41 protein-coding genes and 2 pseudogenes (1 of these 43 cut by a window edge) are annotated in these 52,278 nt (G+C 36.2%); 40 read left to right on the top strand and 3 right to left on the bottom strand.

Translation table 11 applies throughout. The annotated features are described in order from the left end of the window. From SAY88_RS07095 to SAY88_RS06935, 34 genes and pseudogenes are all read left to right on the top strand, one after another. Window positions 1-182: pseudogene (locus tag SAY88_RS07095) on the top strand (hypothetical protein); the annotation flags it as partial. Window positions 183-541: 359 nt separating this feature from the next. Beyond that, window positions 542-1,906 carry an MATE family efflux transporter gene (locus tag SAY88_RS07090; protein WP_332630512.1) on the top strand — a complete coding sequence of 455 codons (1,365 nt, stop codon included), beginning with the start codon at window positions 542-544 and terminating at the stop codon, window positions 1,904-1,906. Window positions 1,907-2,166: 260 nt separating this feature from the next. Continuing rightward, window positions 2,167-2,631 (top strand): ribose 5-phosphate isomerase B, encoded by a 465-nt coding sequence (gene rpiB / locus SAY88_RS07085; protein ID WP_332630510.1) that lies wholly within the window; start codon window positions 2,167-2,169, stop codon window positions 2,629-2,631. Between the two features lie 170 nt (window positions 2,632-2,801). Continuing rightward, the gene (locus SAY88_RS07080) at window positions 2,802-3,077 is read left to right on the top strand and encodes a hypothetical protein (RefSeq protein WP_332630509.1); all 276 of its coding nucleotides are present in this window, start codon (window positions 2,802-2,804) and stop codon (window positions 3,075-3,077) included. Window positions 3,078-3,613: 536 nt separating this feature from the next. Next, window positions 3,614-4,555: a sugar ABC transporter substrate-binding protein gene (locus SAY88_RS07075; RefSeq protein WP_332630508.1), complete on the top strand. Its 942-nt coding sequence runs from the start codon at window positions 3,614-3,616 to the stop codon at window positions 4,553-4,555. Window positions 4,556-4,735: 180 nt separating this feature from the next. Beyond that, window positions 4,736-4,924, top strand: coding sequence for a hypothetical protein (locus tag SAY88_RS07070; protein WP_332630506.1), 189 nt, complete (start codon window positions 4,736-4,738; stop codon window positions 4,922-4,924). Between the two features lie 61 nt (window positions 4,925-4,985). Next, window positions 4,986-6,251, top strand: a complete 1,266-nt coding sequence (locus SAY88_RS07065) for an extracellular solute-binding protein (RefSeq protein ID WP_332630505.1) — start codon at window positions 4,986-4,988, stop codon at window positions 6,249-6,251. A 359-nt stretch (window positions 6,252-6,610) separates the two neighbouring features. After that, window positions 6,611-8,355 (top strand): annotated as a pseudogene (locus SAY88_RS07060) (alpha-glycosidase). Window positions 8,356-8,490: 135 nt separating this feature from the next. Further along, complete coding sequence (locus SAY88_RS25930) at window positions 8,491-8,685, top strand: HPr family phosphocarrier protein (RefSeq protein ID WP_431308844.1); 195 nt, start codon at window positions 8,491-8,493, stop codon at window positions 8,683-8,685. 15 nt (window positions 8,686-8,700) lie between these two features. Next, window positions 8,701-10,380, top strand: coding sequence for a glycoside hydrolase family 13 protein (locus tag SAY88_RS07055; RefSeq protein WP_332630503.1), 1,680 nt, complete (start codon window positions 8,701-8,703; stop codon window positions 10,378-10,380). 284 nt (window positions 10,381-10,664) lie between these two features. After that, entirely contained in the window at window positions 10,665-10,793 is a 129-nt protein-coding gene (locus tag SAY88_RS07050; protein ID WP_332630501.1) for a hypothetical protein, read from the top strand. Between the two features lie 423 nt (window positions 10,794-11,216). Then, window positions 11,217-14,033 carry a pullulanase gene (locus SAY88_RS07045; protein WP_332630500.1) on the top strand — a complete coding sequence of 939 codons (2,817 nt, stop codon included), beginning with the start codon at window positions 11,217-11,219 and terminating at the stop codon, window positions 14,031-14,033. Between the two features lie 369 nt (window positions 14,034-14,402). Then, entirely contained in the window at window positions 14,403-16,187 is a 1,785-nt protein-coding gene (locus tag SAY88_RS07040; RefSeq protein WP_332630498.1) for a sensor histidine kinase, read from the top strand. Between the two features lie 11 nt (window positions 16,188-16,198). Next, window positions 16,199-17,734 (top strand): response regulator, encoded by a 1,536-nt coding sequence (locus SAY88_RS07035; RefSeq protein WP_332630496.1) that lies wholly within the window; start codon window positions 16,199-16,201, stop codon window positions 17,732-17,734. 21 nt (window positions 17,735-17,755) lie between these two features. After that, the gene (locus SAY88_RS07030) at window positions 17,756-19,012 is read left to right on the top strand and encodes an extracellular solute-binding protein (protein ID WP_332630522.1); all 1,257 of its coding nucleotides are present in this window, start codon (window positions 17,756-17,758) and stop codon (window positions 19,010-19,012) included. A 293-nt stretch (window positions 19,013-19,305) separates the two neighbouring features. Further along, window positions 19,306-21,075, top strand: a complete 1,770-nt coding sequence (locus tag SAY88_RS07025) for an alpha-glycosidase (protein WP_332630494.1) — start codon at window positions 19,306-19,308, stop codon at window positions 21,073-21,075. A gap of 64 nt (window positions 21,076-21,139) precedes the next feature. Further along, window positions 21,140-21,394, top strand: a complete 255-nt coding sequence (locus SAY88_RS07020; protein WP_332630493.1) for an HPr family phosphocarrier protein — start codon at window positions 21,140-21,142, stop codon at window positions 21,392-21,394. Window positions 21,395-21,451: 57 nt separating this feature from the next. After that, window positions 21,452-21,715, top strand: a complete 264-nt coding sequence (locus SAY88_RS07015) for a hypothetical protein (RefSeq protein WP_332630492.1) — start codon at window positions 21,452-21,454, stop codon at window positions 21,713-21,715. Window positions 21,716-22,085: 370 nt separating this feature from the next. Next, window positions 22,086-23,870, top strand: a complete 1,785-nt coding sequence (locus tag SAY88_RS07010; protein ID WP_332630490.1) for a sensor histidine kinase — start codon at window positions 22,086-22,088, stop codon at window positions 23,868-23,870. Continuing rightward, complete coding sequence (locus SAY88_RS07005; protein WP_332630489.1) at window positions 23,848-25,434, top strand: response regulator transcription factor; 1,587 nt, start codon at window positions 23,848-23,850, stop codon at window positions 25,432-25,434. Before SAY88_RS07010 ends, SAY88_RS07005 begins: the two co-directional genes overlap by 23 nt. A 39-nt stretch (window positions 25,435-25,473) precedes the next feature. Continuing rightward, complete coding sequence (locus SAY88_RS07000) at window positions 25,474-26,772, top strand: ABC transporter substrate-binding protein (protein ID WP_332630488.1); 1,299 nt, start codon at window positions 25,474-25,476, stop codon at window positions 26,770-26,772. Window positions 26,773-27,042: 270 nt separating this feature from the next. Next, window positions 27,043-27,672 (top strand): YesL family protein, encoded by a 630-nt coding sequence (locus tag SAY88_RS06995; protein ID WP_332630487.1) that lies wholly within the window; start codon window positions 27,043-27,045, stop codon window positions 27,670-27,672. 391 nt (window positions 27,673-28,063) lie between these two features. Next, window positions 28,064-28,930 carry an ABC transporter permease gene (locus SAY88_RS06990; RefSeq protein WP_250095323.1) on the top strand — a complete coding sequence of 289 codons (867 nt, stop codon included), beginning with the start codon at window positions 28,064-28,066 and terminating at the stop codon, window positions 28,928-28,930. 15 nt (window positions 28,931-28,945) lie between these two features. Further along, complete coding sequence (locus SAY88_RS06985) at window positions 28,946-29,905, top strand: carbohydrate ABC transporter permease (protein WP_332630484.1); 960 nt, start codon at window positions 28,946-28,948, stop codon at window positions 29,903-29,905. Window positions 29,906-29,928: 23 nt separating this feature from the next. Continuing rightward, window positions 29,929-31,530 carry an extracellular solute-binding protein gene (locus tag SAY88_RS06980; RefSeq protein ID WP_332630482.1) on the top strand — a complete coding sequence of 534 codons (1,602 nt, stop codon included), beginning with the start codon at window positions 29,929-29,931 and terminating at the stop codon, window positions 31,528-31,530. Between the two features lie 19 nt (window positions 31,531-31,549). Further along, complete coding sequence (locus tag SAY88_RS06975) at window positions 31,550-32,995, top strand: glycoside hydrolase family 32 protein (protein ID WP_332630481.1); 1,446 nt, start codon at window positions 31,550-31,552, stop codon at window positions 32,993-32,995. 111 nt (window positions 32,996-33,106) lie between these two features. Then, the gene (locus SAY88_RS06970; protein ID WP_332630480.1) at window positions 33,107-34,072 is read left to right on the top strand and encodes a carbohydrate kinase family protein; all 966 of its coding nucleotides are present in this window, start codon (window positions 33,107-33,109) and stop codon (window positions 34,070-34,072) included. A gap of 41 nt (window positions 34,073-34,113) precedes the next feature. Further along, entirely contained in the window at window positions 34,114-34,254 is a 141-nt protein-coding gene (gene sda, locus SAY88_RS06965; protein WP_332630479.1) for a sporulation histidine kinase inhibitor Sda, read from the top strand. Window positions 34,255-34,298: 44 nt separating this feature from the next. Then, window positions 34,299-36,983 (top strand): GH32 C-terminal domain-containing protein, encoded by a 2,685-nt coding sequence (locus SAY88_RS06960; RefSeq protein WP_332630477.1) that lies wholly within the window; start codon window positions 34,299-34,301, stop codon window positions 36,981-36,983. 279 nt (window positions 36,984-37,262) lie between these two features. Further along, window positions 37,263-37,463 (top strand): hypothetical protein, encoded by a 201-nt coding sequence (locus tag SAY88_RS06955; protein ID WP_332630476.1) that lies wholly within the window; start codon window positions 37,263-37,265, stop codon window positions 37,461-37,463. A gap of 265 nt (window positions 37,464-37,728) precedes the next feature. Then, window positions 37,729-38,661 carry a sugar ABC transporter substrate-binding protein gene (locus SAY88_RS06950; RefSeq protein WP_332630475.1) on the top strand — a complete coding sequence of 311 codons (933 nt, stop codon included), beginning with the start codon at window positions 37,729-37,731 and terminating at the stop codon, window positions 38,659-38,661. 477 nt (window positions 38,662-39,138) lie between these two features. Further along, window positions 39,139-40,908 carry an ABC transporter ATP-binding protein gene (locus SAY88_RS06945; protein ID WP_332630473.1) on the top strand — a complete coding sequence of 590 codons (1,770 nt, stop codon included), beginning with the start codon at window positions 39,139-39,141 and terminating at the stop codon, window positions 40,906-40,908. Further along, window positions 40,895-42,679 (top strand): ABC transporter ATP-binding protein, encoded by a 1,785-nt coding sequence (locus tag SAY88_RS06940; RefSeq protein ID WP_332630472.1) that lies wholly within the window; start codon window positions 40,895-40,897, stop codon window positions 42,677-42,679. The genes SAY88_RS06945 and SAY88_RS06940 overlap by 14 nt, the downstream gene beginning before the upstream one ends. 96 nt (window positions 42,680-42,775) lie before the next feature. Then, window positions 42,776-43,093, top strand: coding sequence for a hypothetical protein (locus SAY88_RS06935; RefSeq protein WP_332630471.1), 318 nt, complete (start codon window positions 42,776-42,778; stop codon window positions 43,091-43,093). A 107-nt stretch (window positions 43,094-43,200) separates the two neighbouring features. On the opposite strand, the gene SAY88_RS06930 is transcribed toward SAY88_RS06935, so the two are convergent. Further along, window positions 43,201-43,956 carry a PRC-barrel domain-containing protein gene (locus SAY88_RS06930; RefSeq protein ID WP_332630470.1) on the bottom strand — a complete coding sequence of 252 codons (756 nt, stop codon included), beginning with the start codon at window positions 43,954-43,956 and terminating at the stop codon, window positions 43,201-43,203. Between the two features lie 725 nt (window positions 43,957-44,681). Between SAY88_RS06930 and SAY88_RS06925 the strand changes: the two genes are divergently transcribed. From SAY88_RS06925 to SAY88_RS06910, 4 genes are all read left to right on the top strand, one after another. Beyond that, window positions 44,682-45,977: an ABC transporter substrate-binding protein gene (locus SAY88_RS06925; RefSeq protein WP_332630469.1), complete on the top strand. Its 1,296-nt coding sequence runs from the start codon at window positions 44,682-44,684 to the stop codon at window positions 45,975-45,977. 93 nt (window positions 45,978-46,070) lie between these two features. After that, the gene (locus SAY88_RS06920; protein WP_332630467.1) at window positions 46,071-47,003 is read left to right on the top strand and encodes a carbohydrate ABC transporter permease; all 933 of its coding nucleotides are present in this window, start codon (window positions 46,071-46,073) and stop codon (window positions 47,001-47,003) included. Window positions 47,004-47,023: 20 nt separating this feature from the next. Then, window positions 47,024-47,860: a carbohydrate ABC transporter permease gene (locus tag SAY88_RS06915; RefSeq protein WP_332630466.1), complete on the top strand. Its 837-nt coding sequence runs from the start codon at window positions 47,024-47,026 to the stop codon at window positions 47,858-47,860. A gap of 141 nt (window positions 47,861-48,001) precedes the next feature. Further along, the gene (locus SAY88_RS06910; RefSeq protein WP_332630464.1) at window positions 48,002-48,616 is read left to right on the top strand and encodes a YesL family protein; all 615 of its coding nucleotides are present in this window, start codon (window positions 48,002-48,004) and stop codon (window positions 48,614-48,616) included. A 108-nt stretch (window positions 48,617-48,724) separates the two neighbouring features. Here SAY88_RS06910 and SAY88_RS06905 read toward each other — a convergent pair whose 3' ends face one another. Beyond that, on the bottom strand, window positions 48,725-49,402 hold the full coding sequence (locus tag SAY88_RS06905; RefSeq protein ID WP_332630463.1) for a YczE/YyaS/YitT family protein: 678 nt from the start codon (window positions 49,400-49,402) through the stop codon (window positions 48,725-48,727). A 327-nt stretch (window positions 49,403-49,729) separates the two neighbouring features. On the opposite strand from SAY88_RS06905, the gene SAY88_RS06900 reads away from it, so the two are divergent. Then, a complete protein-coding gene (locus SAY88_RS06900; RefSeq protein WP_332630462.1) occupies window positions 49,730-50,578 on the top strand; it encodes an AraC family transcriptional regulator in 849 nt (282 codons plus the stop codon). A gap of 419 nt (window positions 50,579-50,997) precedes the next feature. Further along, entirely contained in the window at window positions 50,998-52,005 is a 1,008-nt protein-coding gene (locus SAY88_RS06895) for a sugar ABC transporter substrate-binding protein (protein ID WP_332630460.1), read from the top strand. Window positions 52,006-52,258: 253 nt separating this feature from the next. Here the strand turns inward: SAY88_RS06895 and SAY88_RS06890 are convergent, their stop codons facing one another. Further along, on the bottom strand, window positions 52,259-52,278 hold the 3' portion of the coding sequence (locus tag SAY88_RS06890; RefSeq protein WP_332630459.1) for an AraC family transcriptional regulator. 844 nt of this gene lie beyond the right edge of the window; 20 of the gene's 864 nt are visible here — the last part of the coding sequence; its start codon lies beyond the right edge, outside the window; the stop codon is at window positions 52,259-52,261.

The following is a 52,278-nucleotide window of genomic DNA, read 5'->3' as shown; positions in this document are numbered from 1 at the left end:
AGGGAAACTACACTTGGGGATCATTCTTTTTCATATATTTGATGGTGCCGCAGCGCGGCATGAGGGTCTACCATGAAGATATTCAAAAAGTCATTTGTAATTCTGTTAAATGGGCTGCTCCTAATTTAAATAGCCCGGTTTTAAAGTTAGGTAATGTACAACCGTTAGAGACTAATAAGTAGTCATTGGTTTAGTACATTTGGAAGAGAACCCTTTTATTAAGTTTGGAAGGAACTCGTGCAGTTGCTATTGTGTCTGTACAAAGAACGGGAACCAGGTTCTCTAATTGTCAAGAAGACTGTTGAAAGAAATATCGTTGTCTCTCAACAGTCTCTTTATGTGCATGAAAGGAACGGCACGACATGCTGCTCATTTACTTAAGGAGAAAAAAGCTGAGACTTTTTCGTCGACTGTAATTTATCTCTTGAAAAACTATCGATAGAGTTTTAATCGAAGGGTGGGAAAGTCTAATTTTGAAATCACTTTTAGAGGTTGGAAGGAACAGTAAGATGAGCTTAAATTATAAGGAAAGGAACTCAAATTGGATAAAACTAAAATAGGGAAACTATCGATATACGCAGTCACATGGCCGATTTTTATTGAAATGGGACTGCAAATGCTTATGCGTGTAACTGATGTGTTTATGTTAAGTCATGTTTCAGATGAAGCGGTCGCATCCGTTGGCGTGTCTAACCAAATCATCAAGAGCGCTATAATAATGTTCACTTTCGTTGCGGTGGGTTCTAGTATCGTTATTACTCAATATCTTGGTGCAAAAAGAACAAGTGAAATTGGCAGGATTGTCGGACTAGCGCTGGGCATCAATTTACTATTTGGACTTTTCATCAGTATATTGTCTGTACTTTTTAACAGGCGGCTTTTAAGTGTTTTTAACCTAGAGTCAGAGCTTCTCGAGATGGCTCAAACTTATCTTTATATCACTGGAGGAGCACTTGTTGTGCAAGCTCTTCTCACTGTCACAGTTGCGATCATTCAAGCTCATGGCTTTACACGGCACACAATGCTCGTTGCTATCGGTATGAACATGCTTAATATTATCGGAAATTATTTATTTATTTTCGGATCATTAGGTTTCCCTAAGATTGGTGTAACAGGTGTGGCAATTGCAACTGTTGTCAGCCAGTTAATCGGACTGACTGCTAATTTGATCATACTTCGGAAAGTAGTTGCTGTCCGACTCAAATGGCGAAACTTTGTCCGTTGGCAGCGTGATCATGTCGCAAAAGTATTGCAAGTTGGAGTTCCATCTGCTGCGGTTAGTTTGTCCTACCATGTCAACCAGTTTGTAATCACTGTGTTTATTACTTCCCTAAGCGCTATTACGCTAACGACACACATTTACACGCAAAATATTATATTGATCGTGATGATAATGGGGCTTTCATTGGGGAGGGGAATGCAAATTATCGTTGGTCATTTAGTAGGAGAAAAAAAACAAGAGGAAGCCTATATACAAGTAATGCGTCATCTGTTGAGGTGTATTTTAATTACGTTATTGAGTGTCTCCATCCTTTGTTTGTTCCGTGCACCACTTCTTGAGTTGTTCACAGATTCTTCTCAAATTATCCAGATTGGTTCAATTCTGATTCTATTTAGTTTCTTACTAGAGCCAGGTAGAAATTTCAATGTCATATTGGAACGATCGCTACAGGCTTCCGGAGATGCACGATTTGCGATGTTTTCTTCTATTCTCATCACGTGGTTGTTCAGTTTGCCGCTAACCTATTTATTAGGCATTCATTTGGGATATGGCTTATTTGGAATATGGGCTGCATTTATTATTGATGAATGGATACGGGGATTGGTTCTCTTTTTCAGATGGAGAAGTAAAGATTGGCAGAAAAAAGCGCTCGTTCAAAAAAAAGCCGATTCAATTTCGGTGTGAGCAATTGAATTGAGGCAAGTGAAAACGAGAAAAGCTTGATTAAAACGGTGATGACAAGAGAAATCAATGTAAAAAGGCAGTACATTACTGGCCAATAAGGCAGTTAATTTTCTAATTAGTATGTAAACAGACGAAATGATAGAGGATATGAATTGCACTTGAATAGTCTCACTTTAAAATTAGGGAATGTCGAACCGTTAGAAACAGTGAAAAGTAATTAGTTCACTATTTTGCAAAGCTATTTTAGGGAGGGTTTAAAAATGATTGTATCTGTTGGAAGTGACCATGCAGGATTTCCATTAAAGTCAACTGTAGTGGAGTATCTAAAATCTGAGGGAATTGAAGTCATTGACCATGGGAGCTACACGACTGAACCGGTTGATTTTCCGGACATTGCTCGAACAGTGTGTGATTCTGTAAGAAATGGTCAAGCAAATCGAGGCATTATGGTTTGTGGTACAGGAGTTGGGGCAAGTATTGCAGCAAATAAAATTCCAAGAATAAGAGCGGCTGTATGTCACGATATTCATTCTGCTTATCAATGTGTTGAACATGATGATGTAAACGTGATGTGTATCGGCGCAAAAATTGTAGGAGAGTGGCTTGCTAAAGACTTAATCGAGGCATTCATTAAGGCAGAATTTAGTACGGAAGAACACTTTAGGCGCAGGGTAAAAAAGTTGGATTTATTAGAAAGAGATTCAGCTAAAGAAATTCAAAGGTAAATGATCTAATTCTTTGGAACTTTAAAAAATAAAAATCGAGATAGTTAATAGTATACAATGAATTTTGAACTACCTATTATAAAATGATTTCGTTTCCATTTAAATATAAATACCATGGAGTGAGTAGTCTGGCATGTTTAAGTAGATTCTAAACGATCTTCTTTAGAATTATGATGCCTTTATCCTTACCGATTATGGTATTTATCGCAGTAATGAACTTTATCGGGCCATGGATGGACTTTATTTTAGCAAAACTAGTACTCAGATCGGATGCTAATAAAACACTTGCTGTTGGTCTTTTTGAAATGGTGACAGGACTTGGTAACACTGAATTTACGACTTTTGAAGCGGGAGCAGTACTCGTTGCCGTTCCAATTACAATTATATTTATGGTCCTTCAAAAACCGTTAACAGAAGGATTAAGAGCAGGAGCGAATAAAGGTTAAATATTCTGTTTCTTAAGGCGAAATGATAAATGGCGATCTTGACCTTTGGGTGGAGGATCGCCATTACTCTTTCGCAACATGATCAGATAACAGAAAAAGCGTGTGAAGTTGGCGTTAGCTGTTTTAATGTTTTTTACCTTGGTGATATTGAGGAAATAGAATAAAAAATAGTACCGTAAAAATACCCACTTACACAACTGTAATTTTACAAAAATAATATAGAAAAATATCCTACAAATTGGTTGATAATGATATGTTCATTAGTATAAAAATAATCTGCACAAATCAAATCTATGAATATGATGGGGGTTGTCCTAAATGGTCTGTTTTCGACCTTTTGGACAACCCCTTTTCTAATTAGTCTTTATATGATTTAAAAGACAATAATATAAGACACCTTATTCTTAATGAAGATAGTTCTTCATTAACGCTGTTTGTTTCATAATTAAGCAAAATAGTTTAGTCCAATTATTTACACTATGAATCAATATGAACGCTTTATTTAGTTTATTGATACTAACAATTATGGGGATTGAATGATGAAAAAGTCGATAGTTTTTTTTATGATTATTATGTTAACCATTTTAATTGGTGCTTTATTTCAAGCATTTGATTCCGAAGAGCCAACAGTAGTTGTTGTTTTGAAGGATTTAGATACACAATATTTTGAAATTGTTAAAGCTGGAGCTGAAAAAGGTCTTCGTGATTTTGGCATGAATGGGAAAGTTGTCGCACCTAATAATGAATCTGAAGAAGATGTACAGGAGAATTTGTTAAAAACGATTCTTTATGATAATCCAGATGTATTAATTGTCTCTCCCGTTACAGCGGATATTATCCCTATACTTCGCAAGTTTGTTAAAAGAGATATTCCTGTATTGTTGTTAGATACCTATTATCCTTGGGTATATATAACCTCTTATATTGGTACGAATAATATTGAATTAGGAAGAAGAGGTGGGATGTTATTAGCTTCGAGTCTTCAGCCAGGGGATAAAGTGGCTCTGCTTGCTGGTGAAATGAGTCATCCCATTTCAAGGGATCGGATAAAAGGAGCTAATATGAGTTTAGCAGCTGCTGGAATCGAGATCGTTGAAATAGTCGATTTACCAAATGAAACAGCACTTGTTAAAGAAGCGATGGAAACAGCTTTACAGGAACATCCGGATATAAAAGGTGTATACACGGTAACGGACATTATGGCACTAACTGTTTTTCATGTTATTGAAGAGTATGGGTTGACTTTACCTATTGTCGGAGCAGATGGGATTAACGAAATGATTGAGTTGGTCGAAGAAGGGACATTGCCTGGAACAGTAGCACAGAACCCATATGATATGGGATATTTTAGTATTGAAGCTGCAATGAAAGTGATCAATGGAGAAAAAGTTGATCGAACTATAGATAGTGGTGTAGATATTATTATTAAAGGTAATGCAAAGGAAAGACTAGATTTTCAGAAAAGATTGTTAAGATGAAATAAATTAATTCAAAAAATATAGCTGAAAGTTTTACCAATATTATAATGCCGATCATGGATGGTGTGACTCTCATGAGGAAAGCGGTAAATCTCTATCCAAAATTAAAAGTTATTTTAAAAAGCAGCTTCAACGAATTTGAATATATTAAAGAGGGAATAAAGTACGGAGCAATTAATTATGGAACGCGCAATCAGTTATAGACATCGGTATTTTACCGAAGAATTAACGATTCAAAAGGCTGCTGATCATATTCATATAAGTAGAAATTACTTTAGTATCTTGTTTAAGCAGTATAGCGATCAAAAATTTATTAATTTATTAATTATGTCATTAACCTTCGAATTAATAAAGCAAGTGAGCTGTTAATAACACTACATTAAAGGTATACGAAGTAGCAGTTAAAGCATCAAAAGTAGAGGTGGCAGTTATGGATGTCAAACAACCAAAATTATTTCTTTCTTTGTTTATTGGATTATTCCTTATAGCAGGTTGTGGCCACCAAACCATTATTGGAAACAGTAATCCCGCATTAGATGCTAAACCTGAAAAAGAAGAGATTATTTTTTGGCATACGTATAATGAAAAAGAGACTTATATTTTTGAAAACATCATAATTCCTTTATTTGAGCAAGAATATCCAATGATTGAGGTGAAGTCAGTTAGACAAAATTACAATCATACATTACGGTCAGAAATTATTTCTAGAGCGTCTACAAATAGACCGCCGGATGTTATTAGACTGAATATTGTTTGGACTCCAGAAATGTCACGCCTTGGTCTTTTATATCCTCTGGATAATTTTAAAGATTTTGCTGAATGGAAAGGTCTTTTTGATGAGAGTCTAATGCAGTCTAACTATTATAATGGGAAATATTATGGTATTCCTTTAAATGTTTTTACCAAATCTTCTATCTACAACAAGGGTTTACTCGAAGAGACAGGTGAGGATATCTTTCCTGATACGATGGATGAATTAATAAATCTAATTGAAAAAAATGAGTATGTTATTGGAATCGATACTTTTTCAATCTGGGCAACGTTACAATATTTTTATGGATTTGGTGGAAATTTAACGGATCCAACATATACAAAAGCTACTGGGTATTTGGACAGTGAAAAGAGTATTGCTGCTGTTAATAAACTTTTATCACTTTATCAAAGCGGGAACTTAGTAACTTCTGATGGATTATGGCGAGGCATCTTAGAAGGTAATTTTTTTATGATAGATGAAGGACCTTGGTTTTATAGTAGTTATTCTGAAACGGAGATTCAATCGATGAATCAGGAAACTGTGGCGGCACCATTTCCAAATAGTAATGGTAAACGAGCTATTCTCGGTGGAGAAAATATTGTTATTTCTAAAGCCACAAATCATGAGGAAGCCGCATGGACATTTGTAAAATGGATGACCAATAAAGAATCACAAACGCTACTGGCACAAACTGGATTAATACCAACAAATCAATCTGTGGAACTTTCAAATGTGTATGACCAATTTCCGTATTATCAACCGTATTTAGATAGTATTGATGATGCCCTTTTACCACCTTTTGTTCCTCAATGGTGGGAGGTTGATGAAATCTATAGGAAGTATTTAGAACTTATTTTTGATGAAAAGATTACTGTAGAGGAAGGGTTAGCAAAAGCTGCTGAGGAAATAGATGAAGTTTTTGCAAGTAAGGAAAGACAATGAATCTTTTAAAGCGAGAGTTAAAAGTGGCTTCGGCTGCTTTTTTTGGTTAAAACAGTCAATGTTGTTTACGTCGAATCAAACATATTATACATAAATAGGTGTTTTATTTCTCTATTCTTCATGAAAATAAGACACGATATAGAGTGATAGTTATTTTTTTGATACTTAAACAAAATAAAAAACACTTTATTTATAATGAGTGCGGTTTCTTGGAAGCGATTTCTATTAGATAATAATAAAAACAAATAGCTATTTGTATTTTAAAAAGTACGTAGGTTATTAAACAAATCGTATACTTGGTTTTATTTATAACAATCTATATTGTTTTGAATTAAAGAAGCTAATGGAGTTGATATTTCTTGTTTAAAGAAGTGATTTACCACAGACCAAAAAATAATTATGCTTATGCCTATGATAGCGAAACCGTTCACATTCGCCTGAAAGCCAAAAAAGGTGACTTAATCAATGCCTATTTAATTTATGGTGACCCATATCAGTGGACGGATGAAGGCTGGGTGAACTTTACAAAACCGATGACTTTAGAAGGAACAGATGATTATTTGATTATTGGTTTGTTAAAGTTAAACCAGAACACCGGCGTTTACGATATGGATTCGAAATTTACTCTCAAGATGAAAGAATAGTCTACGGAGAGAGAGGGTTTAAAGAAAATGCCCCTAGTGATACCAGCTTTTATTTTTGCTTCCCATTCTTAAATGAAATAGATATATTTAAAGCTCCAGATTGGGTAAAGGAAACCATCTGGTATCAAATCTTTCCCGGAAAGATTTGCAAATGGTAATCCAAATTTAAATCCTAAAGGAACGTTGCATTGGGGGAGTGCCGAGCCAAAGACTGATAGTTACTTTGGCGGCGACTTTGAAGGAATCATCAATAACATTGAATATTTAAAAGATTTAGGAATCAATGGAATTTATTTTACACCGATTTTCAAAGCAAATTCGAATCATAAATACGATACGATCGATTATTTTGAGATTGACCCTCAATTTGGGGACAAAGAAACTTTTAAGAGGTTAGTAGAAGTTTGCCACCAAAACGGGATACGTGTAATGCTTGATGCCGTTTTTAATCATAGCGGTTTTTATTTTGATGAGTTCCAAGATGTGTTGAAAAATCAAGAACAATCAAAATATAAAGATTGGTTTCATTTAAGAGAATTTCCGGTGAAGCCTTTACCGGAACCAAATTATGATACCTTTGCGTTTACTCATGCCATGCCGAAATTAAATACGGAACATCCAGATGTAAAAGAATATTTGCTTCAGGTTGGCCGTTATTGGATTGAAGAATTTGATATTGATGGATGGCGTCTAGATGTTGCAAATGAAGTAGATCATCAATTTTGGAGAGAATTTCGACAAGTAGTTAAGTCTATTAAGCCAGTTGCATATATACTCGGGGAAATTTGGCATGATTCGATGCCTTGGTTACAAGGAGACCAATTCGATGCAGTCATGAATTACCCTTTTACACAAGCTACTTTAGATTTCTTTGCAAAAGATGAAATAAATTCTCAAGAATTTGGTCATCAATTAACAAAGGTTCTGAACTCTTATCCAAAAAATGTCAATGAGGTAGCCTTTAATTTACTAGGGAGTCATGATACACCAAGGATTCTAACAACTTGTAAGGACAATAAGGATAAGTTAAAACTGCTCTTTCTATTCCAACTCACTTTTATTGGTTCTCCGTGCATCTACTATGGAGATGAAATTGGGATAAATGGTGAAAATGATCCAGGCTGCCGTAAGTGTATGGTTTGGAACAAAGAGGAACAGGATTTAGGATTACTTGAGTTTGTAAGAAAAGTTATCTCATTAAGAAAAGAGCATGCAGTTTTAGGTAATATTGGGAGTTCTCATTACTTGAAACAAATGTTGAAACAAATCATGTAATTTATTCTAAGAAATTTGATGATGAAATTATTTTGATAGCTATAAATAATTCAAGAAAAGACATTGAGATCAATCTGCCATATGATTTTACAGATAAAAAAGCAATAGATTTATGGAATAAAAAATCAGTAAGAAGTTCAAAAGTAGAATTAGATCCATTTGGTTTTTCACTTATTCAAATATAGGAAAAAAGATTAACAACAAGAATAATTGATAGGTTGGAGTGTTTGTTAATGATTTCAAAAAAAATAATGGTTACCTTGAATACTGGATTACAAGCTAGACCTGCATATCAACTTGTTAATCTTTCATAAAAATTTATGTCGGATGTCTATATAACCATAGATAATCGCAAAGTAAATGGTAAAAGTATTATGGGGGTAGTGTTTTTAGGTCTTGCTCCTAATACAGAAATTACGTTGACAGTTAACGTTTCTGATGAGAAAGAGCTTTTAGAAGAATTAACTAGATTTTTTAATGGTGAAAACTTACTGTTTAAAACTATATTATATTAGTAAGGTGTGAAAAGAATGGAAAAAGCATGGTGGAAAGAAAGCGTTGTTTATCAAATTTATCCACGAAGTTTTATGGATTCTAATGGGGATGGAGTCGGGGATATTCAAGGAATTATTTCAAAGCTTGATTATTTAAGAAATCTTGGGATCGATGTGATCTGGCTTTCGCCGGTTTACCAATCGCCCAACGATGATAATGGGTATGATATTAGTGATTATCAAAACATTATGCACGAGTTTGGGACAATGGAAGATTTTGACGAACTACTCCAAAGTGCACATGATCGTGGGATTAAAATTGTAATGGATCTTGTTGTAAATCATTCATCTGATGAGCATGCATGGTTTGTCGAGTCAAGGGAATCCAAAGATAACCCGTATCGTGATTACTATATTTGGAAGTCTGGAGAAGACGGTAAGCCTCCTACGAACTGGGGATCTGTATTCGGTGGATCAGCTTGGCAATTTGATGAGGCGACTGGTGAGTATTACTTACACATCTTTAGTAAAAAGCAGCCTGATTTAAACTGGGAAAACGAGAAGCTACGTCAAGAAATTTATAAGATGATGGGATGGTGGCTTGAAAAAGGAATTGACGGCTTTCGTATGGATGTTATTAATTTTATTTCGAAAGATCCGAGCTATCCTGATGGCGAAGTCCATGGTGACAACAAATATGGTGACGGAACACCGTATTTTATGAATGGACCACGTATTCATGAATTTCTACAAGAAATGAACAAAGAAGTGTTGTCAAAGTATGATGTCCTAACTGTTGGGGAAATGCCAGGTGTAGATGCCGAACAAGGAAAGCTATACACTGGAAAAGATCGAAATGAATTAAACATGGTGTTTCAATTTGAACACGTTGATGTAGGGAATGGACCAGGTGGAAAGTGGACACCGCAGCCTTGGAAATTAACAGAGTTAAAAGGAATTTTAGCAAAATGGCAGTACGGCTTAGCGGATGATGGTTGGAATAGTTTATACTGGAACAATCATGATCAACCACGTGTCGTATCTCGCTTTGGCAATGATAAGGAGTATTATGATCAGTCGGCAAAAATGCTGGCAACGTGTCTTCATATGATGAAGGGAACACCGTACATTTACCAAGGAGAAGAGATTGGTATGACCAATGTTGCCTTCGATTCGATTGACGATTATCGTGATTTAGAAATTCTAAATATGTACAATGAAACTGTGAATGAACAAGGAAAAGACCCGAATAAAGTCATGCAAGCTATTTATGAGCGTGGTCGTGATAATGCAAGAACACCGGTGCAGTGGAATGACAAAGAAAATGCTGGTTTCACAACAGGAACACCATGGATCAAAGTGAACCCAAATTATAAAGAAATTAATGCGGAAAAAGTACTGCAAGATTCAAACTCCATCTTTCATTATTATAAAAAACTAATTCAACTTAGAAAAGATAACGAAATTGTTGTATATGGAAAATTTGATTTAATTTATGAGGATTCTGAAGAAATTTTTGCCTATACAAGAACACTCGAAGAAGAACAATGGTTAGTGATTTGTAGCTTTTCAAGTGAGGAAGTAAAGTTTGAGCTTCCTGAACATATTAACTATGAATTAACGGAACTTGTGGTTGGCAACTATGAGGGGGGACCAGAAGATATTGATGCCTTTGAATTAAAACCTTACCAAGCGCTTGTGTATAAGCTTAACTAAGGTATAAAACCTTTTTTAAAACGTGTTTGGGTAAAAACGATTAATTTTCGCGGGAATCATGTAAAAGTGATTCTCGCTTTATATTATTTTGATCATCTACTGTAAGAAATACATAAAAGGCACGTTTTTCTCAGTTTTTTGAGAGGCGTGTTTTTTGTGTTTGGAAATGGCTCTTTTCGCAAGGAGTGTTGCTATAGCTATTTGTGGAATGGAGCGGAAGACACTTGACTCCTGTCTGAAATAGCGGGAAAGACAGGACCCCACAGACGGAACGTCGAGGAGGCTTGGCAACACGCCTCGGAAAGCAAGTGCCTGTAGCACAATGTAACGGACTCGTTAAAGGCAAAATGATTGCAACAAAGTATACGAATACAGCCTTGGAAATAGAGAAGGGAGTTTCGGTTACAATTTGATCGCATTTTTTTCGGTTCGTTTTTTAAGTTTTTCTTTCTAATACAAAATGTGTGGGTATAGACGACTCAAGTGAAACTCCAGAGTTTTGTAGCTTAATAGAAGAAAAATGAAAATGTTGTAGTAAACAGCTATGAAACCATTTAAGGAAGATCACCTTTGCTAGAAGCTGGCGGTATATGCAAAGCTCTGCAGGTGTTTTTTTAAAAGTAAATAGACACAGTGGCTTATGTTTCTGATGAGAATAATATAAACCACCATAAAAAGATAGTTAGTAAATATAGGAAATTAAATTGTAATAAAAGACACATCAATTGTACGGTAAGCGGTTTCATTGGATGCGGTTTCTCGTAGATAATAAACATGTACTTAAAAATAAGGGGGGATAAAAAGTATTAAGGAAAAAAACAAAAGGAGGAGATTATATGAAAAAACCTTTATTAATAACGTTTGTTTTTCTAATGGTATTTTCTTTAGGAAGTTTTTTATTTAATCAATCTGGGACAGCTGAGCAGTCAGAAGTCAACCATCTAGGATCGAATGATATTCCTGAAAATACGCTCAGAATCCACTATCAAAGAGAGGATAATAACTTTACTGACCTTGGTCTTTGGTTATGGCATGATGTAGCTGTACCTACTGAAAATTGGCCATCAGGTGGTAGATCATTTAAGGAAGACCAAATGACTGACTATGGCGCATACCTGGATATCGAATTGATCGAGGATGCTAAAAAACTAGGATTCCTTGTGTTAAATACGGTTACTGGAGACAGAGATGGAGACGACAAAGTACTTGAGCTCTCCTCTTCAGACATTGATGAAGTATGGATTAAAGAAGATGATGACACGATTTATACTTCTTCAGATGGAGAAGTGTTGACAAGAATTGTTTCTGGAGAAGTGGTATCAGACACTAAAATTCAACTTGTTTTTACTAATATTGGAGGATTAACAGAAGTAGATTTGGCAGATACCATTGAGATCTCTGATAAAGATGGTAATGAAGTAGAATTTACAAGTCTAACAATTAAAGATGATAAGAGGATTGAGATTAAGGGGGATTTTGACTTAACTCAGACACCTTTTACTGTAACTTACAAAGAGCAAACCATTAATACGGTACTAGGATGGAAATTGATTGATGAATTATACGCTTACGATGGTGATTTAGGTGCAAGGTTACATGAAGATGGAACAGCGACGTTGAAATTATGGTCACCTATGGCCGATAATGTATCTGTCATTTTGTACGATAAGGATAATCAGTTTAATGTTGTGAAAGATGATATTGAGATGACAAAAGGTGATCGTGGGGTTTGGGAAGTAACACTTACTAAAGATAATACAGGGGTGGAGAATGTAGCAGGTTATTTCTACCATTATGAAATTGATCATAATGGAGATAAAAAAATAGCGCTAGACCCCTATGCTAAATCTATGGCAACGTGGGATAACTTAGGAGAGTATTCGATTGGGAAAGCAGCGATAATTGATCCTTCAACGGTTGGACCTGAGCTAGAATTTGCTGAAATTGAAGGGTTTGAAAAGAGAGAAGATGCGATTATTTACGAAGTACATGTAAGAGACTTCACATCTGATCCTAGCATTGAAGATGAGCTTAGTGCACAATTTGGAACATTTGCTGCTTTCGTTGATAAACTAGATTACATTGAAGATTTAGGTGTTACTCACGTTCAGCTTTTACCAGTAATGAGTTATTTCTGGGGAAGTGAATGGAAAAGTGATGAAAGAATGTTAGATTATGCTTCTACTGGAGTGAATTATAACTGGGGCTATGATCCACATAGTTATTTTTCTCCTACAGGTATGTATTCAGAAAATCCAGATGATCCAGAGTTAAGAATTAAAGAGTTAAAGAAGTTAATCGATGAAATTCATAGCCGTGGTATGGGGGTTATCCTTGATGTAGTTTACAATCATACAGCAAGAGTTGAGATTTTTGAAGATCTTGTCCCGAATTATTATCATTTTATGGATGCTGACGGTACTCCGCGAACAAGTTTTGGTGGTGGACGTTTAGGGACGACTCACGAAATGGCAAGAAGAATTCTTGTTGATTCTATTACTTACTGGGTTGACGAGTTTAAGGTTGATGGGTTCCGCTTTGATATGATGGGAGACCATGATGCAGAAAGTATTCAAATTGCCTATGACAAAGCGAAAGAACTGAATCCGAATATTGTTATGATCGGAGAAGGCTGGAGAACTTTTGTAGGAGATGAAGGCGAAGATGTTATGCCAGCAGATCAAGACTGGATGCAGCATACAGAAAGTGTCGGGGTTTTCTCTGACGAATTTAGGAACGAACTGAAGTCTGGCTTTGGAAGTGAAGGAGAACCAAGATTCATTACTGGTGGAGCAAGGAATATCGAGCAAATCTTTGACAACATAAAGGCTCAGCCACATAACTTTGTTGCAAGTGATCCAGGTGACGTTGTTCCATATATCGAAGCTCATGATAACCTAACGCTCCATGATGTCATTGCTCAATCTATTAAGAAGGACCCAGAATTTCATCAAGAAGAAATCCACAAACGAATCAGACTTGGAAATGCAATGGTTTTAACAGCTCAAGGAAAGGCCTTTATTCATGCAGGCCAAGAGTTTGGACGTACGAAGCAATTTAGAGCTGAAACTTCTGAGCCGCCATATAAATCTACTTATATGGAAGATGAGGATGGTAATCCATTTACGTATCCATACTTTATCCACGATTCTTATGACTCATCAGACGCAATTAATATGTTTAATTGGGATCAAGCTACGAATGAAGAATTGTATCCTATTAACAACCTTACAAGGGAGTATACAACAGGTCTAATTGCTTTAAGAAGATCAACAGATGCCTTTAGATTAGGAACAACAGAATTAGTTGATTCCAATGTAACTCTAGTAGACGCTCCAGAAATAAAGGAACAAGATTTAGTTATAGGGTATCGAAATGAAGCAACAGATGGAACAGCTTACTATGTGTTTGTTAATGCTGATTCGAAAGAAAGGTCATTAACAATTGGTAAAAATTTAATTCAAGGTACCGTATTAGTAGATAGTGATGAAGCCGGTGTAGAAGAAGTATCAGAAAGGTCTGGTTTTAAACTTACAGGCCGTAGTATAACGCTTGATCCTTTGACAACTGTGGTAATAAAAATGGATAATGATAAAGGTAACAATGGCAAAGGGCCCCAAAATAAAAAAAGAAATAATGTGAAAGAGAAATAAAGTTTTGATAATAAAAAATAGAATAAGTTTATAATAGAAAAGGTTTTAATCTCTAATTAGAGATTAAAACCTTTTCAGGCTGTTGAGAAGACTTTCTCAACTTCTACAGTGTCTTATATTATTTAATATAAGACACTATTTTATTTATATGAAAGTTTACAGTTAATCGATTGTAATTAAAGACACCACTATCGTAATGAAAACGGCTTCATGATAGTTATATCGTATATATAATGAAAGTGTGCAAAAAAAATCAGCATTTTTGTTAAATTCTGAAAGAAATATATTAGAAGGATAAATACCTCACCTTGCTTGATTCCTGTGTGAAAGTTATGATGGTACCAAGAAATTGAGAAAATAAGGGACTATATGATGATAAACAATAAAAACATGACTAAAAATCGATTCGCTACAAAGGTTGTTTTAGTGATATTAATAGTGACTTTAATCCCCACCTTGTTTAATAGCATTTTCTTTTATCTATCTTCATCAAACATCATTAAAGAAAATGTAAGAGAGTCTTCAATTCAGACCACTCGTCAAGCGGCAGATTCCTTGTCTAATGTTCTGACAGCTGGAAGTGACATATCGAATCTCATCTATAGTAATAAGAGTCTACAGGAAATTGTTAAAGCAGATCTAGATCCTGAACTTTCAGAACATGAACGTCACCAAAATAATAATATGATGAATTCATTCTTAAACGCACATATACAATCAAATTCTCATGTACAGATGATTTATATTCTGAGGGAAGAGGGCACAAGTTGGGTAAGTAGGTTTTTCCACTGGGAAAAGTTCTATCAAACTAACTTAAGCCAGTTGGACTGGGCGATTGCATCGAGGAATTTAGATGGTGAATTGTATTGGGAAGGCCTTCAGTTTGAGTGGTTTAGTGGTTTAGAAGAGAGCACTGAATTGGTTTTGCCGATAAGTCGCGTAATGAAGGATTTTGATACTTTAAATAATATTGCCTATATTCAAGTGTTTCTTGATGGAGAGACAGTACTTGATACGATTAACGAGATTAAGTTAGGAAGAACTGGGCGTTTCTTTGTTGTTGATCAACAAGGCAACATTATGATTGATTCAAATATTGATAAGATCAATGAAACAATCTCGAATGAGCAGTTATATGATCGAGTTATCTATGGAGAAGAAATAGAATTTGAGTATGTAGAAGGTGGACTTAATTACTATGGAGTAAAACAACCGCTCGCAAACGGCTGGACGATCGTAGGAGTCGTTCCAATTAAAGAAATTACAGGTCAATTACTTACGATTCAAACGATTGTAATTTTATCTTCTATTACGTTTGGCATAGCAGCTATTTTGATTGGTTTGTTTTTTGCAAACCGGGTTACAAAGCCTATCAAAGTACTCACAAATCAAATGAAGCTTGTTGGTGAAGGGGACTTTAATGTTCGGACAAACGTACAAACATCTGATGAAATTGGGATGATGTCGATGGAGTTTAATCGGATGTTAGAAAAGCTAGAGCACCTTATGGAATTAGTGAAAAGTGAACAAGTTCAAAAGAAGGAAGCGGAGTTACGTGCGGTAAAACACCGAATTAATCCACATTTTTTATTTAATACACTTAGTACAGTAAGGTGGCTTGTGAACTTTAAACAGTTTGATCGTGCAAATATGGCTTTATCAGCATTAACGAGGTTACTTGAAGCAAATATGGGAAAGAAAGGAACATTTGTTTCAGTCAAAGAAGAGATCGAGATTATTGAAAAGTTTATTGACATTATGCAAATTCGTTATGAGCAAATCTTTCAAATGCAATTAGATGTTGATTTGGAAGTAAATGATTTTCTAATTCCACAAATGCTGCTACAGCCTATTGTTGAAAATGCTATTTTTCATGGGATCGTACCAACTGACAAGGAGGGCATAATCAAGCTATCAGGTCGAAAAATAGATGATGGAGTCGAAATAGTTATTTCTGATAATGGCATAGGAATGGAAAAGGAAAAATTAAACAAAATTCAGCAAGCATTCTACACTCCTAATAGGTTTGTAGGCATTGGTTTTCTTCATGTTTTTGAGTCAGTTAAGCTTTATTACGCATCGGATTCACTTGTGAAAATTGATAGTAGCATAAATGGAACAACGGTTACTTTGGTCATAAAGCTAAAAAGATAGAGGTGAGAATCATGTATAATGTTATGATCGTTGATGATGAGCCTGTCATCCGTTTTGGTTTAAAAGCTTCTGTAGAATGGGATAAAGAAGGATTGTTTTTTCTAGGAGCTTTCCCGAATGGGGAGGAAGCCTTTAAAGTTATGAAAGAAAATCGTGTTGATATTTTAATTACAGATATTAAAATGCCAGTGATGGATGGTTTGACTCTAATGAGGAAAGCGGTAGGTCTTTATCCGAAAATAAAAGTCATTTTAGTAAGCAGCTTTAATGAGTTTGAATATGTCAAAGAGGGAATAAAATACGGAGCTATCGATTATGTTTTAAAACCTACACTCGAGCAAGAAGAGTTTGTACAATTAATTCAAAAGTGTGTGAAACTCTTGAAGGAAGAAACGTATATTAAGAAAAAGTTAACTCTAGTTGATCAGTCTACCACTTTACTCGAAAGAAAAAAGGTAGAACAAGATTTAAAGCGTATCCTTCTTAATGAAAAAGATTTTTCTGATTACGGAGAAATCAATTATTTAAATTCTAGTTCCATACTCGTTATTTATATGAAAATGAACGATATAGCAAAGATTGAAGAGCAATATGGGGTATTATTTAAAAGCTTCACACTTGAAGAGATTCAAGAGCGTTTTTACAATCAGTATGCAGAAGGCGTTTGCTTAATAATTGGCGATGTAGATATACTGTTTTTCGTGAATATGGATCTTGATCCTGAAAGAGCACTTCACCAACTACGAGGAGTAGTGATGCAAGAGTCAAATGTACGCTTTTCATTTGGTTATGATATGATTTCGAGTGTATATGAAGCTAAAGAAGGATTTAGGAGAAGCTTTTTAGCTTGTGAAAGGCGGTTTTTTTATCCTGAAGACCATGTATTTTCTTATAAAGAGCTAAAAGAATCTTCCCAAATTCGTTCCATAGCAGATGAAATGAAACAGTTTGTTATCCCTGTTGATAAGGAAAAGGTAGTTACATTTATTGAAGAACGTTACAAACAATGGAAGCAGGAAGAATTTCAAGCGGAAGTCATTAGACAGGAAGCAAGTGATATTTTATCCAGTTTATTTGGTAATAAGTTAGATCTTTCATTACTAATTGCTAAATGCCATGAACTACAACAAACCGAAACGCTTGACGATTTGCATATTTATCTAATTGAAAATATTGATGAATGTATTCAGCTCATCTCGGAACAAAAGCGAAAACCAAGTAGCGATAATGAGCTGATGGAAAGCGCAATAAGTTATATACATCAGCACTATACTGAGGAATTAACCCTTCAAAAGGTGGCTGATCATATTCATATAAGTAGAAATTATTTTAGTATCTTGTTTAAACAGTATAGTGATCAAAAATTTATTGATTATGTCATTAACCTTCGAATTAATAAAGCAAGTGAGCTGTTAATGAACACTAGACTCAAGGTATACGAAGTGGCACAACAATCTGGATTTAAAGATGTTAAATATTTCAGCAAATTGTTTAAAAGAATGACAGGTTATTCACCAATTGATTATCGGATAAAGCAAGAGAAATAGGAGGTGAATGTTGTGGGGCTTATGAAAAAAAATGTTCTTTACTTGCTTGTTGGATTGCTCCTAATTACAGGGTGTGGCAACCAAACCATTATTGGAGATAGTAGCCCCGCATTAGATACTGAACATGAAAAAGAAGTGATTGTTTATTGGCATACGTATAATGAAAAGGAGACCTATATTCTTGAAAATAGCGTCATCCCTTTATTTGAACAGGAATATCCAATGCTTGAAGTGAAGTCAGTTAGACAGCATTATAATAATACATTAATTTCGGAGATGATTTCCAGAGCATCTACGAATAGAGAGCCTGATATTATTAGGCTGAACATCGCTTGGACTCCGGAGTTTGCACAACTTGATCTTTTACATCCCCTAAGTGATTTTGAAGAATTTGATGAACTAAAAGACCAATTTGATGAGCGACTAATGCAATCAAACTATTATAATGGGAATTATTACGGTATTCCTTTAAATATTTACACTAAGGCTTCGATCTATAACCAGGATTTACTTGGAAGTTCAGGTGACGGTAACCCGCCTGAAACAATGGATGAGCTAATAAATTTAGTTGAAAAAAATCAGTATGTTATTGGAATCAGTAACTTTTCAATATGGGCAACGTTACATTATTTTTATGGCTTCGGTGGGATGTTAACCGATCCAACTTATTCACAAGCTACAGGGTTTTTAAACAGTGAGAAAAGCATTGCTGCTGTTAATAAGCTTTTATCATTTTATCAAAAAGGTCACTTAGTGACATCTGGGGGGTTATGGCAAGGTATCTTAGATGGTAACTTTTTTATGATTGATGAGGGACCTTGGTTTTATAGTAGTTTTTCTGAAGAGCAGATTCAATCGATGAATCAAAAGACTGTGGCTGCACCATTTCCAATTCATGAAAGTGAGAGAGCTATATTAGGTGGAGAAAATATTGTGATTTCAAAAGCGGCAAAGGATAAAGAAGCAGCATGGACCTTTGCTAAATGGATGACTAATATAGAAGCACAGACATATATGGCACAAGCAGGTCTAAAGCCAACAAATAACAAGGTTGAACTCTCAGGATTATATGATCAGTTACCACAATATCAAACATATGTAGACAGTCTTGATGATGCTATTTTTCCACCTTTTGTTCCTAAATGGTGGAAAGTTGATGAAATATATAGTAAATACTTAGAGCTGATCTTTTCTGGAAGTGTCAGTGTAGAGGAAGGTTTATCAAAGGCTGCAAAAGAGATTGATCAGGTACTAAATAGAGAAAGAATGGAAAATTGATCTTTAGTTTAAAACCTGTTGAGACACAGGTTTTTTTATAGGTGAATTACTTATATATTGCTTGGATATGGTTTACTTTTTTCTAATGGGAGTGTCATATTTATCTATCAGAAAGTGAAAGAAAACACCCTTTTGATATCCTTTAATAATCTGGGGGAGAAATCAAAATAAAAGACACCTGGGCCTGTATGTAAACGGTTTCTGATAGTTGGATTTCGTTAGATAATGGATGAATCAAATGGTCTTAATTTAGTTTGAAATAATTATTTAAAAATGAATGGTGGTTGGTGCACATGTTAAAAGAAGCAATTTATCACAGACCGAAAAATAATTTTGCCTATGCCTTTGATAACGAAACCCTTCATATTCGTTTAAAGTCAAAAAAAGGTGACATAACAAAAGTATACTTAATTTTTGGAGACCCTTATCAGTGGGAGAAGGACGAATGGGTAAACAGTACAAAACCAATGGTATTAGAAGGAACGGATGAATTGTTTGATTATTGGTTTGTAGAGGTGAAACCTGAGTACCGACGTTTACGATATGGCTTTGAACTTTATTCGCAGGATGAAAGGGTTATTTACGGTGAGATGGGATTCAAAGAAAAGGATCCTAAAACGACTAACTTTTATTTTTGCTTTCCATTCTTAAATGAAGTGGATGTATTTAAAGCTCCAGACTGGGTGAAAGAGACAATATGGTATCAGATTTTTCCTGAAAGGTTTGCAAATGGCAATCCAAATTTAAACCCTGAAGGTACATTGTCTTGGGGGAGTGTAGAACCTAAGGTAGATAGTTTTTTTGGTGGAGATTTTGAAGGCATTATTAAAAACATTGATTACTTAAAGGACTTGGGGATTAATGGGATTTATTTCACTCCAATATTTAAGGCGAAATCTAATCATAAATATGACACAATTGATTACTTTGAGATTGATCCTCAATTTGGGGACAAAGAAACATTTAATAGGTTAGTAGAAGTATGCCACGAAAACGGGATACGAGTGATGCTTGATGCTGTTTTTAATCATAGCGGATTTTACTTTGAAGCATTCCAAGATGTGTTGAAAAATCAGGAACAATCAAAATATAAAGATTGGTTTCATTTAAGAGAATTTCCGGTGAAGCCTTTACCAGAACCAAATTATGATACCTTTGCGTTTACTCATGCCATGCCGAAATTAAATACGGAACATCCAGAAGTAAAAGAATATTTGCTTCAGGTTGGCCGTTATTGGATTGAAGAATTTGATATTGATGGCTGGCGTCTAGATGTTGCAAATGAAGTAGACCATCAATTTTGGAGAGAATTTCGACAAGTAGTTAAGTCTATTAAACCAGATGCTTATATACTTGGGGAAATCTGGCATGATTCGATGCCTTGGTTACAAGGAGACCAATTCGATGCAGTCATGAATTATCCTTTTACACAAGCTACTTTAGATTTCTTCGCAAAAGATGAAATAAATGCTGAGCAATTTGGTCAACAATTAACAAAGGTACTTAGCTCTTATCCGAAAAATGTTAATGAGGTAGCTTTCAACTTATTAGGTAGTCATGATACCCCTAGAATATTAACAATTTGTAAGGAAAACAAAGAAAAGGCAAAGTTGCTCTTTTTATTTCAACTTTCTTTTATTGGTACCCCGTGTATTTATTATGGAGATGAAGTTGGTATAACTGGTGAAAATGATCCTGGTTGCCGTAAATGTATGATTTGGAATGAAGAAGAACAGGATTTAGGATTACTTGAGTTTGTAAAAAAAGTCATTGCTTTAAGAAGCGAACACGTAGTTTTAGGCAATAATGGGGAGTTTACAATACTTGAAACAAATGTGGAAACAAATCATGTAATTTACTCTAAAAAATCTGACGATGAAACGATCTTGATAGCTATAAATAATTCAGATAAAGACGTACAGATCAATCTGCCTTGTGACTTTACAGATAAAAAAGCAATAGATCTATGGAGGAAAAAAACGATAAGAAGTTCTAAGGTAGAATTAGATCCATTTGGCTTTTCACTTATTCAAATTAAGGAACATAGACAAATGATAGAATAGTTAGTAGGTTGTTTATTTTTTTAAAATGTAACTGGCAACTAATTGAGAGAGGAGTGAAAAATTAATGATTTCAAAAGACATTGTAGTGAAATTAAATACTGGTTTACAAGCTCGACCTGCATATGAACTAGTTAATATCGCTCAGAAATATAGTTCTGATGTATGTATTGAAATATGCAATAGGAAAATTAACTGTAAAAGTATTATGGGTATTATGTCACTAGGTCTTGCTCCTAATTCAACCGTTACTGTAATAGTAGATGGATCTGATGAGAAAGAGTTACTAGATGAATTAAGTAGGTTTTTAGAAGACGAATGACAAGTAAGAAGAAAGAAGAAAGGTACATCTCTACTTTTATAAAGGGTGATGAATCTAATGAACATCTGGATAGGAAAGATTAAAGGACATAATGTAGATGGGGAGTATATTGGTACGTATCGAGCAGTCATTTCAAAAGAGGGTCATTTACTGTTCAAAATGACCCTTTATTTTGATGGAATCAATAATTCTAAAAATAAACCTTATAAAAAAGTAGAATTCATTAGTTCAAATGTTGATGTATTGAAGAGAAAGTTCAGGATGTCTTTGCCAACAAAAGAAAAAGAGAAAATATTATGGATAAAGAAAAGTTTAAATTAATTTAGTCTAGTTCGATACGAGTAGAGATCATTTTAACACAATGAAAAAAGTCCTTGGATAGAGGGCTTTTTTGTTTTTCCTTTTAAATAATTAATGCATTTAAGCGAGGGTACTTTTCTGTTTTAAATGAAATCTGGCTCTCTATAACTGATTAAGAACCTCCTGTTTGTTGCGATTACTTTAAAATTCCAAGTGGTAAAATTGTGGGCGATATGCTAATGTTCTATACAAAGAATTTATAGGTAGGAAGACTTAATTTACTGATTGATCATTTAACACCGAATGAACTAGATTTATAGTGACGTATAAAATCTTAAGATAAAATGTAAGGGATTTCTTTTTTTTTATCTTATTGGGAAAGAAGGCTGAAATGTTTTTTACATTACGCAATCGTTTATTTCTTATTTTTACATGTTTGCTAACGATTCCATTTATTCTATTATCAATTATTATTCCAAGCTGGTTTACAACTATTATTAGAGATCAGGCACAAGATTTAACAATTGAAATGATGGATCAGTATTTGTTGTATGTTGACTCGATTACGACACAGGCCGAGGATTTAGGCAAGCAGGTGCTCATTAACGAAACGACTCAAGAGTGGTTAAGGCTTGAAAAAGAGAATAGTGCGGATGATGAGTCTTTGCTGGTGAAGAATGAACTAAGAAGATTGTTATCATCCATGATGGTGAACAATTCAAATTTTATGTCCATTTCGATACTTCTTTATGATGGTACTGGGATTTGGGGGAATAATCCTGACCTCGATGAGGAAGAGTGGTTCCAAGATTTTATTGAACATGAACAACAGTTTGCAAAGTCACATATCTACCAATTGCAGCCATATCCAGGTGAAATAAACAGTTATATATTGCCTCTCTTTGATACAAATACGTTAGTTCCAAGCGGGATCATCAAAGTTAATTTTCCATCTGACTTGCTAGAGAAGGCTTTAAATAAAATAAAAATTGGACAAGAAGGTCGAGCCTATTTGATCGACCAAAAAGGGTCAAATGTTTTTCAAGGACAAGTCGATCTCCCTCATAATATTTTAAAACAAGGTTTGGCTGAAATAGCGAATGGTTATCAACAAAAAGGGTTAATCGAAGCGGACAATAATGGCGAAACGTACTTTATGTTTTTTCAAAAATTACCGGTAGGAGATTGGATTTTAATTAGTGAAGTGACTGAGTCTGACTTGTTTTCAAAAGTGAACAATTTACAGCGCAACTTACTACTGACGAGTGGTTTTGTATTTATGTTAACAATAGTCGCTTCTTTCATGCTTTCTTCAACGATTACAAGACCACTTGGAAATTTGGCGAAAGCGATGGGATATATTGAACGTGGGGATTTTGTTGGGGCCAAACGCTTTATGCCGACAATAAAATCGTATAACGATGAAGTCGGTTATCTTATTAAAGTGTTCGATCGCACTATTGAACAATTAAAAAAGTTAATCGAAACAGAATACGAGGCGAACCTGCGCCGGAAAGATGCAGAGTACAAAGCGTTATTATTGCAGATTAATCCACATTTTTTAAACAATACTCTAGAAATCATTGGGGGATTAGCCGTTCAAGGAAAAAATAGAGAGGTTATGAATGTCAGTGTTTATTTAGGCAGAATGATGAGGTATTCATTGAATACAAAAAGCAACGTTGTGAAGTTAGGCGAAGAAGTAAGTTATATTAAAAGTTACACAGATATCTTAAAGCTAAGATATGAGGATGCTATAAAAGTTGAAATTGACGAGGGTCTGGAAACAAAACGATTTCCGGTTATAAAATTTATTTTACAACCGCTCGTAGAAAATGCAGTGAAATATAGTTTTATTGAAAAATCGTCTGCACAAATTTATATAAAAACGGAAAAAAATGAAAATAACGTATACATTGTTGTTGAAGATAAAGGGATAGGAATGTCTGAGGAGGTTATTTCGAATTTAGCTAACGAAGAAATGGATGATGAAACGATGACTGTATTAGAGAGTAAGGGCAACAGTATTGGTCTAAAAAATGTAATTGGACGATTAAAGCTTTACTATGGAAAAGATTTTTCCTATCAAATAGAGTCTGAAAAGAATGTTGGGACACGGATTACATTGTGTATTAATTTTAGGGGGGATTGTGATGAAGGTCATAATTACGGATGATGAGATTCAAGTTCGTAAAGGCTTACGGTTTAAAGTCGACTGGGAAGTAGAAGGCTTTGAAATTGTTGCCGAAGCTTCCAACGGTCAAGAAGCACTAGAATTACTAAAAAACATTGATGTGGATTTAATCATTACTGATATGAGAATGCCGATTATGGACGGAGTTGAATTAGCTAAACGGTGTTACGAACAATATCCACATGTAAAGCTGATTGTTTTATCGGGATATTCTGATTTTGACTATGTGCGCGGCTCAATGAAGGAAGGAGTTAGAGACTATTTATTAAAACCCGTTGCCCCTGATGAGTTAGAAGAAGCATTAAGAAGAATACGGAAAGAAATTGAGGAAGAGAAGAAAAGTCAAATTGAATCAGATCGGATACGTCAGCTTGTCCATTCTCATCTTCAGCAAGTACAAGAACAATATTTCCTTCAATTAGTAAAAGGAGAATGGGTGCAACTTGGGATGGTGAAAGAGAGGCTTCTGCAGCTGCAGTTAGAGGAACTGGCAGATGAAAATGTAACAGTGCAGTTTGCAACGGTAGAAATTAGAGAATCAGAGGATAATCCGAATCGATTAAAGGAATTATGGCTTCCTTTTCAAATGTTATGTAAGGAAATAGCGAAAGAACATGAAGGAACGTACTCGTTTTACGATCCAAGTTATACGAATATGGTTCAATTCTTGCAGATGCTCGATTCAAAAACTCCAGAGCAGACACCAAACTTAGTAAAGTCCATTCAAGAAAAGGTTAAGAAATACTTAAACTTAGAAACGGTCATAGGAATTGGAAATGTAGTAAAAGGTCTTGAAGAATTTAGAAATGGGTATATCTCTAGCTTGCTTTCTTGGAGTCAAAGTCAACTTGGTGGTCAATCACAAGTAATCGATGAGACGGCAGCGAGAGAGGCAGTTTTTGATTTTTCTCCTGATTTTGAACGAAAGTTAACAAATGCTATTGAAAATGTTGATATCGAGATGTTTAAAGAAAATCTTAACAATGTCCTTGGGGGAGCAAAGGCGCAATCTGTTTTATCTTTTACCTTTGTAGCCAACCGAGTACTCTTTCTATTAGGTTCATTGGTGAAGAAGTACGATACCGAGACGAAAGATATCCAAAACACGATTTGGAATTGCCAACAAAGTATTTGGGAGCTAAATTCTCAAAATAAAGTAATCGAGTTTCTAATCCAATTAGCACAGTTAATTGTTGATAAAGTACGATTAGCTCGTTTTTCAAACAGCAAATTAATTGAAAGTATACGACACTATTTGGACGAGCATTATGCTAATGAGATTTCGCTTACTTCATTATCTAAATTATTTCATATAAATAGTGCTTATTTATCAGAAACGTTTAAACATCAAGTTGGACAAAACTTTAGTGATTATCTCGTTCATTTACGAATGGAAAAAGCGAAGCACTTTCTTAAAGATCAACAGCTTAAAATCATTGATGTGGCTAATTTAGTTGGTTTTTCGAATTCAGGCTACTTTAGTACTGTCTTTAAAAAACAATTTGGGCAAACACCTTTGGAATTCCGTAAATCAGAAGTGTCATAAATTGAAGGCTTAAGGAAAGAAAATGAAAGGGGAAACCAGGTGAGCAAAAGAGCTGTAATCGTCATTATTCTATGTTTTCTTGCAGGGGTGTCATTAATTTTTGTTGCCACGTATTCTAGTGAGCGTGATGAAAAAAATGAGAAAGAACTAGTAGAGCTTACGTTTTTACGTAATTTAGCGAATCCAGCGTCTAATCAGGCATATGAAGAGTTGGTTGCTGAGTTTGAAGAAGCTCATCCACATATTAAGATCAATATGCTTTCCATGCACTGGGCTAATGAATATGAACTCAGGCTCCGAACTGAGTTAGTTGCTGGTAACCATCCCGACATTATGTCCATTGATAGTCCTAACTTAGCTTTATATGCCAATGCCGGTACGCTATTATCGTTAGATCGATACATGAAAGAAGAAGGCAATATTGAAGACATATTTGAGCACACATTGAAAGGGTTAACCTATCAGGATGAAATTTATCTTGCCCCTATCGCCGAATCTAGTATTGCCTTATTTTATAATAAGCATCTATTTAACGAGGCTGGGATCCCTTTTCCGTCAAGAGAACAAGCGATGACATGGGACGAGGTACTCGAGATTGCCCAAAAAATTCATAATCCAGAACAGGGTATTTATGGGATCGACCCGGCTCAAGGCTTTGGTGAAGGAGAAGGCCCTGCTTATTTTAAATTGCCATTCCTGTGGCAGTTCGGAGCAGATGTATTAAGTCCAGATGCGACAACTGCTGATGGATATTTAAATTCTGAAGAAGCATTGGAAGCCCTTAAATTTTATCAAGATTTATATTTGAAGCATCGTGTAGCAACGGTCGAGTTGCCTCCAGTTCCTTTTGAATCGAATCAGCTTGCTATGACGGTCATGGGGTCTTGGCACTTGGTAGATTTTGAAAGTTATGGTTTGGTGTTAGGCGAAGACTTTGGGATCGCACCATTGCCAAAAGCTGATTACCAAGTTACACCAAATGGAGGTTGGGCTCTAGGGATTTCAGCAAAGTCTGAACATCCAGAGGAAGCGTGGGAATTTATTAAATTTGCTACAAGCTATAACGCTGTCAAAAAGCATTCGGAGATCACAGGAGATATCCCTGCAAGGTACTCTGTAGTCCAGGACCTGCCTGAGCTTAAAGAGTATCCAAGAAACATTTTTATTGAACAAGGACAAACCTATTCAAAGAACCGCCCAGTCACCCCAGCTTATCCAGTTATTAGTTACGCTATTAAGGATTTATTTGAAGACATAGTTCTCAACGAAAAAGACGTAAAAGAAGCCGCAGACGAAGCCGTAGAAAAAATTAATAACTCACTCAACTCGACGCAATGAGCATAGCTACTATATGGTTTAGCATCTTTAAAGCGGATTACTTAGAGAATGAGCAGCGAGCTTAGCCATTAGCAAGCTACGTTGCCTAGAAAAACCCCTAAAATGATAGGGGTTTTTTTGTGGAGTCTTGCTAAGTATGCTGAGTGTGTTAGGACACCTGAATATTTTAAACATCCTTAACCAAAAATATTAAACTATTATCTTCAATGCTTTTGGTAAAGTAAAGAAGAGGTGGACAAACGAATGTTATCACAATGGAGGTGCACAAACATGTTTGAAAGGTCACCATGGTACATGCGACTAGGCACTTTAGCATTTAATTTAGTTTTATTAAACCTTTTATGGTTTTTATTTTCTTTATTAGGTCTGTTTATAGTAGGTTTATTTCCAGCTACTGCAGCAATGTTTGCTGTTTTAAGACAATCGATAATGGAGGATGAAGATATCTCTGTCATTAAACTGTTTTGGAGCAAATTTAAATCTGAATTCATCATGTCCAACCTTATTGGTTATCTTTTTTTACTTGTTGGCCTAATTTTATATATTGATTTAAGAGTATTACAATTATTAGATACCGGCCTTTTACAATTAACTCTAGCGAGCATCACAGTAGTTATTGGTTTTGTCTATTTACTAACGTTGCTTTTCATTTTTCCGCTATTTGTTCATTTCGATTTAAAGATTTGGCAATATCCAAAACATGCTTTAATTCTGGCTGTTGCCAAACCGTTCCAAACGATTATGATGATTGGTGGGTTAGCGATCGTACTTTTTTTATATATAAATTTCCCAGTATTAATCTTTATTTTTGGTATGAGTTTAATCAGTTTTGTGATAATGAAAATAGCATCGTACTCGTTGCCGAGAAAAGAGTTTACCTTGAATGAAGCAGTTGAATAAAGTGAAGTCCTCTAGTTAGCCACTAGGGGATTTTTTATGTCTAATTTCTGCAACCGTTTTCAAATACCGAAAATATTAAACAAGTTAAACCAAAAATATTGAAATATATTCTTAAAACATTTTGCTATATTAAAGACAAGAAAGCGGTACCTTACTTTAAACACAAGGATTACAGCTTTCTTGAAACATTGATGCAAATCGAAAAAAGGTAGGAGGAATAAAAGTTTCCAAGATTTAAGAGTTAGCAAAAGATAAATCTATTACTTAAGGAGGGGTTTTCATGGCTAAAGAGTTGGGCTCACCGGTTAAGGTTGCTGGTGTTTCTTCTAATAAGGTTCCTAATGTAACCAAAAAGAAACAAAGCCCTCTAAACTATATTAAGAATAATTATATGCTGTATGTATTTTTAGCACCTGCTGTCATCTTAGTTTTTCTATTTAATTATATTCCCATGTATGGAGTGACAATTGCGTTTAAGGATTTTAGTCCAACAAGAGGAATCATGGCAAGTGAATGGGTTGGTTTTGCACATTTTACGAATTTCTTACAATCACCCAACTTTCATCAAATTTTTGCAAATACGATAAAACTAAGTGCTTTTGAACTTCTCATCGGATTTCCTGTTCCAATTATATTAGCTCTTATGTTAAATCAGGTGAGAAGAGCAAATATCAAAAAGAACATTCAATTAATGATTTATGCACCACACTTTATATCAGCAGTTGTCATCGGCGGGATGATTTTTATCTTTTTATCACCAGCAGGCCCTATTAATGCTATGTTATCGGTTTTCCTAGATCGCCCTATTTCGTTTATGTCTGATCCGGATTATTTTAGAACCATTTTCATTGCTTCTGGAATATGGCAAGGTGCTGGTTTTGCATCAATTATATATGTTGCTGCACTTTCAAATACGGATCCACAGTTACATGATGCAGCAACGATTGACGGGGCATCACTATTACAAAGAATTTGGCATATTGATGTCCAAGTATTAAAACCAACGATGGCTGTCCTTTTTATTCTTGCAGTTGGTGGAATCATGGGTGTTGGATTTGAAAAAGCATACCTTCTTCAAACGGACATGAACTTACCTGCTTCAGAAATCATTGATACCTATGTGTATAAACGTGGGTTACAAGCAGGGGACTGGTCATTTGGTGCAGCAGTTGGATTATTTAACTCAGTTGTGAGTTTGATGTTGCTTGTGTCTGTAAACTATATTGTCAAGCGATTTAATGGTGAATCACTTTACTAGAAAGGAGTTAGTAGGATGAGTAACTTAAAAAAAGAAGAAAAAAGCAAAAGGAAGAAAAAACGACTACTACTTCAAAGTAACTCGAATCAAAATAGATTAATTAACAACTCTAAAACGGATCGATTCATACTTCTTTTAAATAAAGTTGTACTAGGTTTAGTTGTATTAATTGTTACGATTCCTCTTTTATATGTGTTATTGGGTTCGTTTTTACAACCTCATATTCTAGTAACTAGAGGAATCTCGTTTAATCCTGAACATTGGACAATAGACGGCTATGTTCGTATATTTACTGATGGTACCATCATGAGAGGCTTCCTAAATTCTATTTTATATGCTGGTGGATTTACTCTAATTTCGGTGGGGTTTTCGATCCTAGCAGGATATTCTTTATCTATTGATAATCTAGTTGGGAAAAAAGCATTAATGATTTTCTTCCTTTTTACAATGTTCTTTAATGGGGGAATGATCCCAACATATTTACTTGTAAGAGAGCTTGGGATGATTAATACACCTTGGGGGGTAATATTGCCCGGAGCTGTTACCGTTTGGAACATTATTTTAGCAAGAACTTATTTTAAAGCGTTACCAAATGAGTTGAAAGAAGCGGCAAGAATTGATGGTGCTTCTGACTTCAAAATATTCTTAAACATTATATTACCATTGGCTAAGCCAATTATTTTTGTACTCGCTCTATATGCTTTCATTGGGCAATGGAATTCATATTTTAACGCAATGATTTATCTGGAAGACAGGTCATTATATCCACTGCAGTTAATTATGCGTGACATCTTAATTCAAAACGAAGTACAGCCTGGAATGATTGCAGATCAACTTGCAAGGGCGGAGATGCAAAGGATAGCCGAGATGATCAAGTATTCATCGATTGTTGTGGCAAGTTTACCGTTATTAATTATGTACCCATTCTTCCAAAAATACTTTGAAAAAGGTGTTATGGTCGGGTCATTAAAATAAAAAAAGAAAAGTGGGGGATTGTTATGAAAAAAATGGTTAAAACAATGTCAGCAATGTTAATTGGAACGTCACTGCTCGTTGCATGTAGCGGCAATTCTGAAAAAACATGGTCTGAGGATTATGAGCTATCAGATATCTCATTTCCATTAGAAGAAGAAGTATCATTAAAATTTTTAACAGAAAGCTCACCGTTAGCACCTGAGGATCCAAATGATAAATTAATTTTTCAGCGCCTTGAAGAAGAAACAGGGGTTCATATTGAGTGGAGAAACTTTACAGGAGCACAATTTGGTGAAAGAAGAAATTTAGCGATGTCTAGTGGTGAAATGCCGGATGCAATACTTAATGCAGGCTATAGTGATTATGAATTATTAAATTTAGCAAAAGACGAAGCCATTATTCCTCTTAACGATTTAATTGATAATTATATGCCTAATTTACAAGCGGTGTTAGAGGAAGCACCACAGTATCGAGCAATGATGACGGCTCCAGACGGAAACATTTATGCTTTCCCTTGGATTGAAGAGCTCGGAGAAGGAAAAGAAAGTATTCACTCCGTTGATAATTTCCCATGGATTAATGTGAAATGGTTAAATGAATTAGGATTAGATATGCCAACGACAACTGATGAATTAAAAGAAGTACTAATTGCATTTAGAGATCATGATCCAGCTGGCGACGGACAAACGATTCCGATGTCCTTTATCATTAATGATGGTGGACAAGATCCAGGATTCTTGTTTGGTTCCTTTGGTCTAGGTGATAACTGGGATCGTACTGTTGTAACAAATGATGGTGAAGTGAAACTAACGGCAGCAGACGAAGGGTATAAAGAAGCAATTAAATTCATGAATGAATTATATGAAGAGGATTTACTGGATATTGAAGGTTTCGAACAAGATTGGCCGAGATATGTTGCTAAAGGACAAGAAGGACGTTATGGGTTGTACTTCACTTGGGATAAAGGAAATATTTCAGGTATGAACGATGATTATGATTTAATGGCTCCACTAGCAGGTCCTGATGGTCACATAAATGTAACAAGAACAAATGGAATGGGCTTTGACCGTTCAAGAATGGTTATTACAAGTGCAAATCAAAATCTTGAATTAACAGCCAAATGGATTGATCAACTGTATGATCCGACTCAATCAGTACAAAACAACTGGGGCACGTATGGGGATGACTCGCAACAAAATATTTTCGAGTTTGATGAAAACGCTCAAATGTTAAAGCACCTTCCGTTAGATGGTACCGCACCTGTTGAATTGAGAGAGAGAACATCTATTGGCGGCCCTTTAGCAATACTAGATAGCTATTATGGAACGGTAACAACGAAACCAGACGATGCTGCATGGAGACTAGGTCTAATGGAAGAAGTGATGGTTCCACACATGCAAGCAGAAAATATTTATCCTAGAGTCTTTCATAGTAGAGAGGAACTAGATCGACTTTCGACAATTGAAGCAGATTTAATGCCTTTCGTTAATAGAAAACGAGCAGAGTGGATCACAAATGGGAAAGTGGAAGAAGAATGGGAAGGTTATTTAGTCGAATTAGATCGTCTTAATTTCCAAGAATGGTTAGAAATTAAACAAGCAGGATATGATCGCGCAGCAGAATAAAATGACGGAGGTTATAAAATTGACAGTAAATTCCCTAGCAACATACAGACCAAAATTACACTTTGCTCCTAAAGAGAATTGGATGAATGATCCTAATGGTATGGTGTATTTCCAAGGAGAATACCATCTATTCTTTCAATATCATCCGGATGGAACGACATGGGGGCCTATGCATTGGGGTCATGCGGTTAGTAAGGACATGATTACTTGGGAGGAGCTAGATATTGCATTATATCCAGATGAACATGGAACGATTTTCTCTGGTAGTGCTGTAGTAGATTGGAATAATACTTCTGGTTTTTTTCCAGAAGAGCCAGGGTTAGTCGCAATTTTCACGCATCATTTAGATGGCATAGAAGAAAAGCCGCCAGTTCAAACACAAAGTTTAGCTTTCAGTCACGACAAAGGAAGAACTTGGACAAAGTACGAAGGGAATCCAGTTCTTGGTCATGACACGAAAGTAGACTTTAGAGATCCGAAAGTGTTCTGGTATAAGGAAACAAAAAAATGGATTATGTCATTAGCAACAGGTCAAACGATCACATTTTATTCGTCACCAAACTTAATAGATTGGAAATTTGAAAGTGAATTTGGAGAGGGGATTGGTTCTCATGATGGCGTGTGGGAATGCCCGGATCTATTTACATTAAAGATTGAAGACAGTGAGGAAGAGAAATGGGTTTTGATTGTGAGTATTGGAGACAATCCTGAATTTGACAGGGGGTCCTTTACACAATATTTCACTGGCTCCTTTGATGGTTCCACCTTTACAGCGGACCATGAATCAATCAAATTACTAGACTTTGGAAAAGACAATTATGCAGGAGTTAGCTTCTCTGATATTCCAGATGAGGATGGAAGACGCATTTATCTTGGCTGGATGAGTAATTGGAGATATGCCAACCAAGTTCCAACAGAGGGATGGCGCAGTCAGATGACGTTACCAAGGGAGCTTGCCGTTCGTAAAGTTGGAGAAGGCTATAAAGTTATTCAAAGATTGGTAGGAGAACTCAATTCTTATTTCTCTGAAAAGGTTGACATTGACGAGTGTATCGTAGAACGAACAAAAACAGTAAAAGTTGAAGAATCGTATGTTGATTTGACTTTAAATCTTGAGAGAGTGGATGCAGAACAATTTGGCATCACTGTGCATCATACAAAAGAGCAATATACGACGATTACATTTGATTCAGTAAAGAACGTATTGGTGTTAGACCGTAAAAAGTCTGGACAAATTGATTTTTCGGATATGTTCTTACTCGATCAAGAGGTGAAGCTTGAGAATACTGACAATGTTCAACTCCGTTTAGTTGTTGACTCTTCATCTTTAGAATTACTAGTTAATGATGGGGAGTATTCTCTAACAAGTTTAGTGTATCCGGATAAAGCTTGTGAAGCGATCTCGATTCATACGTTTAATGGAACGATTAAAGCTGCTGGTTACGTCTCAATCCCTTGTAATTAAATAGAGAAAAAATGTAAGACATCAGGGAGGAAACGGTTATAGGAGGGTGAGTTATCCTCTCTATGTTTCCTCCTTTTTCTATCACATTAACTAAAACAGAGGTGAACAGGAATGAATTCAAACTCATCCGTCATTTGTATAGGAGAGTTATTAATAGATTTTTTCTGTACAGATATTGGAATGGATTTAGTCGGTGGACAGAATTTTGAGAAACAGGCAGGTGGTGCCCCGGCTAATGTATGCGCGACGATTGTCAAACTTGGCGGTACGGCAATGTTTAGTGGGAAAGTTGGGAATGATCCGTTTGGTCACTTTTTAAAAAAGACACTAGATGACGTAAAGGTAGATACATCAATGCTTTTATTAGATGATGAAAATCCTACAACGTTAGCATTTGTCTCTTTAAAGGAGAATGGAGAAAGAGATTTTGTTTTTAATCGAGGGGCTGATGCCTTTTTATCTGAAGAAGAGCTAGATCAAGACAAACTAAAAGAAGCGAGCATTTTGCACTTTGGCTCAGCGACAGCTCTATTAGAAGACCCTTTTCGTTCTACTTATTTGAACTCGATCCAATCGGCTAAAAAAGAAGGGCAGTTTATCTCATTTGACCCTAATTATCGCTCAGACCTCTGGAAAGGAAGAGAATCCATTTTTGTGGATCTCGTTAAGCAAGGAATCGCCCTAGCTGATTTTGTCAAAGTCAGTGATGAAGAACTAAGTATCATTTCTGGTGCTGACGAGTTAACAAAAGGTGTTCAAGTTCTCCAACAACTAGGAGCATGCTTAGTTGCTGTGACATTAGGGAAAAACGGAACACTGATTTCGAATGGAGAAAAGCAAGAGATCATTCCTAGTATAAAAGTTACTTCGATAGATTCTACAGGTGCAGGCGACGCCTTTGTCGGTGCTATGCTTTATCAATTAGCTAAGGAAGAAGAACCAAAGAAAACAATAGGGGACTTTGACCAAATCAAAAAGATCACGACTCTTAGTAATAAGGTAGGAGCAGTTGTTTGTACGAGAGTAGGAGCCATATTTGCGATACCAACAAATGAAGAGTTTTTTCAAAAAGGGTGACTCTCCCTTTTTGAAAAACCTCGCAAAAGGAGACAGTATTGGTGTTACATCATGTACTAGATGAAGTCTTAATTGAAGCATACAACAAAGCCGTTGAAAATGGTCTGGATGAAGAGTTTATAGAAATATTGGAGATGGAGTTAGCAAAGAGGGGGGCTTTCTTTCAGCCTCTTAATAATTAGTAGATAGGGTTAAAGCCCGAAAGTTGAGGAGGTTGTCATTTTTTATGAAGAAAAGATACGTACTAGTTGTTGTTACGGCACTGATTATGATTGTAGGGTATGTTAGTGAAACGAGGTCAGATGTTGCCTCGTTCGCTGCTGTTACTGGTGATTATTACACAGAAAAATACCGTCCGCAATATCACTTTTCAACTCCACAGGGGCGACTTGCTGATCCAAATGGACTCATTTATTTCGAAGGAGAATATCACTTATTCCACCAGAAAATGGGAACTTGGGCACATGCTGTCAGTAAGGATATGCTTCATTGGGAGCACCTCCCCATTGCGTTAGAGCATGATGAACTGGGCCAGGCTTTATCAGGAACTTCAGTCATCGATTGGAACGATACGACTGGCTTTTTTGATGGAGAAGCAGGTATGGTAGCTATTTATACAAGTACAGAGGGAGGCGAATCTCAAGGGATTGCTTATAGCAAAGACAATGGACGAACGTGGGAGCGCTATGAAGGAAATCCAGTCATTGAAAATCCGGGAATAAAAGATTTCCGTGATCCGAAAGTATTTTGGCATGAAGAAACGGAAAAATGGGTGATGGCTGTCACTACAGATAAAAGTGTTACATTTTATAACTCTCCTAACTTAATTGATTGGCAGTACCAAAGTAAATTTGGTGTAGATGAACAAGGCAATGAGCACGGTACTCATGTTGCTGTATGGGAAACGCCGGATTTATTCCGTTTACCGGTCGATGGGAATGAAGAAAAGCAAAAATGGGTGCTTACAGTAAGTGTTGGAGACAATCATGTCACGGACGGGTCGACCAATCAATATTTTATTGGAGAATTTGATGGATATACATTCACAAATGATAACCGACCTGAAGAGGTACTAATTACAGATTTTGGTCAAGATTTTTATGCAGCTCAGTCATTTAACGAACTTGCAGAGGGGGACGATCGACGTATTTGGTTGGCGTGGATGGCTAATTGGCGTTACCCTTATCAGTCGCCGACCTATCCTTGGATGGGTTCGATGTCGATTCCACGTGAAGTAACTTTAAGAACAGTTGAGGACGGTAGCATTCGCTTATTCCAAGAGCCGATTAGGGAATTAAAGGACATTCGTGCAACCGAACATTCGATAGACTCTTTTACTTTAGAGGGGGAACAGGTAATAGAAGACTTTTCTGGAGTATCCTACGAGTTTGAAGCAGTTATCGAATGGGAAGAAGTTGAACAATTTGGGATACGCCTCCGACAATCTGCTGAGGAAGAAACGGTCGTTGGTGTTGATCTGAATTCAGAAACTATTTTCCTAGATCGAACGAATGCAGGACTTGATTGGTTAATTGATAGAAATGGTGAACTATTCCAATTTGGAAAACGGTTTGAAGCAGACTTTCTGGCGGAGAGAGAACAGATTAAAATTCGCGGTTTGGTGGATGAATCTTCAGTGGAACTCTTTATCGATGACGGAGAAATAGTTTTCACAAATCTGATTTATACAAAACCGACCAATAGTGGTATTGAGTTGTATGCAGAAGGTGGTAGTGTTGAGGTCGTCTCACTCGATTTCTTCCATTTACATTCGACGTGGCGTGAGGCTCCGGCCGAAGGGGAAATTGAACGAATTGTGGTCAGTGAAGAGTATTTGAATGTAAATATTGGCGAGTCAAAAGAGATTATTGCAAACGTTAAGCCAGATTGGTTAGGTGAAATCGAACCACTTGAGTGGGAAGTAAGTGAGCCAGGAATGGTCGAAATGAACAAAATCGATGATAAAACTGTATTGATCACCGGTGTTGAGCCAGGATTAACAAACCTAACGATACGTGATCCGAATGGAGATAATTCAAAAGAAATGATTATTCGGATTTCAGATGGCAGCAATTCAGCTTATATAGATGGTTGGGGACCTTCTCCTCTATCTGGGGAGCAGTCGGGTCATTGGAACATTATTAATGAATCAAGTGTGACGAGTCGCCTTGAACATAGCTATGAATGGGCCAAATTGTATAGAGAAGAACTTATGACTGGTGACTTCCTCGTTTCTGCTGATATCGAATGGGTCAATCAAGGAGCAGAGGGCTTCCCAAAATACGGACTTACGATTACGGACGAAGAAAAGACAACGGTGTCTGCCTTTTTTAACAAAGATATCAATATGTTAGAAACGTATGCAGAATTTCGTGGTGAAGCGATTGGCTGGGAAGGAGTCAGATTACCACAAGACACAAATCTTCAAGAGGCACAAGCATTAAAAGTCGAGAAATTGGGGGATACGTTTACCTTCTATTTTAATGATAAAGAAATGTATGAAAGAACAGTAAAGATGGTAGGGAACATCAGTGTAGGGATAATAAGTGAAAATACGGAGGCCGATTTTACAAATTACGTCATACAGAGTACTACTTCAGAAATTTACTGTCTTCAGGATGTAATTGAAATGGTTAAAACAGCTGATATTACTCCAGTTGGAATCAAGCAGTCTTCTTTGTCTCATTTAGAAAACGCTCAAAAACATTTTGAGCGCGCACAACAGCTTTATGATGACGGAAAAACAAATCAGGCAACAATGCAAGAAGAAAAAGGCTATAAAAGCGTCCAAAATTTTCTGGAATACATTCAGCAAAGAATTGAAAGGCAAATTGCTGAAGAGGTAAAAGAAGAGTTGGTCAGAATGGCGAATTATATTATCGAACACAAGACGGAGTCATTGAATAAATGACAGTTAAAAGGATGATCAATACACTAAATAGATAATAGAAAAAAACGTTTTTTTCAGATTTTGAGAGACATATTTTTTTACGGGTAGAAAAAAGAAGTACAGGATAAGAGCTGACACAATCAGAAAGAGAAACATCGAAAAAATAATAGATACAATCCATTTGAATGGTTTTCTAACTCAGGGTCGTATAGTATTGTATTTTTAATATGTACTTGGGCCACTACATGCTGAGTCTTAAATCATTTGAAACTAAACGAACGTTGAAAGGAAGGGAGATAGATGAAAAAAGGGCGTCCAGATACACCAGCTTATCCTGTTGTAAGTGATGCCATTAAAACATTATTTGAAGAAGTTGGCATAGGGGGGAAAGATGTAGAGGCTTCGGCTAAGGAAGCAGTTGAGAAAATAAATACAAGGTTAGAAAGAAATAAGGCAGCCATAAGGAATTCCTCTAGTTACGCAACTAGGGGATATTTTTAAGGCTTACGTGGTGCTGTGAGCTTAAAGAAAGGGTTTTTCCTCTTAATTATAATCGATTTTAACTCCCGAATATTTTAAATGTTTACATCTAAAGAAATTGAACTCTCCGCTCTAGCATTTTTGTTAAAGTGAAAAACAAGACTAGAATAGAACTTAAGCGTTATCTTTTCTAAAAATTAATTAACAGGTAAAGGTGTTTATGGTTATATTTTTTCCTTATTAATGAAACAGCATTGCCTAGAAATATGAAATGACGGGGTATCAAATGGTAAAAAGGTTATTTGTTCTGCCTCTAGTTATCGTTGCGTTGTCTTTTATTTTTAAATCAATTGATGAAAAACCTACAGTAGTCGTTGTATTAAAAGATTTAGATTCGGAATATTGGAGGATTGTTGAAGCGGGTTTGAGAAAAGGATTTGAGGATTTTGATATAGAGGGTGAAATTATTGCTCCCACTAACTTATCATTTTTAGAGCAGGTTGATATGTTAGAGCGTGTTCTAATAGAAAAACCTGATATCTTAATAATCTCCCCTATGTATCCAAATTATAGTATTCCTACTTTAGAACGGTTTATTGAAAGGGAAATTCCTGTTTTTTTATTAGATACCGATCATCAATGGGAGAATAAAACAACCTATATCGGTACGGATAATGATGCTTTAGGTAGAAGAGCAGGAGCGTTACTCGGTTCACAGTTGCAGCCTGGAAATGAAGTAGCATTAATAGGAGTAGATTTATATAGTCCAGTTGCATCTGAACGGATGCAGGGAGCTACTTTAAGTTTAGAGGATGCAGGAATTGAAATTGTTGCGAAAAAAGTAAATGTATATTCTGAACCATTGAAAATCAAAGAAGAGATTGAAAAAATTATAGAAACTCATCCTAAAGTGAAAGGGATTATCGCTACCAATGACACACTGTCATTAATTGCTTTTGAGGTGATGGAAGCGTATGGGCTGAACATGCCAATTATAGGAACAGATGGAACGAACGATATGATTGAATTGATAGAAGAAGGAGAGCTACCTGGGACCGTAGCACAGAATCCTTATGATATGGGCTATTTAAGCGTTGAAACCGTAAAGAAAGTGATAAATGGTGAAAATGTTGACAAACATATTGATAGTGGAGTCGACATCATCATTAAAGGCAATGCGAAACAAAGGTTAGAGTTCCAGAAAAGAATGTTGAAATGATAGAGGCTAGTGAAAAATGTTAGTTTTCACCTTTCTCACTAGTCTCTCTTGTTAAGAGGGATCTCTTTTGTGATGACCTAGAGCTTGAATTTAACTGCAAAAAGAAGTCAGTTCAAATTCTAAAAGAAAAGTAGTTTCCAAAAGGCAGTCAATAGTAGCAGGGGCTTCTAAATCAGTTATTCGAAAATTGGAATAATTTGGTGAGGAAAGAGTATATTTGAAAGTCGAAGGATAGATTTTATTTATACTATTAGACAATGGCTACAACAACTACTTCTCTAAAGAATATGATTTCGATTTGATTAGGGAATGATCGTTTATTAACTTAACGTATTTCAATGTTAAAGCGCATCCATGAATTTGCTTCAATTTGTACGTCACACTATTCATTGTTTATGAATTCATTCCAACTTATTGATGAAAAATCATCACGATATATTAACTATGGTTGTTGTAAATGGATGGAGGTATAAAAGGATGCAAAGCTTGCGATGGATCTGGGGATATATTAAAAGATTCCGAGGGAAATATGCAATTGGACTTTTACTTGCGTTGTTTGTTTCTGGTTTAAATATGCTGAACCCTTATTTTGCGGGTCAAATTGTTGATGAGGTGATATTTGGACAGAGAGAAAGCTTGTTATGGCCATTATTAGGGTTGATGATTGGTGTCATGTTTTTCAAATCGGTGATCCGTTATGGGTATCAATTGATGTTTGAGAGTCTCTCGCAAAGTGTCATTTTCAAGATAAGAGAGCAGCTGTATGATAGGCTGCATCAGTTAGATTTCCGTTTTTATGATAAGACGAAAACAGGGGATATTATGGCTCGGATGACAGGGGATATGGAAGCGGTACGGCACTTTACCGCATGGTCAATTTACATGATCTTTGAAAATAGTACGATTCTCCTTTTTGCGATCGCATTTATGTTTTATATTCATCCTCCTTTAACGATCACGCTGTTAACGGTTACGCCGATCATTGGATTTGTTGCGTACAAATTATCCTACGATGTAAAACCGACATTTTCAGCGATTCGAGGACAGTTTGCAAGATTAAACTCGGTTGTACAGGAAAATATTAGTGGAAACCGGGTCGTCAAAGCGTTTGCCAAGGAAAAGTATGAGATTGATAAATTTTCTGTGGAAAATGAGGCATTTAAGGAGAAAAACCTTCAATCTGCGAAAGTATGGGAAAAGTATTTGCCGGTTTTGGATTCACTTGCCGGGTTGCTTATGGTTCTGATGATATTAGTTGGTGGAATTATGGTGATTGGCGGTTCGCTTTCCTTTGGTGAGTTCGTTATCTTCAACTCCCTTATCTGGGCCTTGAACAATCCGATGAGAATGGCTGGTTGGTTAATTAATGATGTCCAAAGATTTATTGCTTCCGCCGAGAAAATTGAAGACTTGCTAAACACAGAGCCGACCATTACCAGTCCTGTTCAGTCCAAAAAAGGAAGTGATTCGACTGGTGTAGTCGAATTTAGTCATGTTAGCTTTAGCTACGGTGAGGAGGAGGAGGTGTTAAAAGACATTAGTTTTCGTGCAAATCCCGGACAAACGATCGCGTTGATTGGGCCGTCGGGAGCTGGTAAAACGACAGTCATCAACCTTCTTTGCAGGTATTATGATGCTGATAGCGGAGAAGTGCGAGTTGGTAAACAGAACATAAAGAAGTGGGATATTCGGAGTTTACGGGAAAACACAGCAGTGGTCATGCAGGATACTTTCCTTTTTTCAGACACGATCGAAGGAAACATTGCTTATGGAGTTCCTGATGCTTCGCTTGAGTCAATTCAAGCAGCGGCTAAGATGGCAGAGGCTCATGACTTCATCACGCAATTGCCTGAGGGCTACGACACGATTGTTGGAGAAAGAGGAGTAGGCCTTTCCGGAGGGCAAAAACAAAGGATTGCTCTAGCACGAGCGTTGCTGAAAAATCCGTCTATTCTCATTCTTGATGATACAACATCGAGTGTGGATATGGAAACGGAACTTCGTATTCAAAAGACGTTGAAAACCTTTAGTCAGGGCAAAACATGCTTCATGATTGCCCATCGAATTTCTTCAGTAAAAGAAGCCGATCTCATTCTCGTTATGAAAAAAGGCAGGATTATTGAAAGAGGAACACATGAAAGATTGCTTGCTAACAAAGGGTACTATTATACCCTTTGTAAAAACCAATATGGAAATGTTGATGAAAAGCATCATCGTAAGGAAGTGATCGGATATGGCACGCAATAAATTTGATGTCGATGAAGAATTAGAGTCACCTTTCCGACTCGTTCATTTTAAACGATTGTTAGGTTATGTAAAGCCATACAAAAAACTAATGGCTCTGACGGTTTTCTTGATGCTCGTTGCAAGCTTGGCTAATTTATTTGGTCCATATTTGATTAAACAAGCGATTGATGAAGAGATTCCAAGTGGCAATACAGGAGGAATTGTCATGTTGGCAGGCATTTATTTAATCGCTGTCATTGTCACTGGGGTTTGTATGAAATACAGGATTCGCATTATGGCCCGGATTGGTCAGAGTGTGATCCAACATATTCGCAAGGACTTGTTTATCCACTTACAAAAGCTTTCCTTTTCTTATTATGACAACCGGCCTCATGGCAAGATTTTAGCTCGAGTTGTGAATTATGTTAATTCATTGAGTGATTTGCTGTCAAATGGGATTATTAATCTCATTACAGATCTTTTCAGTATTGCGGTCATTGTCGGTTTCATGCTCTACATTGATGTGCAGCTAACAATTCTGACATTAGCTGGGCTTCCTGTTCTAGCAACCATTGTATTTATTTTGAAAAATGCGCAACGAAGGGGTTGGCAGAGACTGAGCAACAAGCAATCAAACTTAAATGCGTATATTCACGAAAGCATTAATGGGATCAAAATTACGCAGTCATTTGCGAGAGAAGAAGAAAACAAGAAAATTTTTAGGGATGTCTCTAATAGCTACCGAAGCTCATGGATGAAGGCGGTGAGAATTCAATTTCTTTTATCGCCGTCGATTGATAATATCTCTGTTCTTACCGTATCGTTTATTTATGTGGTTGGGATCGCTTCAATTGGAGATGGTGGAGTGACAGCAGGAGCGTTGATTGCATTTACTGGGTACATTTGGATGTTTTGGGCACCGTTAGCGAATGTTGGGAATTTCTATAATGCAATTATTACTGCAATGGCTTACTTGGAACGAATCTTTGAAACCATTGATGAAAAACCAACTGTAAAAAGTGATCCTCATGCTGCTATGCTTCCGCCGATTAAAGGAAAAGTAGAGTTTGACCAGGTGGTCTTTGGATATGAAACAGAAGAACGAATTCTCGATCACATCAATTTCAAGGTGAATCCAGGAGATACGATTGCGCTTGTTGGTGCAACCGGTTCGGGGAAAACAACGATTGTCAATTTAATTAGCCGCTTTTATGACGTGAAAAGCGGACAAATCAAAATTGACGGGACCGATATTAAAACGGTTACGCTTGCCTCATTGAGAGAGCAAATGGGAATTATGCTTCAGGATCCATTTATTTTTTCTGGTACGATCATGGATAACATTCGTTATGGTCGACTCGGTGCAACGGATGAAGAAGTGATTCGGGCAGCTAGGGCTGTGCAGGCCCATGACTTTATCGATGGTTTAGAGGATGGGTATTTTACAGAAGTAAATGAAAGAGGCACAAGGCTTTCTTCTGGGCAAAGGCAGCTGATCTCCTTTGCAAGAGCATTACTCGCTGACCCGAAAATTTTGATTTTGGATGAAGCAACATCAAGCATCGATACGGAAACGGAGCTTGCCTTACAAAAAGGATTGGAGACGTTGCTTTCTGGAAGAACATCCTTTATTATTGCACACCGTCTTTCTACTATTAAGAACGCTACCAAAATTTTGTATATTGAAAATGGTAGAATTATTGAAAAGGGGACTCATAATGAATTAATGGAAAAGAAGGGTCAATATTGGAAACTGTCTAATTACCAAGGTCATTCTATAGAAGCCGGGTAAGTGTTCGATTTATGGAAAGAGAGAAGACTTTGACATTTTAAGAAGTTAATTGATATGGAAAGGTAAATCTCTACTTATTTTAGGGTGATGAATCTAATGAACATCTGGATCGGAAAAATTAAAGGACATAATGCAGATGGGGAATATATTGGAACGTATCGAGCTGTCATTTCAAAAGAGGGTCATTTCCTGTTCAAAATGACCCTTCATTTTGATGGAACTAACAACTCTAGTAAAAAACCTTATAAAAAAGTAGAATTCATTAGTTCGAATGTTAATGTATTGAAGAGAAAGTTCAGGATGTCTTTGCCTACAAAAGAAAAAGAGAAAATACTTTGGATAAAAAAACTGAATGAAATATCCCGTAGTGAAGGCAACAAGAACGGTCGCCATTCCAATCGCGCCAACGAATAAAAATGCAAGAGTGAGTGATTTTACGTATGAATAGCACGAATCCGTACAGTGAAAGAAGGAACCGCCATTACATAGGTGGTTCCTTCTTTTTCACCGTCTACTTATCATTATTTATTTAATAGATGTCTTGTTCTCAAGTTATCGATCGGAATCTCCTCTAATTCCAAGACAGAGTCACTCTCGGTGGACTGTTCTTCCATCTCCTCAGCTTTCAAGCCAATCATGATCTCTTTGTCAATCCACTGAATCGAGTCGATCGATTCAGGTGAGATAGCTACTTTTCTACCAGGTAACCAATTGCCTGTATCAACAATTAAGTAATGTATGACCCATGAGTTATCGTCAATGACAAAGTCGATGACACGTCCAAACTCTTCATAGTCCATTCCAACCACGTTATATCCAAACATTTGACCTGATAGTTCGTTGACACTTCTTACATAGGAATGATGATCATCCAGTTGAGTATCGTAGTGCTCCTCTTCCTTATTAGATAAGATCGGGATATTGCCAGGTCCCCATAGACCTTCTCCAATCCAATAAGGTGTCCAGCCAAAGTAGCGATGAAGCTCTATCTCCTGCAGACGAGTGATCGGCTGGTGTTCTCCTTCTCCTACAGAAGGGCTGTTTTTAATTTGATCTGTTGATGCGAATATCGAAATTCTACTGTTAACTAACGCAACATTATCGAAGGAGACGGGCGATACTAACACTTTTTTCCCTGGCAGCCATTTTCGTGTATCGATAACTAAGTAGCGTACCGTCCACTTTTCACTATCAAAGTATAAGTCTTTTATTTTTCCTAATTCTCCGTCTGTAGCTTGTACGATACAAGATTGAATGGAACTAGCTTTGTAAAGCATGATGAACTCCTCCTTTTTAGTTGGTGTATTTGTTAGATAACCATTTTTCGGATGGGATAAACATATATTGCAAGAAAAGGGGGAATATACTTATTGCTAGACTTTTTTTGTGGTGTCAATCCTTGTCACCACTATTGAAAAAAATTTTAAAGAAACTTCGTTGATCCGATAGACAAACTAAGTTAATGGTGATACAATAACTTTGTAAACGGAAATATTCAAATTAATGTAAGGTTTACTAGACTAAGGATTTAATACATAAGAATCGGTCTATTAAAAATTGTCTTCAATATGAAAGCGCTAACAATCAGGGTTTAAAGGAGACTGCTATCAATTGCTGCATCGTTAAGGTGAATGGCGGGTTGTCTCAAAGCAGGTTATTCATTGGTGTTAGTTAGCCTTGCTAATTAATATAAAAAACAGAAAAAACAGGAGGTCGATTGTTTTGTTTAAAAGGGATGCTTACGTTGCTTCAACCTTAGCTTTATCGCTTGGCCTTATTGCTTGTTCATCTTCTAATGAATCAGGAGGGTCTGAAACTACTACTGATAGTTAAGAATTATCTTTAATATGAAAGCGCTAACAATTAAGTCTAAAGGAGACTGCTATCAATTGCTGCATCGTTAAGGTGAATGGCGGGTTGTCTCAAAGCAAAGTTATTCATTGGTGTTAGTTAGCCTTGCTAATTAATATAAAAAAACAGAAAAAACAGGAGGTCGATTGTGTTGTTTAAAAGGATTGCTTACGTTGCTTCAACCTTAGCTTTATCGCTTGGCCTTATTGCTTGTTCATCTTCTAATGAATCAGGGGGAACGGAATCTACTACTGATAGTTCAAACGCTTCTTCTGGTGAAAACGTCGAATTGACGATGTGGGCATTCCCTGGTATGGGTTTAGATGAACAAATTAAAAAATACCAAGAGGAAAATCCAAATGTAACGATTAAATTACAAGAAACTCCTTACGGTGACCATCACCAAAATCTAGTAACAGCTCTAGCATCAGGTTCTGGAGCTCCAGATGTAGCGGTAATTGAGTCAGAATATATTGAAAGGTTAAAAGAGAATCAAAATCAGTTTCATAACTTAAAAGATTATGGTGCAGATGACATTGCAGGTGATTACCTAGAGTGGAGATGGAGAGAAGCATCTTCTATTGATGGATCATTTGTACTAGGTATCCCAACAGATGTAGGTCCAATGGCAATGGCTTATCGTGTTGATATTTTTGAAGAGACAGGACTTCCAACTGATCCAGATGAAGTAAGTGAAGCTCTTGGCACATGGGAAGAGTATATTGAAGCTGGACGTCAAATTAAAGAAGCGACTGGTGGATATATGTTTAACTTCGCTTCTGATATGTTCCGCGTTGTGCGTGATCAAGGTCAAGAGCAGTACTTTGATATGGAAGGGAACTTTATCCTTGAAGAATCAGAACAAATCAAAAGAGCATGGGATTTAGCAGTAGAAGCACAAGATATTTCTGCAAATATCGAACGCGAATCTACAGAGTGGGGTGCAGCGGTAGCACGCGGCGACTTTGCTACAGTATTCCTGCCTCCTTGGATGTTACAACAAATTAAAGATAATGCACCTGAAACAGAAGGTTTATGGAATGTTACACAAATTCCTGAAGCATCAGGTAACTGGGGTGGATCACTATTATCGATACCAGCTCAAAGCAAGAATGCTGAATCGGCATATGAATTCATTGCGTGGTTAAATGCACCACAACAACAACTAGAAATCTTTAAAGAAAGAGGGAACTTCCCATCAACGCCAAGTGTTTATGACAATGAGGAATTACAATCTTTCTCTGATCCATTCTTCACTCGTGACGACTTAGGAAGCATGTTAGCAGAAGCTGCCGGGCGTGTTGAATACGTGTACAGATCTCCTGAAACAAGAGCCCTCAATATAATCATGCGTGATGCTGTAGCATCCATTGAAGATGGAACAGCAACAGCTGAGCAAGCATGGAATACAGCTGTAGAAGAAGCAAAGAGACAAATATCTCGTTAATGAAATTGTTCTAAATAGTAAATATAAGAAGCTGAGTTTACACAGCTTCTTATATTTTTAAAGGAATTTTGTCTAAAAAGGGAGGTTTTTGCTGTGGCGACAAAGAGTGCATTAGAAACAAGTACTACTAAACCGGTATCCGTTACGAAAAAGAAAAACCCTAAACTTTTTGATCAGCTCGCTGGGTATGCGTTTATATCACCTTTTTTTATCATATTTGCTATATTTGGTGTCTATCCTCTTTTTTTTACCGCGTATCTTTCTCTACATAGATGGGATATTTTAGGTGAGAAGGTATTTATAGGTTTTGATAACTATATCGCTTTGTTCACGAATGATCCGTTGTTCTGGAAAGCGGTTGGAAATACATTCAGCATTTGGTTTATTTCAACGGTACCTCAGCTTATGCTTGCATTAGTGTTAGCCTTTTTATTAAATCAAGCGTTTTTAAAAGGAAAAGGACTATTTCGATTGGCAGTCTTTATGCCGAATATTACGTCTGTTGTAGCCGTTGCCATTATCTTCTCCGCGATGTTTGGAACGAATTATGGTGTCATCAACTATGTCGTGACTCTTTTCGGATTCGATCCAATCAATTGGAGCGGCTCTTATCTTGGAACACATGTTGCCATTTCTGCAATGGTTATGTGGCGTTGGGTAGGGTATAACACCATTATTTATCTTGCTGGTTTACAAGGGATTTCAAAAGATATGTATGAAGCGGCAACGATCGATGGAGCTAACAAAACACAGCAATTTTTCTTTATTACGATCCCACTAATGAAACCGATTATTTTATTTACAGTGATCTTATCAACAATCGGGGGAATGCAAATCTTCGCAGAGCCTTTCCTATTTGGACGCGGTGCAAGTAACCAAGGCTTAACGATGACTCTATACCTCTATGAAGAAGCGTTTACTCGTTTTGCATTTGGATATGCATCAGCGATTGCATGGGTGTTATTCTTAATCATTATCATCTTCTCACTCATTAATCTGTTTATCACTCAACGGATTAAATCTTAGTCATTAGGGAGGGACAAACAATGAACGAAGCAGGACAAAGAAAGTTACCTAAAATAGCCCTTTATCTTTTTTTAGGTTTTACATCGATTTTGTCAGTATTTCCGTTTTACTGGATGTTTGTAATCGGATCGAATACGAATTCGGAAGTAAATAAAATTCCTCCAGTGCTACTTCCTGGGGAGCAATTTATGACAAATGTGGCGAAAGTCTTTGAGCGGATCGACTTTTTCGGAGCGCTTTGGAATTCGTTTGTGATTTCAACCGCCATTACATTTTTTGTACTATTCTTTAGTTCATTAGCAGGGTATGCTTTTGCCAAAATAGAGTTTAAAGGAAAGAAGTTCTTTTTTATCTTTTTGCTGGCAACGATGATGGTTCCGCCGCAATTAGGTTTGATCCCATCGTTTATGATTATTAGTTCATTAGGATGGGTCGATACGCTACAAGCTGTAATCGTACCAGGTATGGTAAGTGCCTTTGGCGTATTTTTCATGAGACAGTATGTTGCGACATCGATACCGAACGATTTAATTGAAGCGGCAAAAATAGATGGTTGTAACCACTTACGAATCTATTGGAATATAATTGTACCTGCAATCAAGCCGGCATTTGCTACGCTAGGCATTATTACGTATATGAATGCATGGAACGACTTCTTATGGCCATTAATTGTTTTAAAAGACTCCAGCGTTCATACCATTCAAATCGCGTTACGAACATTAAACGATGCCTATACGACCGACTATCCAATGGTATTAGCAGGGACGTTTTTAGCAACGATTCCAATATTGATTGTCTTCTTAATTTTTAACAGACAATTTATTGCAGGGATTACAGAGGGTGCTGTTAAAAGTTAAGTGAAATGTAAAGATAGAAAGGGGATACTAGATAGAATAAAGAACCTAGCATCTTCCTTTCCTTTCCCTGCGATGGGCTATGTAAGGGATTGTTCCTTACGTTTAGGTATCCGTTTTTAATAGTTGAGAGGGGAATTTTCAATGTTTAAATTTACGACTTATGTTGAATGGCTGTGGGAAGTAATCAAGCTCCATATTTTATGGATTGGCTATTTGTTTAGAGGAGCGGTTGTACTTGGCTTCTTTCCTGCGACAACAGCCGTCTATGCGGTCGCTCGCTACTGGTTGAAACATGGAGATACGGAAAGGGTAAGCGTCTTATTTAAAAAGTTTTATAAAGAAAACTTTAAAACATCTAATTATCTAGGCTGGATCGTCTTGTTTGCGAGTTTCATTGTTTGTTTGAATTGGTTTTACATCCCGTATGTGGAGCAAATGCTGCTTAAATTCGTGATGTATGGGATTGTTATTACCTTTACCTTCTTGTTAATCCTAACAAGTTTGTATGTATTCCCTGTGATCGCAAACTATCAGCTTCAGCTCGTTCATTACGTCATTATTGGAGTAAAGATTGGTCTTTCCTATTTCCCATATACCATTTTACAAGTCGTGCTGATAACAGGTTTAACGATGATGTATGTCAGGTTTCCACAGTTGACGCTCATCTTTGGAATTGTCCCTATTACATTCGTCCAAATGTATATATGCAACCATGTGTTTAGAAAGTTGAATCATGAGCAGATAAGTACGACGTAATAAAGAGAGGTAAGAGCTCCAGCGGTAATTCTCTGGGGGGAATCCATATAGGTGGAGAAGCTGGATTCTTTACATCTTGTGTTTAATAAGCTAGTATTGACACGCCTCTCACGTTTTGAGAGGCGTATTTTTTTTAGATCTAAGTTTAACGAAAAACAGAGTAAACTCATTCTTGAACAACACCTGACGAGTATTATAGAATAAGAATTCAAATTTTGGATAAAAAAACTGAATGAAATATCCCGTAGTGAAGGCCACAAGAACGGTCGCCATTCCAATCGCGCCATCAAAGAAAAATGCAAGAGTGAGTGCAAAACTTTCTGCAATTAATTTTGCGATTCTTAAACTAAAACCGAACCTTTCATGGATAACCTGCATCAGACGATCCATTGGGTTTGCAGGAAATTTTGCCTGCAGGTAAATTGAAACCCCTATCCCTAAAATCATAATACCTGTCAACACGACCATAATTTGAACAATGAGATTTTGAGGAGCAAAGTTTTTTAGACCGATTAACAGCCAAAAATCGATCAGAGATCCGGTCAGAAATATCGTTAATACAGAAAGTATTTCTGGTTTTTTCTTTAATATTAAGGAATTAATTAATATGACCAAAACTCCATTAATCACCGCGCATGTACCTATGGTTAAATTCCATAATTGTGATTGCCCAATGGCAAGAGCTTCCCAAGGTGATGCCCCTAAACTCGCTTTTATAATTAACGAACATCCTAAGGTTAAAATAAATTGACCTATAAAAAAGAACATGATCCTTCTTAACAACATGGTAATCCCCTCTAATCTTCTAGTAATTTTATATGAAACATCTTGCTCTTCTTTCCGGCTGTTTGATTACTCCTAAAAACATTTATACCTTCTTCAGGATGAACGAAGTGATTGATTTAATCAGTTTAATCCCCATTAGAACGGTAGTTGAGGAGGTAGGTTAGTCGCTTTAAACTGAAATAATCATAAAAGGATTGAAGGAACAAAACAATTAAACATCTTGTTATTATGATTAAAATTGTTCCATATCTTGCTTTATTTTATAGAAAGGGTTTTCATAAAAAATGATAGAATAGAGAGAGACTTGGAATGAAAGAGGGGATTTACATGGAAAATAAAATGATTACTCACCCCCCTATCCTGGCATATATCGGGAAAATAAGTGATAAACCTAATTGGAGTTTCCCAAGCCATAAGCATGATGATCTTAGTGAAATCATCTATATATTTGGTGGAGAAGGAGAGTTCCGGATAGACGGGCAGCCATTTACTGCCAAAAAAGGGGATATGCTGATTTATAACAAAGGGGTACTTCATGAAGAAAGATCTTCAGCTGTGCACCCTTTAAAGGCTTTTTATTGTGGTGTTTCAAATTTAAAAATAGAAGGTTTTCCCGACGGTTTTGTTCTTCCAACCGGAGTGTCCCCGCATATTGAAAGAAACAAATACTCAGATAAGGTAGAGACCCTGTTTTCGATGATATTTGAAGAATCAACGATTCAGGCCCAAGGACACAAAACGATCAGCGAAAACTTTTTAACTTCGATCATTCTTCTCATTCAAAGAATGGTTCAGCTGGATAACATTAATCCTACAAAAAGTGATACGGTCGTACTTGCGCTGCAAATTAAAGAATATTTGGATAAGAATTATCATAAACATTTGACCTTGAATGAAATAGCACGCGAATTTCATATGAACCCATATTATCTATCGCATGTATTTAATGACATGTACAACGATTCGCCTATTAACTATTTGATTTCTCGAAGGATGGGAGAAGGGAAAAGACTATTAATTAACACCAATATGAAAGTACGGGAGATCGCTAGTCTGCTAGGCTATGAAAACCCAAACTATTTTACAAGAATCTTCACAAAAACAATGGGTGAATCCCCTCTTCAGTTTAAAAGAAGTGAAACAAAAGAACGTTTGGATATGAATGGAAAAACATAATAGGGAATGGTTGGATTTTATTTGATCACAAATTGGATTAATAATATAAATATCTTTTGAAGGAACAGGCTTAGGCTTGTTCCGTTTTTTTTCTATAAGTCAAACAAATTTTTTAAAAAAGAAGTGCAGAGACTTCAGAGGCACTGTCAAAGACTTAACTATATTTTAATTGACGGAAAAGGGTTTTCATATTAATATTATCAAAAATAACCAAGAGTTAATCAACATATCACTAAAATTCAATCATGGTTTTGTGATAAATTACTACAGTATACTTTTTTTGTGAATTTAGGTAAAGATTTTTATCAACCTGTATCTTTACATTATTCATTATTCACTTAATTTTCTTCGGATTGAGCATGATATAGCCGATTACAAATTCTATATATACAAGTATTTAAAGAGAGGAGGGGGAAGAATTGAAGAAACGGTCAATATTTTTACTTATAACCTTTATTTTTACTGCTATTGTAGTCAGTTTTATTTCGTTTAAAGAAGAAAAAGAAAAAACGAACGTTGTTGTTGTTGTAAAAGAGTTAAATTCACAGTATTTTCAAATTATCAAAGCTGGTGTTGAGAAGGGATTTGAAGACTTAGGATTAGGAGGGAGTGTAATTGCTCCTATAAATGGTACTGTTGAAGAACAGGTGGAAATGTTAGAGAACGTTTTGAAAGAAAAGCCGGATATATTAATTGTCTCTCCTATCTCTCCAGATCCGATAATACCAGTATTAGACCGATTTGCTGACCAGAATATACCAGTTCTTCTTTTGGATACGGATGACCCTTGGGAAAATAAGACGGCCTACATTGGTACCGATAACTATGATTTAGGTAGAAAAGCAGGGATGTTATTAGCATCCGAACTACAGCCTGGTGATAAAGTTGCCATGATAGGAGGAGATAATCCAGTGATATCAGGTAGACGTATGAATGGTGCAAAAATTAGTTTAGAGGCGGTAGGGATCCATATTGCATCAGAAAAGACGAGTATCTCTGAATTATCCAATGATCCAATTCAAATAAAAGAAGCAATAGAAGAGATTTTACAGGATCACCCGGATTTAGCTGGGGTTATAGCCGTCAATGATATCAGTGCTATCCATGTATTGGAGACGCTAAAAGAAGATGGTTTAAACATACCGGTTATTGGAGCGGATGGAATTGTTGACATGCTTGAATTAATCGAAAAAGGCACGTTACAAGGTACTGTCGTACAAAACCCATATGATATGGGATATTTAAGTGTTCTAACAGCATTAAAAGTAACGAATGGAGATACGTTTGAAATGCATGTCGATAGTGGTGTTGATTTAATTGTTAAGGAAAATGCAAGGCGAAGGCTAGAATTTTTAAAGAAATTGCTCTCAGATTTAGGCCCTCTTTTCAGACAAAGTGATTTACATCATCAAGTGATAACCAGCTAGAACTCGTTAACATTTCTATTTTCTTTTAAAAAGGCTGTAAAGATTGTGGCTATGAAATAGTTTTCCCTCATAAGTGAAATGGAGCGCAATGGAACGAACATGTGAAGGAAAACAACAAATTATGCGAAAACAGCCTTTAAAAATTAACAAAAGAAGGGATGTCTCAAAAGGTCAATAAACTTTTGAGACATCCCCTTTTAGTTATTATTCAAAATTAAATTTACAAAAGACAAATTGGTATAAAGAACGGTTTTTAAAAGCAAACTTTTCTGA

Source organism: Halalkalibacter flavus, assembly GCF_036663575.1.
Lineage (GTDB): Bacteria > Bacillota > Bacilli > Bacillales > Bacillaceae_D > Halalkalibacter > Halalkalibacter flavus.
This window is presented reverse-complemented; position numbering and strand designations above follow the sequence as displayed.

What these genes read in the sequence shown, in the direction of transcription:
- rpiB (WP_332630510.1), top strand. Translation starts at nt 2,167, where the DNA reads ATGATTGTATCTGTTGGAAGTGACCATGCAGGATTTCCATTAAAGTCA.
- SAY88_RS07080 (WP_332630509.1), top strand. Translation starts at nt 2,802, where the DNA reads ATGATGCCTTTATCCTTACCGATTATGGTATTTATCGCAGTAATGAAC.
- SAY88_RS07075 (WP_332630508.1), top strand. Translation starts at nt 3,614, where the DNA reads ATGATGAAAAAGTCGATAGTTTTTTTTATGATTATTATGTTAACCATT.
- SAY88_RS07070 (WP_332630506.1), top strand. Translation starts at nt 4,736, where the DNA reads ATGGAACGCGCAATCAGTTATAGACATCGGTATTTTACCGAAGAATTA.
- SAY88_RS07065 (WP_332630505.1), top strand. Translation starts at nt 4,986, where the DNA reads ATGGATGTCAAACAACCAAAATTATTTCTTTCTTTGTTTATTGGATTA.
- SAY88_RS25930 (WP_431308844.1), top strand. Translation starts at nt 8,491, where the DNA reads ATGTCGGATGTCTATATAACCATAGATAATCGCAAAGTAAATGGTAAA.
- SAY88_RS07055 (WP_332630503.1), top strand. Translation starts at nt 8,701, where the DNA reads ATGGAAAAAGCATGGTGGAAAGAAAGCGTTGTTTATCAAATTTATCCA.
- SAY88_RS07045 (WP_332630500.1), top strand. Translation starts at nt 11,217, where the DNA reads ATGAAAAAACCTTTATTAATAACGTTTGTTTTTCTAATGGTATTTTCT.
- SAY88_RS07040 (WP_332630498.1), top strand. Translation starts at nt 14,403, where the DNA reads ATGATGATAAACAATAAAAACATGACTAAAAATCGATTCGCTACAAAG.
- SAY88_RS07035 (WP_332630496.1), top strand. Translation starts at nt 16,199, where the DNA reads ATGTATAATGTTATGATCGTTGATGATGAGCCTGTCATCCGTTTTGGT.
- SAY88_RS07030 (WP_332630522.1), top strand. Translation starts at nt 17,756, where the DNA reads ATGAAAAAAAATGTTCTTTACTTGCTTGTTGGATTGCTCCTAATTACA.
- SAY88_RS07025 (WP_332630494.1), top strand. Translation starts at nt 19,306, where the DNA reads ATGTTAAAAGAAGCAATTTATCACAGACCGAAAAATAATTTTGCCTAT.
- SAY88_RS07020 (WP_332630493.1), top strand. Translation starts at nt 21,140, where the DNA reads ATGATTTCAAAAGACATTGTAGTGAAATTAAATACTGGTTTACAAGCT.
- SAY88_RS07015 (WP_332630492.1), top strand. Translation starts at nt 21,452, where the DNA reads ATGAACATCTGGATAGGAAAGATTAAAGGACATAATGTAGATGGGGAG.
- SAY88_RS07010 (WP_332630490.1), top strand. Translation starts at nt 22,086, where the DNA reads ATGTTTTTTACATTACGCAATCGTTTATTTCTTATTTTTACATGTTTG.
- SAY88_RS07005 (WP_332630489.1), top strand. Translation starts at nt 23,848, where the DNA reads ATGAAGGTCATAATTACGGATGATGAGATTCAAGTTCGTAAAGGCTTA.
- SAY88_RS06995 (WP_332630487.1), top strand. Translation starts at nt 27,043, where the DNA reads ATGTTTGAAAGGTCACCATGGTACATGCGACTAGGCACTTTAGCATTT.
- SAY88_RS06990 (WP_250095323.1), top strand. Translation starts at nt 28,064, where the DNA reads ATGCTGTATGTATTTTTAGCACCTGCTGTCATCTTAGTTTTTCTATTT.
- SAY88_RS06985 (WP_332630484.1), top strand. Translation starts at nt 28,946, where the DNA reads ATGAGTAACTTAAAAAAAGAAGAAAAAAGCAAAAGGAAGAAAAAACGA.
- SAY88_RS06980 (WP_332630482.1), top strand. Translation starts at nt 29,929, where the DNA reads ATGAAAAAAATGGTTAAAACAATGTCAGCAATGTTAATTGGAACGTCA.
- SAY88_RS06970 (WP_332630480.1), top strand. Translation starts at nt 33,107, where the DNA reads ATGAATTCAAACTCATCCGTCATTTGTATAGGAGAGTTATTAATAGAT.
- SAY88_RS06960 (WP_332630477.1), top strand. Translation starts at nt 34,299, where the DNA reads ATGAAGAAAAGATACGTACTAGTTGTTGTTACGGCACTGATTATGATT.
- SAY88_RS06955 (WP_332630476.1), top strand. Translation starts at nt 37,263, where the DNA reads ATGAAAAAAGGGCGTCCAGATACACCAGCTTATCCTGTTGTAAGTGAT.
- SAY88_RS06950 (WP_332630475.1), top strand. Translation starts at nt 37,729, where the DNA reads ATGGTAAAAAGGTTATTTGTTCTGCCTCTAGTTATCGTTGCGTTGTCT.
- SAY88_RS06945 (WP_332630473.1), top strand. Translation starts at nt 39,139, where the DNA reads ATGCAAAGCTTGCGATGGATCTGGGGATATATTAAAAGATTCCGAGGG.
- SAY88_RS06940 (WP_332630472.1), top strand. Translation starts at nt 40,895, where the DNA reads ATGGCACGCAATAAATTTGATGTCGATGAAGAATTAGAGTCACCTTTC.
- SAY88_RS06935 (WP_332630471.1), top strand. Translation starts at nt 42,776, where the DNA reads ATGAACATCTGGATCGGAAAAATTAAAGGACATAATGCAGATGGGGAA.
- SAY88_RS06930 (WP_332630470.1), bottom strand. Translation starts at nt 43,956, where the DNA reads ATGCTTTACAAAGCTAGTTCCATTCAATCTTGTATCGTACAAGCTACA.
- SAY88_RS06915 (WP_332630466.1), top strand. Translation starts at nt 47,024, where the DNA reads ATGAACGAAGCAGGACAAAGAAAGTTACCTAAAATAGCCCTTTATCTT.
- SAY88_RS06910 (WP_332630464.1), top strand. Translation starts at nt 48,002, where the DNA reads ATGTTTAAATTTACGACTTATGTTGAATGGCTGTGGGAAGTAATCAAG.
- SAY88_RS06905 (WP_332630463.1), bottom strand. Translation starts at nt 49,402, where the DNA reads ATGTTGTTAAGAAGGATCATGTTCTTTTTTATAGGTCAATTTATTTTA.
- SAY88_RS06900 (WP_332630462.1), top strand. Translation starts at nt 49,730, where the DNA reads ATGGAAAATAAAATGATTACTCACCCCCCTATCCTGGCATATATCGGG.